Source organism: Halopseudomonas sp. (genome assembly GCF_036961105.1).
Lineage (GTDB): Bacteria > Pseudomonadota > Gammaproteobacteria > Pseudomonadales > Pseudomonadaceae > Halopseudomonas.
This window is the reverse complement of record NZ_JBALWW010000007.1, coordinates 57672-115342: the sequence shown is the minus strand read 5'-3', so window position 1 is coordinate 115342 and position 57671 is coordinate 57672. Positions and strand designations below refer to the sequence as shown.

53 protein-coding genes (2 of these 53 cut by a window edge) are annotated in these 57671 nt (G+C 59.7%); 38 read left to right on the top strand and 15 right to left on the bottom strand.

Annotated features, from left to right (window positions below; translation table 11 throughout):
• Together V7756_RS09445 and V7756_RS09440 are read right to left on the bottom strand one after the other, a co-directional pair.
• Positions 1-956: the start of an EAL domain-containing protein gene (locus V7756_RS09445; protein WP_335609907.1), read on the bottom strand. It extends 1414 nt beyond the left edge of the window; the window shows 956 of its 2370 coding nt (coding positions 1-956); its start codon is at positions 954-956; its stop codon lies off the left edge, out of view.
• Positions 957-969: 13 nt separating this feature from the next.
• A complete protein-coding gene (locus V7756_RS09440; protein ID WP_335609906.1) occupies positions 970-2193 on the bottom strand; it encodes a tetratricopeptide repeat protein in 1224 nt (407 codons plus the stop codon).
• A gap of 387 nt (positions 2194-2580) precedes the next feature.
• Between V7756_RS09440 and flhA the strand changes: the two genes are divergently transcribed.
• From flhA to V7756_RS09370, 14 genes are all read left to right on the top strand, one after another.
• The gene (gene flhA, locus V7756_RS09435) at positions 2581-4707 is read left to right on the top strand and encodes a flagellar biosynthesis protein FlhA (protein ID WP_335609905.1); all 2127 of its coding nucleotides are present in this window, start codon (positions 2581-2583) and stop codon (positions 4705-4707) included.
• Between the two features lie 72 nt (positions 4708-4779).
• The gene (gene flhF, locus V7756_RS09430) at positions 4780-6144 is read left to right on the top strand and encodes a flagellar biosynthesis protein FlhF (RefSeq protein ID WP_335609904.1); all 1365 of its coding nucleotides are present in this window, start codon (positions 4780-4782) and stop codon (positions 6142-6144) included.
• Between the two features lie 33 nt (positions 6145-6177).
• The gene (fleN, locus tag V7756_RS09425) at positions 6178-7005 is read left to right on the top strand and encodes a flagellar synthesis regulator FleN (RefSeq protein WP_335609903.1); all 828 of its coding nucleotides are present in this window, start codon (positions 6178-6180) and stop codon (positions 7003-7005) included.
• Positions 7005-7739: an RNA polymerase sigma factor FliA gene (locus tag V7756_RS09420; protein ID WP_335609970.1), complete on the top strand. Its 735-nt coding sequence runs from the start codon at positions 7005-7007 to the stop codon at positions 7737-7739. The genes fleN and V7756_RS09420 overlap by 1 nt, the downstream gene beginning before the upstream one ends.
• A gap of 218 nt (positions 7740-7957) precedes the next feature.
• Entirely contained in the window at positions 7958-8335 is a 378-nt protein-coding gene (locus V7756_RS09415) for a chemotaxis response regulator CheY (protein ID WP_172409633.1), read from the top strand.
• A gap of 27 nt (positions 8336-8362) precedes the next feature.
• On the top strand, positions 8363-9151 hold the full coding sequence (locus V7756_RS09410) for a protein phosphatase CheZ (protein WP_335599230.1): 789 nt from the start codon (positions 8363-8365) through the stop codon (positions 9149-9151).
• A gap of 155 nt (positions 9152-9306) precedes the next feature.
• On the top strand, positions 9307-11589 hold the full coding sequence (locus V7756_RS09405) for a chemotaxis protein CheA (protein ID WP_335609902.1): 2283 nt from the start codon (positions 9307-9309) through the stop codon (positions 11587-11589).
• A 139-nt stretch (positions 11590-11728) separates the two neighbouring features.
• On the top strand, positions 11729-12844 hold the full coding sequence (locus V7756_RS09400; protein WP_335609901.1) for a protein-glutamate methylesterase/protein-glutamine glutaminase: 1116 nt from the start codon (positions 11729-11731) through the stop codon (positions 12842-12844).
• The gene (locus tag V7756_RS09395) at positions 12844-13584 is read left to right on the top strand and encodes a flagellar motor protein (protein WP_335609900.1); all 741 of its coding nucleotides are present in this window, start codon (positions 12844-12846) and stop codon (positions 13582-13584) included. Before V7756_RS09400 ends, V7756_RS09395 begins: the two co-directional genes overlap by 1 nt.
• Positions 13585-13739: 155 nt before the next feature.
• On the top strand, positions 13740-14585 hold the full coding sequence (motD, locus tag V7756_RS09390) for a flagellar motor protein MotD (RefSeq protein ID WP_335609899.1): 846 nt from the start codon (positions 13740-13742) through the stop codon (positions 14583-14585).
• Positions 14586-14672: 87 nt separating this feature from the next.
• A complete protein-coding gene (locus V7756_RS09385; protein WP_335609898.1) occupies positions 14673-15467 on the top strand; it encodes a ParA family protein in 795 nt (264 codons plus the stop codon).
• 101 nt (positions 15468-15568) lie between these two features.
• Positions 15569-16327 (top strand): CheW domain-containing protein, encoded by a 759-nt coding sequence (locus V7756_RS09380; protein ID WP_335609897.1) that lies wholly within the window; start codon positions 15569-15571, stop codon positions 16325-16327.
• Between the two features lie 94 nt (positions 16328-16421).
• Positions 16422-16901, top strand: a complete 480-nt coding sequence (locus V7756_RS09375) for a chemotaxis protein CheW (protein ID WP_335609896.1) — start codon at positions 16422-16424, stop codon at positions 16899-16901.
• Between the two features lie 5 nt (positions 16902-16906).
• Positions 16907-17308, top strand: coding sequence for a DUF2802 domain-containing protein (locus tag V7756_RS09370; RefSeq protein ID WP_335609895.1), 402 nt, complete (start codon positions 16907-16909; stop codon positions 17306-17308).
• Between the two features lie 174 nt (positions 17309-17482).
• Here the strand turns inward: V7756_RS09370 and V7756_RS09365 are convergent, their stop codons facing one another.
• Together V7756_RS09365 and fliK are read right to left on the bottom strand one after the other, a co-directional pair.
• Positions 17483-17809 carry an EscU/YscU/HrcU family type III secretion system export apparatus switch protein gene (locus V7756_RS09365; protein ID WP_335609894.1) on the bottom strand — a complete coding sequence of 109 codons (327 nt, stop codon included), beginning with the start codon at positions 17807-17809 and terminating at the stop codon, positions 17483-17485.
• Positions 17809-19545: a flagellar hook-length control protein FliK gene (gene fliK, locus V7756_RS09360; protein ID WP_335609893.1), complete on the bottom strand. Its 1737-nt coding sequence runs from the start codon at positions 19543-19545 to the stop codon at positions 17809-17811. The genes V7756_RS09365 and fliK overlap by 1 nt, the downstream gene beginning before the upstream one ends.
• A gap of 213 nt (positions 19546-19758) precedes the next feature.
• Between fliK and ccmA the strand changes: the two genes are divergently transcribed.
• From ccmA to V7756_RS09310, 10 genes are all read left to right on the top strand, one after another.
• Positions 19759-20394 (top strand): cytochrome c biogenesis heme-transporting ATPase CcmA, encoded by a 636-nt coding sequence (ccmA, locus tag V7756_RS09355; RefSeq protein ID WP_335609892.1) that lies wholly within the window; start codon positions 19759-19761, stop codon positions 20392-20394.
• Positions 20394-21068 carry a heme exporter protein CcmB gene (ccmB, locus tag V7756_RS09350; protein WP_335609891.1) on the top strand — a complete coding sequence of 225 codons (675 nt, stop codon included), beginning with the start codon at positions 20394-20396 and terminating at the stop codon, positions 21066-21068. The genes ccmA and ccmB overlap by 1 nt, the downstream gene beginning before the upstream one ends.
• Positions 21069-21086: 18 nt before the next feature.
• A complete protein-coding gene (locus V7756_RS09345; RefSeq protein ID WP_335609890.1) occupies positions 21087-21830 on the top strand; it encodes a heme ABC transporter permease in 744 nt (247 codons plus the stop codon).
• Positions 21827-21994, top strand: coding sequence for a heme exporter protein CcmD (ccmD, locus tag V7756_RS09340; RefSeq protein WP_335609889.1), 168 nt, complete (start codon positions 21827-21829; stop codon positions 21992-21994). Before V7756_RS09345 ends, ccmD begins: the two co-directional genes overlap by 4 nt.
• Complete coding sequence (ccmE, locus tag V7756_RS09335; RefSeq protein WP_335609888.1) at positions 21994-22473, top strand: cytochrome c maturation protein CcmE; 480 nt, start codon at positions 21994-21996, stop codon at positions 22471-22473. The genes ccmD and ccmE overlap by 1 nt, the downstream gene beginning before the upstream one ends.
• Positions 22474-22485: 12 nt before the next feature.
• Positions 22486-24453 (top strand): heme lyase CcmF/NrfE family subunit, encoded by a 1968-nt coding sequence (locus tag V7756_RS09330; protein ID WP_335609887.1) that lies wholly within the window; start codon positions 22486-22488, stop codon positions 24451-24453.
• Positions 24453-25007, top strand: a complete 555-nt coding sequence (locus V7756_RS09325; RefSeq protein ID WP_335609886.1) for a DsbE family thiol:disulfide interchange protein — start codon at positions 24453-24455, stop codon at positions 25005-25007. The genes V7756_RS09330 and V7756_RS09325 overlap by 1 nt, the downstream gene beginning before the upstream one ends.
• On the top strand, positions 25004-25483 hold the full coding sequence (locus V7756_RS09320) for a cytochrome c-type biogenesis protein (protein ID WP_335609885.1): 480 nt from the start codon (positions 25004-25006) through the stop codon (positions 25481-25483). Before V7756_RS09325 ends, V7756_RS09320 begins: the two co-directional genes overlap by 4 nt.
• Positions 25476-26678 (top strand): c-type cytochrome biogenesis protein CcmI, encoded by a 1203-nt coding sequence (ccmI, locus tag V7756_RS09315; RefSeq protein WP_335609884.1) that lies wholly within the window; start codon positions 25476-25478, stop codon positions 26676-26678. The genes V7756_RS09320 and ccmI overlap by 8 nt, the downstream gene beginning before the upstream one ends.
• Positions 26679-26845: 167 nt before the next feature.
• A complete protein-coding gene (locus V7756_RS09310; protein ID WP_335609883.1) occupies positions 26846-27208 on the top strand; it encodes an STAS/SEC14 domain-containing protein in 363 nt (120 codons plus the stop codon).
• A 25-nt stretch (positions 27209-27233) separates the two neighbouring features.
• On the opposite strand, the gene V7756_RS09305 is transcribed toward V7756_RS09310, so the two are convergent.
• Entirely contained in the window at positions 27234-28550 is a 1317-nt protein-coding gene (locus V7756_RS09305) for an MFS transporter (protein WP_335609882.1), read from the bottom strand.
• Between the two features lie 206 nt (positions 28551-28756).
• On the opposite strand from V7756_RS09305, the gene smc reads away from it, so the two are divergent.
• From smc to V7756_RS09285, 4 genes are all read left to right on the top strand, one after another.
• Positions 28757-32251, top strand: coding sequence for a chromosome segregation protein SMC (smc, locus tag V7756_RS09300; protein WP_335609881.1), 3495 nt, complete (start codon positions 28757-28759; stop codon positions 32249-32251).
• A gap of 86 nt (positions 32252-32337) precedes the next feature.
• Positions 32338-33192, top strand: coding sequence for a cell division protein ZipA (gene zipA / locus V7756_RS09295; RefSeq protein WP_335609880.1), 855 nt, complete (start codon positions 32338-32340; stop codon positions 33190-33192).
• A gap of 202 nt (positions 33193-33394) precedes the next feature.
• Positions 33395-35767 (top strand): NAD-dependent DNA ligase LigA, encoded by a 2373-nt coding sequence (gene ligA, locus V7756_RS09290; RefSeq protein WP_335609879.1) that lies wholly within the window; start codon positions 33395-33397, stop codon positions 35765-35767.
• Positions 35764-36807: a tRNA dihydrouridine synthase gene (locus V7756_RS09285; RefSeq protein ID WP_335609878.1), complete on the top strand. Its 1044-nt coding sequence runs from the start codon at positions 35764-35766 to the stop codon at positions 36805-36807. The genes ligA and V7756_RS09285 overlap by 4 nt, the downstream gene beginning before the upstream one ends.
• Here V7756_RS09285 and V7756_RS09280 read toward each other — a convergent pair.
• Positions 36781-37812, bottom strand: coding sequence for a methyl-accepting chemotaxis protein (locus V7756_RS09280; RefSeq protein ID WP_335609877.1), 1032 nt, complete (start codon positions 37810-37812; stop codon positions 36781-36783). The genes V7756_RS09285 and V7756_RS09280 overlap by 27 nt on opposite strands.
• Positions 37813-37899: 87 nt before the next feature.
• Positions 37900-39018, bottom strand: coding sequence for an FAD-dependent oxidoreductase (locus V7756_RS09275; protein ID WP_335609876.1), 1119 nt, complete (start codon positions 39016-39018; stop codon positions 37900-37902).
• A 233-nt stretch (positions 39019-39251) separates the two neighbouring features.
• Here V7756_RS09275 and V7756_RS09270 point away from each other — a divergent pair, with 233 nt between their 5' ends.
• From V7756_RS09270 to V7756_RS09225, 10 genes are all read left to right on the top strand, one after another.
• Positions 39252-40586 carry a spinster family MFS transporter gene (locus tag V7756_RS09270; protein WP_335609875.1) on the top strand — a complete coding sequence of 445 codons (1335 nt, stop codon included), beginning with the start codon at positions 39252-39254 and terminating at the stop codon, positions 40584-40586.
• Positions 40587-40639: 53 nt separating this feature from the next.
• Positions 40640-41824 (top strand): acetyl-CoA C-acyltransferase, encoded by a 1185-nt coding sequence (locus tag V7756_RS09265; RefSeq protein ID WP_335609874.1) that lies wholly within the window; start codon positions 40640-40642, stop codon positions 41822-41824.
• 127 nt (positions 41825-41951) lie between these two features.
• A complete protein-coding gene (locus V7756_RS09260) occupies positions 41952-43751 on the top strand; it encodes an acyl-CoA dehydrogenase (RefSeq protein WP_335609873.1) in 1800 nt (599 codons plus the stop codon).
• A gap of 234 nt (positions 43752-43985) precedes the next feature.
• On the top strand, positions 43986-45302 hold the full coding sequence (locus V7756_RS09255) for a type II toxin-antitoxin system HipA family toxin (protein ID WP_335609872.1): 1317 nt from the start codon (positions 43986-43988) through the stop codon (positions 45300-45302).
• Positions 45299-45790, top strand: coding sequence for a helix-turn-helix domain-containing protein (locus V7756_RS09250; protein WP_335609871.1), 492 nt, complete (start codon positions 45299-45301; stop codon positions 45788-45790). The genes V7756_RS09255 and V7756_RS09250 overlap by 4 nt, the downstream gene beginning before the upstream one ends.
• Positions 45791-45861: 71 nt before the next feature.
• The gene (locus tag V7756_RS09245) at positions 45862-46461 is read left to right on the top strand and encodes an IMPACT family protein (protein ID WP_335609870.1); all 600 of its coding nucleotides are present in this window, start codon (positions 45862-45864) and stop codon (positions 46459-46461) included.
• 370 nt (positions 46462-46831) lie between these two features.
• Positions 46832-47185: a hypothetical protein gene (locus V7756_RS09240; RefSeq protein ID WP_335609869.1), complete on the top strand. Its 354-nt coding sequence runs from the start codon at positions 46832-46834 to the stop codon at positions 47183-47185.
• 129 nt (positions 47186-47314) lie between these two features.
• On the top strand, positions 47315-48469 hold the full coding sequence (locus V7756_RS09235; RefSeq protein ID WP_335609868.1) for a hypothetical protein: 1155 nt from the start codon (positions 47315-47317) through the stop codon (positions 48467-48469).
• Positions 48470-48786: 317 nt separating this feature from the next.
• Positions 48787-50229: an AAA family ATPase gene (locus V7756_RS09230; protein WP_335609867.1), complete on the top strand. Its 1443-nt coding sequence runs from the start codon at positions 48787-48789 to the stop codon at positions 50227-50229.
• Entirely contained in the window at positions 50222-51013 is a 792-nt protein-coding gene (locus V7756_RS09225; protein ID WP_335609866.1) for an HNH endonuclease, read from the top strand. Before V7756_RS09230 ends, V7756_RS09225 begins: the two co-directional genes overlap by 8 nt.
• A 353-nt stretch (positions 51014-51366) precedes the next feature.
• Here V7756_RS09225 and V7756_RS09220 read toward each other — a convergent pair whose 3' ends face one another.
• The 8 genes from V7756_RS09220 to surE form a co-directional block, all read right to left on the bottom strand.
• Complete coding sequence (locus V7756_RS09220; protein ID WP_335609865.1) at positions 51367-51804, bottom strand: hypothetical protein; 438 nt, start codon at positions 51802-51804, stop codon at positions 51367-51369.
• A 1-nt stretch (position 51805) separates the two neighbouring features.
• Positions 51806-52708 (bottom strand): lipid kinase, encoded by a 903-nt coding sequence (locus V7756_RS09215; protein WP_335609864.1) that lies wholly within the window; start codon positions 52706-52708, stop codon positions 51806-51808.
• A 26-nt stretch (positions 52709-52734) separates the two neighbouring features.
• The gene (locus V7756_RS09210) at positions 52735-53520 is read right to left on the bottom strand and encodes a DUF1206 domain-containing protein (RefSeq protein WP_335609863.1); all 786 of its coding nucleotides are present in this window, start codon (positions 53518-53520) and stop codon (positions 52735-52737) included.
• A gap of 6 nt (positions 53521-53526) precedes the next feature.
• The gene (locus V7756_RS09205) at positions 53527-54228 is read right to left on the bottom strand and encodes a phosphatase PAP2 family protein (RefSeq protein ID WP_335609862.1); all 702 of its coding nucleotides are present in this window, start codon (positions 54226-54228) and stop codon (positions 53527-53529) included.
• Positions 54229-54976: 748 nt separating this feature from the next.
• The gene (gene alkB / locus V7756_RS09200; protein WP_335609861.1) at positions 54977-55633 is read right to left on the bottom strand and encodes a DNA oxidative demethylase AlkB; all 657 of its coding nucleotides are present in this window, start codon (positions 55631-55633) and stop codon (positions 54977-54979) included.
• On the bottom strand, positions 55617-56147 hold the full coding sequence (locus tag V7756_RS09195) for a methylated-DNA--[protein]-cysteine S-methyltransferase (RefSeq protein ID WP_335609860.1): 531 nt from the start codon (positions 56145-56147) through the stop codon (positions 55617-55619). The genes alkB and V7756_RS09195 overlap by 17 nt, the downstream gene beginning before the upstream one ends.
• Positions 56148-56320: 173 nt before the next feature.
• Positions 56321-57109, bottom strand: a complete 789-nt coding sequence (locus V7756_RS09190; RefSeq protein ID WP_335609859.1) for an SDR family NAD(P)-dependent oxidoreductase — start codon at positions 57107-57109, stop codon at positions 56321-56323.
• A 61-nt stretch (positions 57110-57170) separates the two neighbouring features.
• Positions 57171-57671 carry the 3' portion of a 5'/3'-nucleotidase SurE gene (gene surE, locus V7756_RS09185; RefSeq protein WP_335609858.1) on the bottom strand. Its footprint extends 339 nt past the window's final position, so the window shows 501 of its 840 coding nt (coding positions 340-840); its start codon lies beyond the right edge, outside the window; the stop codon is at positions 57171-57173.

Sequence of the window (57671 nt, the reverse complement as noted above, 5' to 3'; positions counted from 1 at the left end):
GGCTCCAGCACGGCGTCAATCTCCGCCTGGGGTACGCCAACACCAAACAGCATGCCTGCCTGAGTGCGGGAGAAGAAAAGGGCGTGCTCGCGCTGATCCAGATCGAGTTGCAACTGTTGCATCGGGGAAGCCAGCTGGCGGGTGCTGATGATGCGGGTGGTGCTCTGCGGCTTGAGCTGCTCATACAGGTTCAGATCAATGATGGCATTGATCAGGGCTTGCGCTTTGGCGACGTTGGTCGCCTCAGACAGGCTGGACAGGTTGCGATTCTGGGTATCAAGCAGGAACGAAAAGGTTCCAGGCGTGACCTCCACACGGCTAACGGTGCGTACTATATCCTCGGCGCGCCAGTCGGTAACGGCCAGGCCGATGGGCTGTTGTTGGTTGTCATGGATGAGCACGGCATGGCTGATCACCGCGCTGTCGATGCTTGCCTTGTAATACGCGGGCATCCAGTTATCGGCTGGATCGCGGCTACTCTCGGGTTGCCGGTCAAGTTCTACCAGGCGTTGATACCACTGGCGAATCAGCTGCTCGTCGGTATCGGGAATGCGCTCGACCAGAATGTTGTTGTCCTGTCGATAGGCATACAACGCGCGCTGGTCCTGGTCATCGCTGAACCAGACGCTGCCACCGTAGCTGTCGGGGAAATCGCGCAGCGCTTGTTCCAGGCTTTGGCGTAAACGCTGGACCGTTACCCCGGCGCTGTCTTGCAGGCTGTCAAACAGCCCGCCCATGCGCGCCAGCCCTTGGGTGTTGTGTTCCATCTGCCGATGGTGGGCGTTGATACGATCCAGATTCGCGTAAAAGGTATCGGTAATTTGCCGCTGGCGCAGCTCGGACATGGCGCGTTGCGCGTAATCCAGGTTCAGGCTCGACATCAGCCAGGTGCCAAACATGAAGATGCACACCAGCAAGCTGAGCAGAAACATGATTGCTGGTTTGACGGGAAGCATTGTTATTCCTTGGCTAGAGTCCGTTAAGCCCAGAATGGATGCGGCTCTGTGCTTGCGTCAACTCTTCTGCGCTGAGTCGCCCTGATAACTGCTCGACTGAGCGTTTTCCACGATTGTCACCATTGACCAGCGCCAGGCTCAGCCACACGTAGGCTTCTTGCAGGTTTATGTCGCCGCTGGTGCCTTCCAGGTAGTCCATGCCCAGTTTGTACTGGGCATCGGCAGAATTGCGTCGCGCAGCCTGTTTCAACCAGTGGCGTGCGCTGGGTGATCCTTGCTGCTGGCTGGCCAGCTGCAACATGGCAGGAATATCACCCGCGCTGGCCGCCCGCTGCAGATATACCTGGGCCTGATTGCGGTTGATCGGGGTTCCATTGCCATCGTGATAGGCCTTCGCTAGCAAATAATCAGCTTCACGCTGGCCCTGGTTGGCGGCGCGCTGCAACCAGGTGAAGGCCTCTTTCTTCTCGCCTTCGGCGCTCAACAGTTTGGCCAGCAGCAATTGCCCGCTGGCATCGCCTTGCTCGGCGGATTGACGCGCCCAGCTCAGCGCGCGGGTAGAATCCTGGCCAGTTTGCGCCATGACTGCCAGATGGTGCTGGGCCTTGGCGTCGCCAGCCGCACCGGCCGCCTCGCAGGGAGCTGCCGCCTGTTGAAAGTTCTTGATGCTGAACAGCAGATAACAGTCTTTCGCCTCACTGCTTGCGGCCCCAGACCGGGCTGCGGCCGGTTTGGTCGGTGCTGCAGGCTTCTCCACTGCAGCCGATATCTCCTCGATTCTGGCCGGCGGTTGCTCTTGGCTTTGGGCCCCAGCTACCCGTTGGGCAAAATTGTCTACTACCTCCGGGCAGGATAGATTGTAGCCGCGCTTCAAACGGCCAAGCGTGGCTGGGTCGGCGGTTTCTGCGGCGTAGCGGCTGGCTACAACGCTGCAGCGTTCACTGCGCTCGGCACGTACCACTTCGAGATAGGGTGCATAGTCAGCGTCGCCATCATGCTGCTGTATATACCGCGTCAAGGGGTCAATGTAGCCCTGGTCGAACAGTCTCTGTACCTCGGCGTGCCGCTGCTCCTCTTCAGGATTACCGGTAAAGCGTTGGGCCAGCTCGGCAAGCCGCTCACGCGAGTTCTTGAACGCTTCGCTGGAGCGTGCCAACAGGCCGTCAGCTTGGGGCAGACTCTCGCAGCCGGAGAGGGCCGCTGTTACGCTGAGCAGCAAGACAACAAGTACGCGCATGAAATCTCTCTATGGGTAATCAACTTACGCTGAACGATCCTCCTGAGCCCGCATGAGACGGTAGCGCGCAAGTGTTGCGCACGCGTCATGCTTTGCCATCAGGACTCCTGCCTGGAAAGGTGAAGAAGCCTCTGATTTGCGGTTTTCAAGCAGAATCGGGAGCTGCCGCCAGCCTACTGAAAAACCGAGCACTCCCTTGCCGTCATTGTAGCGGCAGTGTATCAGAGTGGGCGCTCCAGCAAAGCATAGCACTGGCTTTGCGCTTTGGTGTATAGCACTTCGACATCATTGTTGATTGGCCCCAAATGACAGGCTGGAACGGTTCTTGCGTAGGGGTGAGCAAGCACGCACTTTGCGTCAAATTATTGATTGAGGACTTACCAGCTAATGGCAGTCGATCGCGCACAACTGATGGGTAACATGCGGACCAACCTGGCGGGATTGCGTCACGGCAGCCTGGGCGTGCCGATTCTGTTGCTGGTCATGCTCGGCATGATGATGCTGCCGGTACCGCCTTTTTTGTTGGACGTCTTCTTTACCTTCAACATCGCCTTGGCGCTGGTGGTCTTGCTGGTGTGCGCCTATGCGCTACGGCCGCTGGATTTCGCCGTGTTCCCGACCATTCTTCTGGTGGCCACCCTGTTGCGTCTGGCGCTCAACGTTGCTTCCACGCGCGTGGTGCTGCTCTATGGCCATGAAGGAGGGGACGCCGCCGGCAAGGTGATTCAGGCCTTTGGTGAGGTGGTGATTGGCGGCAACTACGTGGTGGGTCTGGTGGTTTTTGCCATCCTGATGATCATCAACTTCGTGGTGGTAACCAAGGGTGCCGGGCGTATCTCCGAGGTAAGTGCGCGTTTTACCCTGGACGCGATGCCAGGTAAGCAGATGGCGATTGACGCCGATCTGAACTCCGGTCTGATTGATCAGGAGCAGGCGAAGCTGCGGCGCTCTGAAGTCTCTCAGGAAGCTGATTTCTATGGCTCCATGGACGGTGCCAGCAAATTCGTGCGCGGCGATGCGGTGGCCGGCCTGCTGATTCTGTTCATCAACGTGATCGGCGGGCTGGCCATCGGCATGGCGCAGCATGGCCTGCCCTTTGTCGAAGCCGGCAAGATCTATGTATTGCTGACCATCGGTGACGGTTTGGTGGCGCAGATTCCATCGCTGCTGTTGTCCACGGCTGCCGCCATCATGGTGACGCGGGTGTCCAGCTCGGAAGATATGGGCGCGCAGGTGCAGCGGCAGATGTTTGCCTCGCCCAAGGCGTTGGCTATCGCCGCAGCCATTTTGATCATCATGGGCCTGATCCCCGGCATGCCGCATTTCGCTTTTGTCGGCCTGGGTCTGTTGGCTGCCGGTGGCGCTTATGTCATCGCCAAGCGCAAGCAGGTCAAGGCGCAGGAAGAAGCGGAGGTGGAGCGCAAGCAGACCCAGTTGCCGGCGGTGCAGACGCCTGAGACCCGAGAATTGGGCTGGGACGACGTTACCCCGGTGGATATGGTAGGCCTGGAAGTGGGCTATCGGCTGATTCCGCTGGTCGATCGCAACCAGGGTGGTCAGTTACTGGCGCGCATCAAGGGTGTGCGCAAGAAGCTGTCGCAGGATCTGGGCTTTCTGATGCCTTCGGTACACATCCGCGACAACCTCGACCTGGCGCCCAACGCCTATCGTCTGACCCTGATGGGGGTTGGGGTTGCCGAGGCCGAGGTGTATCCCGATCGCGAGCTGGCCATCAATCCCGGCCAGGTATTCGGCGAGATCAAGGGTCTGGCGGGCAAGGATCCGGCCTTCGGTCTGGATGCGGTGTGGATCGAGCCGATGCAGAAGGATCAGGCGCAGTCGCTTGGCTACACCGTCGTTGACGCCAGTACCGTGGTCGCCACCCATATCAATCAGATACTGCACAAGCACGCCCATGAGCTTATTGGCCACGAAGAAGTACAGCAGCTGCTGCAGGTGCTGGCCAAGGCTTCGCCCAAGCTCGCCGAGGAGCTGGTGCCGGGTCTCATTTCGCTGTCCAACCTGCTCAAGGTGCTGCAGGGGCTGCTGCAGGAACAGGTGCCGGTGCGTGACATTCGCACCATCGCCGAAGCCATCGCCAACAGCGCTGGCAGGAGTCAAGATACTGGCGCGGTGATTGGCGCGGTGCGGGTGGCGCTGTCGCGCTCCATCGTGCAAAGCATTGTGGGGCTTGACTCCGAGCTGCCTGTGATCACCTTGGAACCAAGGTTGGAACAGATGTTGCTACAGACTCTGCAGAAGGCCGGGCAAGGTGCCGAGGATGGCATGATGCTGGAGCCGGGAATGGCGGAAAAACTGCAACGCTCCCTGTCGGAAGCGGTGCAACGCCAGGAAGTGCAGGGCAAGCCGGCAATCCTGCTGGTGGCTGGGCCGATTCGCATGATGATGGCCAAGTTTGTCCGCTACGCCGCTCCCGGAGCTCACGTGCTGTCCTACCAGGAAATACCGGACAGCAAGCAGGTGACCATAGTCGCCACGGTCGGACAGAACTGAACGTAGTTGCGGTCACAGATCAACAGTCGCCTGGCGCCTTGCGCGGGGCACCGGTAACAGATGAGGTCAGCCATGAAAGTAAAACGTTTCTTTGCCGCCGATATGCGTCAGGCGATGAAGCTGGTGCGTGACGAGTTGGGTGCTGACGCCTCCATCATCGCCAATCGCCGCGTGGCTGGCGGCGTGGAGCTCACCGCCGCGCTGGACTACGTGGCGCCGCGCATCACGCCGCCGACGCCGGGCCTGGACCAGGAGCTGAAAAAGACCCAGGAGCGCATTGTCGCCGCCCGCGCTGAACTGGAAGTAGGGCAGATGGCCTCGCGCAATCAGCCTACGGTCAATCGTCAATTATTTGGTGACAGTATGCGTGCCGCGGCCGAGCAGGGCTCGCCGGTGGCACGTGAGCTGCTGGATCGCCTGGTGCAGGAGCCGAGCGAAGAGCCGGCGCCGCGCAAGCCGGCCGTCAGCGCTGCCGCGTCTGCTGGCGCAGAGCCGGCGGAAAGCGCCGGGCTGAGCGCCATGCGCGCCGAGCTGGCCGGTCTGCGGGAAATGCTCGAGTCCCAGCTGGGCGGCATGGCCTGGGGGCAGCTCAATCAGCGCCAGCCCAAGCAGGCCGGCCTGTGGCGCAGACTGACGCAGATCGGGTTGCCGGCAGATATCTGTCAGAACCTGCTGGCTCAGGTCGCCGACGTGGCGGATATACGCCAGGCCTGGCGTCTGCTGCTGGCCCACCTGTCGCATCGCATCCCGACCCTGCGTGAGGAAATGCTGGATCAGGGCGGCATCATCGCGCTGGTAGGCCCTACCGGCGCAGGCAAGACCACCACGCTGGGCAAGCTGGCCGCGCGTTATGTGCTCAAGCACGGCAGCCAGCATGTGGCATTGGTGACCATGGATACCTACCGGATTGGCGCGCACGAGCAACTGCGCACCCTGGGCCGTATTCTGGATGTACCGGTGCGGGTTGTGGATGAACAGAACAGTCTGGAAGATGTGCTGGCTGATTTTGCCGGCAAGCGGCTGGTGCTGGTGGATACCGCCGGTCTGCAGGCCCAGGATCCGTACCTGCGCGGGCAGTTGAGTGCGCTGGCGCAGCAGGGCAAGCAGGTGCGTAATCTGCTGGTGCTGGCGGCGACCAGTCAGTATCGGGTAATGAAGGCTGCGTATCATAACTACAAGAGCTGTGGTCTCAGCGGTTGCATCCTGACCAAGGTCGATGAAGCCGCTACCTTGGGAGAATCATTAGGGCTGGCTATGGAGCAGGGTTTGCCGGTAGCCTATCTGGCAGATGGCCAGCGAATTCCGGACGATATCAACCGCGCGGTGGGGCACCAGTTGGTCAGCCGTGCAGTTAGTATGGCGGGCAATGAAGCGCCGGCCGACCAGGCAATGGCAGATGTGTTTGCCGGCATGATGCATGGCCAGCGGGCAAGCTAAGCGAAAACCAATAATTCAAGGTAATCAACGCAGATGGGTAGCAATCATCCGGTTCAGGTTATCGCAGTCACCGGCGGCAAGGGTGGTATCGGCAAAACCAACGTGTCGGTCAATCTCAGCCTGGCCTTGGCCGACATCGGCCGCCGCGTCGTGCTGCTGGACGCCGACCTTGGGCTGGCCAACGTCGATGTGCTGCTCGGGTTGAAGCCCAAGGCCACGCTGGCGGATGTGCTGGAGGGCAAATGCGATCTGCGTGACGTGATGATCGCCGGCCCAGGCGGCATCCGTATTGTGCCCGCAGCCTCAGGTGCGGCGAGCATGGTCAATCTCAGTCACCAGCAGCACGCCGGCTTGATCCAGGCGTTCAGCGAGATTGGTGACAACATTGATGTGCTGATCGTCGATACCGCTGCCGGCATTGGCGACTCGGTAGTCAGTTTTGTGCGCGCGGCCCAGGAAGCCCTGGTTGTCGTCTGCGATGAGCCGACCTCGATCACCGATGCCTACGCCTTGATCAAGCTGCTCAATCGTGACCATGGCATGACCCGTTTCCGGATTCTGGCCAATATGGTTGGCACTCCGCAGGAAGGTCGCATGGTCTTTGCTAAACTCTCCAAAGTAACTGACCGGTTTCTCGACGTAGCGCTGCAATACGTCGGGGCCGTGCCTTTTGATGAAGCGGTGCGCAAGTCCGTACAGAAGCAGCGTGCAGTCTATGAAGCCTTTCCGCGCAGCAAGGCGGCCATGGCGATTCGCGCGATTGCACAGAAAGTGGATGCCTGGCCATTGCCGGCCAATCCACGCGGGCACCTGGAATTCTTCGTTGAACGTCTGGTACGGCCTACCGGGTCAGGCCTATGATTGCATCGGCTGGCGGAGTAAGCATGTATACACGAGCACAGACGTCTGCAGACCATCAGGATCGACTCGTTGAGCAATATGCTCCGCTGGTAAAGCGCATTGCCTATCATCTGCTGGGCCGATTGCCGGCCAGCGTGCAGGTGGAAGACCTGATGCAGGCCGGCATGATCGGTTTGCTGGAAGCATCTCGCAAATTCGATTTTGGCAAGGGTGCGAGTTTCGAAACCTACGCTGGTATCCGTATTCGCGGAGCCATGCTGGACGAGGTACGCAAGGGCGACTGGGCGCCCCGTTCGGTGCATCGCAATACCCGTATGGTCAGTGACGCGATGCGCTCGGTTGAGTCTCGTTTGGGTCGTGACGCTAAAGATCACGAGGTTGCGGCCGAACTGGATATGAGTCTTGAAGAATATTACGCCATTCTCAATGATACAGCCGGAAGCAAGCTGTTCAGCTTTGAAGACCTGCTCGAGAGTGGCGCGCCGGCTGATGTGCAGGGCGATTTCGAGCCCTTTTCAGGCTTGCAGGATGAGCGGTTTCGTGCGGCACTGGCAGAGGCAATCGAGGGTCTGCCCGAGCGTGAGAGGCTGCTACTGTCGCTGTATTACGATGAGGAGCTGAACCTCAAGGAGATTGGCGCCGTGCTGGGTGTCAGCGAATCGCGGGTCAGCCAGTTGCATAGCCAATGCGCCGCGCGCTTGCGTGCGCGGCTGTCAAGTTGGCGAAATGATTGATTTTGTCGTCAACATCCGGACAATGCTCTGATTGCGCAAATGGTAGCACTGTGCCCAGGGCGGTTTTGCTGGTGAATACAAGGTAATTGCGAACAACCGGTTGCGCATAGCGGGTTGCTCAGAATTTCTTATACGGCTGCTTTGGCCATTGCAATGGGTTTTCGGGGTGCAGGCCTGCACTTTCCCTGGTTTGTACGGAGGTCGACTTGGACAAGAATATGAAAATTCTCATCGTTGATGATTTTTCGACGATGAGGCGCATCATCAAGAACCTGTTGCGCGACCTTGGGTTTACCAACACAGCCGAAGCCGATGACGGCAACACCGCGTTGCCGATGCTGCAGAGCGGCAGTTTCGATTTTCTGGTGACTGACTGGAACATGCCCGGCATGAGCGGCATTGACCTGTTACGCGCTGTGCGGGCCGACGAGCGGCTCAAGCACCTGCCGGTGCTGATGGTAACGGCCGAGGCCAAGCGAGATCAGATCATTGAAGCCGCGCAGGCGGGCGTCAATGGCTATGTGGTCAAGCCGTTTACGGCTCAGGCCTTGAAAGAAAAGATCGAAAAAATCTTTGAGCGAGTTCAGGCTAAATAATAATCAACCGGGGTACAGGTTATGGCTTTGAGTAAGGATCCCGGCCAGGCGACCGCTCAGGAATTCGAGCATTCGCTGAAGGACAATGCGCACCAGCTGGTTGGTCACCTTGAGAGCGGCAACTTCGGTGAAGCGTTGCTGGTCATTCATGCCATCAATCAGGCACGCGACCGTGGTCTTTATCACGAAGTGGGGCAGCTCACCCGCGCGTTGCACAATGCCATCGTCAATTTTCAGATCGACACGACCCACGCGCTGGGTGGTGACAACGATACTTCCAAGATATCCGATGCCTCTGACCGGCTCGACTATGTGGTTCAGCTGACCGACAAGGCGGCCAACCGGACCATGGATCTGGTCGAGGCCAGCGTCCCCAAGGTCGCTGATCTGGGGCAGCAGGCGAACGCCCTCAAGGCAGACTGGCAGCGGCTGCAGCGCCGGGAGATGGCGGCGGACGAGTTTCGCGACCTCTACCGCCGGGTAGGCGAGTTCCTTGAGCAGACTGAATCGACCAGCAAGGATCTGTCCACCAATCTGAACGATATTCTGCTGGCTCAGGACTATCAGGATCTGACCGGCCAGGTGATCAAGCGTGTGACTACGCTCGTGCATGATGTCGAAGAGAGCCTGGTCAACCTGGTCCGAATGGCGGGACAGGTCGACCGCATTACCGGCATCAATCATGGTGAATCTCCCGAGGACGGAAAAAAATCCTCCTCCAGGGGTGAAGGTCCGCAAATTCATGCCGATAAAAGGGAAGACGTTGTTTCCGGTCAGGATGAGGTTGATGACCTCCTTTCCAGCCTGGGATTCTGATGTCAGCTGTAACTGCCGCACGCTGAGCGCGCGTCCGGTCTGACTGCTCAAGGTCGCTGCCTGGTAGCAACGTTGAGTGACTGCGCAGCGCCGAGATGGAAATTCAAGGCGGCATTGCGTGGCCTTCCGATAACACGCCCGAGGGGAGTGGGTGCATGAGTTTCGATGCGGATGAAGAGATTCTCCAGGACTTTCTGGTCGAGGCCGGAGAGATTCTCGAGCAACTGTCTGAACAGTTGGTCGAGCTGGAGAACCGTCCCGATGACAAGGATCTGCTCAACGCCATCTTTCGCGGCTTTCACACCGTCAAGGGCGGTGCCGGATTCCTGCAGCTCGATGCCCTGGTAGCCTGCTGCCATATCGCCGAAAACGTGTTCGATATCCTGCGCAAGGGCGAGCGCCCGGTTACCTCCGATCTGATGGATGTGGTGTTGCAGGCGCTGGATGCGGTCAACACCATGTTTGACCAGGTCCGCAATCAACAGGATCCTACGCCTGCTGATCCCGCGTTGCTCGATGCTCTTGCCGCCCTGGCGCAACCGGCGGGCGCCGAAGAGGCTGCCCCGCAACCTGCCCCGCAACCTGCCGCGCAAGCCAGTGCGGCGCCAGCCCCAAGTCTGACTGATGCCGATGGCGATATCACCGATGACGAATTCGAGCAGTTGCTCGATGCGCTGCACGGCGATGGCGCTGCAGAGGCCGCGGCCAGTGCCGTCCCGGCTGCCGCAAGCACAGTCACCAGCAGCAACGATGATATTACCGACGACGAATTCGAAGCCCTGCTTGATGAACTGCATGGCGGTGGCAAGGCACCTGCCGGCGAGTCTGCCGCTCAAGCAGTCGCCAGCGACGACAGTATCACCGACGATGAATTCGAAGCGCTGCTGGACGAGCTGCACGGCAAGGGCAGCGCCCCCGGCACGCCTGAAGACGAAGCGCCGCTAGCGGCTGCGCCAGCGGCAGACCCTGCCAGCGGTGATCACATCACCGATGATGAGTTTGAAGCTCTGCTGGACCAGTTGCACGGCAAGGGTACGGCTCCCACCAGCGCGGTGCCGGCTGCCCCGGTTGCAGCCAAGAGTCCAGCCAAGACGGCAGACAAGGCTGACGCCAAGGCCGAGACCGAATCGCAACCCAAATCCGCGTCCGACGCAGCAGCCAAAGCGGCGCCCAAGGCGCCGGCCAAAGGCGCTGCAGTGCCCACGCCGGCCGCCGCTGCGCCTGCCGCCAAAACTGCAGCTGCGCCCGCTGCCGACGCTCCCGCCGCTGCGGAGACCACGGTGCGGGTTGATACCGCTCGCCTGGACGAGATCATGAACATGGTTGGCGAGCTGGTGCTGGTGCGCAACCGGCTGGTCCGCCTGGGCCTGAGTAGCGGCGATGAGGAGCTGAACAAGGCCGTGGGCAATCTGGATGTTGTCACCGCCGATCTGCAAATGTCGGTGATGAAGACCCGCATGCAGCCGATCAAGAAAGTATTTGGCCGCTTCCCGCGGGTGGTGCGCGATCTGGCGCGCAGCCTGAAGAAAGAGATCAACCTTGAGCTGGTGGGCGAAGATACCGATCTCGACAAGAATCTGGTCGAGGCGCTGGCCGATCCTCTGGTCCACCTGGTGCGCAATTCGGTAGACCATGGTGTGGAGCCGCCGGACGAGCGTGAAGCCGCCGGCAAACCACGCACCGGCAAGGTGGTCCTGGCGGCGCAGCAGGAGGGCGATCACATCCTGCTGACCATCGTTGATGATGGCCGCGGCATGGATCCCAATGTGCTGCGCAGCAAGGCTGTGGAAAAGGGCATGATGGACAAGGATGCCGCAGAGCGCCTCAGTGATAGCGAATGCTTCAACCTGATTCTGGCGCCCGGCTTCTCCACCAAGACCGAGATTTCCGATGTGTCGGGTCGGGGCGTGGGCATGGATGTGGTGAAAACCAAGATATCCCAGCTCAACGGTACCATCAGCATCGAATCCACCAAGGGCCAGGGCTCGCGCATTGCGATCAAGGTGCCGCTAACCCTGGCCATCATGCCGACGCTGATGGTCATGTTGGCTGATCAGGCATTTGCCCTGCCGCTGGTGAGCGTCAATGAAATCTACAGTCTTGATCTGTCGCGCACCAACATAGTCGACGGCCAGGAAGTCATCATAGTGCGCGAGAAGGCGCTGCCGCTGTTCTATCTCAAGCGCTGGCTGATGCCGGGTGTTGAAGATACCAGCGATCACTCGGCCGCCAGTGTGGTTATTGTTTCCGTGGGCACCCAGCGCGTGGGCTTTGTAGTCGACCAACTGGTGGGCCAGGAAGAGGTCGTTATCAAGCCCCTTGGCCGTATGCTGCAGGGTACGGCGGGTATGGCCGGCGCGACTATTACCGGCGATGGCAGGATTGCGCTTATTCTCGATATCCCCAGCCTGCTCAAACGCTACGCGCGGCGGATGTGATAGCGTGGCTCAGCCGGGCCGGTAACGCGTCTGCCAGCCGCGATAGTGGTGATGAACTGAAGGTGTAGACGGTTAGCAACACTCGAAAACAGGCGCACATCAGGCTGCGCGGCAAGGCGATGCGGGTTCAGGAGAGGGTATGGCGGTCAAGGTTCTGGTGGTGGATGATTCGGGTTTCTTTCGCCGCCGGGTAACGGAAATACTGGCGGGTGATCCGCAAATTCAGGTTGTCGGCACGGCAACCAACGGCAAGGAAGCCATAGAGCAGACGCTGTCGCTGCGTCCGGACGTCATCACCATGGATTATGAAATGCCGGTGATGGACGGGATTACGGCGGTCAAGCAGATCATGCAGCGCTGCCCGACCCCGGTGATCATGTTCTCCTCGCTTACCTATGAAGGCGCGCGCGTCAGCCTGGACGCGTTGGACGCGGGCGCGGCCGATTATCTGCCAAAGAATTTCGAAGACATTTCGCGCAATCCGGACAAGGTGCGGCAGTTGCTGTGCGAGCGGGTCAATGCACTGGCTCGCACCAATAGGCGCTCGCTGGGGCTGAGCGCCAGTCCGGCGCCTGCGCCTGTGTCGCCGGGCACCGCCTCGGGCGGCGCTGCACCGCGCCCCGCTGCAGGGCTTAGCGGCGCCGTCAGCAAACCGGCGGCACCGACGCCGCGCAGCAGCCCAGCGCCGCGCAAACGCAGCTACAAACTGGTGGCTATCGGTACTTCTACGGGTGGGCCAGTGGCGCTGCAAAAAGTACTTACGCAACTGCCAGGCAGTTTCCCAGCGCCGCTGCTGCTGATTCAGCACATGCCTGCGGCCTTTACCAAGGCCTTCGCCGAGCGGCTGGACAAGCTTTGTCGAATTTCCGTCAAGGAAGCCGAGGACGGCGACGTACTGCGTCCTGGCGTGGCATTGCTGGCCCCCGGCGGCAAGCAGATGATGGTGGATGGGCGTGGCGTGGTGCGTATTCTGCCGGGCGATGAGCGACTCAATTACAAACCCTGTGTGGATGTCACCTTTGGCTCGGCAGCCAAGGCCTTTCAGGACAAGGTGCTGGCGGTGGTGCTGACCGGCATGGGCGCCGACGGCCGTGAAGGGGCGCGCATGCTCAAGCAGGCGGGCAGTTCGGTATGGGCGCAGGACGAAGCCAGCTGCGTGATTTACGGCATGCCCATGGCAGTGGCCAAGGCCAACCTGGCCGACGGTATCTACAACCTGGATGAAATCGGACGTTATCTGGCAGAGATAGGCTGATGGATATTCTCAGTATTATCGGCATCATTCTGGCCTTTGTGGCCATTATGGGCGGCAACTATCTGGAAGGGGGGCACGCTTCGGCGCTGTTGAACGCGCCAGCCGCGCTTATCGTGATTGGTGGCACCCTGGGCGCCGCTTTCATCCAGACCCCTCTGACGGTGTTCAAGCGTGCGCTGGTGATTTTGCGCTGGATAGTCTTTCCGCCGAGCAACCGCATGCGCGAAGGCATTAGCCAGATCATCAACTGGAGCACCATCGCACGCAAGGATGGCCTGCTGGGACTGGAGTCCATTGCCGAGCTGGAGCCAGATTCCTACGCTCGCAAGGGCTTGCAACTGTTGGTGGACGGCAGCGAGCCCGAGGCGTTGCGCGGCATACTGGAAGTCGATTTGACTACCCGTGAAAGCCACGACCTCATGGCCGCCAAGGTGTACGAGAGCATGGGCGGCTACTCACCCACCATTGGCATCATTGGCGCGGTGATGGGACTGATTCACGTCATGGGCAACCTGGCCGATCCGAGCATGCTGGGGTCCGGTATTGCGGTTGCTTTTGTTGCCACCATTTACGGTGTAGCGCTGGCCAATCTGTTTCTTCTGCCGGTCGCGCACAAGCTCAAGGCCGTGGTGCTGCAGCAATCCCGCTATCGGGAGATGATGCTTGAAGGTCTGTTGTCGATCGCGGAGGGGGAAAACCCGCGTTCGATCGAGATGAAGCTGGAAGGTTTTCTCGACTAGCAGCATTCTGACTGCGTGCTGTTGGACCCGGCAGCTTCCGGAATTCGACGGGTGACAATCAATGGTTAATGCGAGCGCAGGCGACTTTACCGCTGTGTGCACGGCGGTATCGGTAATGCATCGGGCAGTATGGTCTGCGGCAGCGGGAGAGGGGCATGCGGCGACGTCGCCAGGAAGAGCACGAAAATCATGAACGTTGGCTGGTGTCCTACGCCGACTTCATCACCTTGCTGTTCGCATTTTTTGTCGTCATGTACTCCATTTCCTCGGTCAACGAAGGCAAATACAAGGTGCTCTCCGATACCCTCGAGGGCGCTTTCAACCAGCCACAGCGAGCGATAGATCCGATCCAGATCGGGCAGGAGAAACCGCGTGGAATCGGTACCCAGGACGATAGTGGCACCCAGTCTGGCCAGCAGGACAGCGGCGCTGACGCCCTGCAGGACATTACCCAGGCGATGCAGCAGGCCTTTGGTGACCTGATTCAGGCCGGCGACCTGGAGGTGCGCGGTAACGAGCTCTGGGTAGAAATAGAGCTGAGCTCCGGGCTGCTGTTTCCCAGCGGCGATGCGCTGCCGCTGGATGCCGCCTTTGGGTTGATCGACCGCATCGCCGAGATACTGGCGCCCTACGACAATCCGGTGCATGTAGAAGGCTTTACCGACAATGTGCCGATGCGCTCCGGCAACTACCCTACCAACTGGGAGCTGTCCGCAGCGCGGGCCGCCAGCGTCGTGCGTATGCTCAGTAATGGCGGGGTTAACCCTGACCGGCTGGCTGCGGTAGGCTATGGTGAATTCAGGCCCGTTGCCGATAACACTACGGCGGCGGGGCGCAAGGCCAATCGCCGTGTTGTGCTGCTGGTGTCACGCTTTGTTGACAAGCGTCACGAGCCTTTTGGCGGCGAGCCGGAGTCGGTCAATGTAATGCGCGAAGCACGTAGCGAAACCGCAACGCCCAACCCTTCTGGCACGGGTTCTGCATCGACTACTGCTCCCTAGTTGTAAACAGGTTTGAATTGTCAAAATGTTGTCGTTTATCACGTGTAGTGGGGTTTGTCCGAGTAGGAATGCCCCCGGAGGTAAGCCATGAGAGTCTGGGCGGTAGCCAACCAGAAAGGCGGTGTGGGCAAGACCACCTCCGCTGTGGCGTTGGCTGGCCTGCTGGCGGACCAGGGGCAGCGCGTGTTGGTGGTGGACCTGGATCCGCATGGGTCCATGACCAGCTACTTCGGGCATGATCCGGACCAGCTCACCAGCAGCGTATTCAACCTGTTTCAGCACAATGGCCAGGTGCCCGAGGGCCTGGCTGCGGCGCTGCTGCTGGATACGTCCCATCCGAAAATACAGCTGCTGCCCTCCAGTACCTCGCTGGCCACGCTCGAGCGCCAGTCCGCTGCCCAGGGTGGCTATGGTCTGGTGATTTCCCGCGCGCTGGCGCAGCTGTGGAACGATTTCCAGTTTGTGATTATCGACAGCCCTCCCTTGCTGGGGGTGTCGATGATCAACGCCCTGGCGGCTTGCGAGCAGTTGGTTATTCCGGTACAGACCGAGTTTCTTGCCCTCAAGGGCCTGGAGCGCATGGTGCACACACTGAACATGGTCAACCGCTCGCGCAAGCAGGCCTTGCCCTACAGCATTGTCCCCACCTTGTTTGACCGGCGCACCCAGGCGTCGCTGAGCACACTGCGAATGCTGCGCCGTGATTATGCCGATCACCTCTGGCAGGCCTACATTCCGATAGACACCAAACTGCGTGACGCCAGCCTGGCCGGCGTAGTGCCCTCGCAGCTGGACAGCAGTGCGCGCGGCGTGCTGGCGTATCGTGCGCTGTTGCGCTATTTGCTGGCGCAAAGCCTGTCGCGCGGCGAGCAGGTGGCTTGAGGACGCAAGTGGCTGGCTAATGCTTTGCAAGTGGCCGCCGATATAGATTCAAGGTTGTCGACGGATGCCCATCGGCAATAAACCAGGATGATGCAGCTGTTATGAGTAAATCCAGACTGCCGGTGCAGGAGTTTGTGCCGGAACAGACCATTCAGCATTATCTGGATGCGCTGCTGCAGGATGCAGCAGAAGAACTGGCGCGGGAAGAGTCTGCGCCGGCAGTACAGCCGCATCTGGAGGTCGCACCTGCACGCGAAGCACCCGCCCCGGAAGCGCCACTGCGCCCGGTTAGGGCGTTACCCCCGGTCGAGCTGCGTGCGCCTGAGGCGGCGGTCGAGCCTGCTGTTGAACCGGCACCGCCGGCACCTGCCGCCAACGCGGTCTGGCGCGAGCAGTCCTTTGAAGCGTTGCTGTTTGATGTAGGTGGGCTCAAGCTGGCGGTACCGTTGGTCTCGCTTGGCACCATTTATCCGCTGGATGCGGAAATTACCCCCCTGTTTGGCCAGCCAGACTGGTTTCTGGGCATACTGCCGACCCAGGCGGGCAATCTGAAGGTGCTGGATACGGCGCGCTGGGTCATGCCAGAGCGCTACGCTGACGAGATGAAAGAAAGCCTGGCCTTTGTGATCTCGGTCGAAGGCTATGACTGGGGCATGGCGGTGCACGGTGTGCATCAGTCGATCAGGCTACAGCCGGACCAGATCAAATGGCGCTCACAGCAAGGCAAGCGTCCCTGGCTGGCGGGTACCGTGATTGATCATATGTGTGCCTTGCTGGATGTATCGGCGCTGGCTAGCCTGATAGTCAAGGGCGTGGCAGATCAGGTCTCTGGTAATGCCGCAAAGCCAGCATTAGGATAACCCCTGAAACCGGGCTGTCTGACCTAGCGTCAGCGCCAATATCCAGCGTCCCAGGCCGCTGGACCGCTATCAACGATGATCGGGAAACAAGATAATGAAAAACAATTCCGGACAAGGTTCTGAAGATCCGATCCTGCAATGGGTGACCTTCCGCCTGGACAATGAAACCTATGGCATCAATGTCATGCAGGTGCAGGAAGTGCTGCGTCACACCGAGATTGCTCCGGTACCGGGCGCGCCGTCCTACGTGCTGGGGATCATCAACCTGCGTGGCAACGTGGTAACCGTCATCGACACCCGTCAACGTTTCGGACTTACGCCGGCTCCCATTACCGACAATACCCGTATCGTCATCATCGAGGCCGACAAGCAGGTGGTCGGGATTCTGGTCGATAGCGTTGCCGAGGTGGTGTACCTGCGTCAGTCGGAGATAGAAACTGCGCCAAACGTCGGTACCGACGAGTCGGCCAAGTTCATTCAGGGTGTGTGCAACAAGAACAATGAACTGCTGATTCTGGTCGATCTGGAAAAAATGATGACCGAGGATGAGTGGGCTGAAATGTCCGGATTTTGACCTCCATGACTGAACCCTGGCTGCTGTTGCTGCTTGGCAGCGTAATGGGCGTGATCGTAGCGGCCCTGGTGGTGTTGTTTGCCCAGGTTCGACGTTTGCCCGCCCAGCTGCAGCAGCAGGCCGAACACATGCGCGCGCGGCAGGACCAACTGTCGCGTGATCTGGCCAGCTTCCAGCAGGGCAGTATCCGCATGGGCGAGGAGCTCAGCGCGCTGCGCACTCAACTCAAGCGTCTGGAAGACAAGCAGCTCAAGCTGGAAACCCAGGACCCGCAATCGCTACCCTACAATCAGGCCGCGCGCCTGGTCGGCATGGGTGCCAGCATTGAAGACCTTACTCAATCCTGTGGCCTGTCCAAGGCCGAAGCAGAGCTCTTCGTGAAATTGCACGGCGGCCGGCGCGGCTGACCAGCCTTGCTCCGCTAGGCTACTGATGGTTGTGTCTTGGACGCTCGAGTTCCATCTCGACAAGTAGGTTTGGCCACGCCACCGCAGGCCGGGATGGAACTCGTCGCGAGCAGAGAACAGCTTCTCGGGCCGCTATGATCGTGGTGCTACCTACGTGCGGTTCGGCCCTGATCGTTAGTCCCGTGCCGGCTGATCTCGCGTCAGACGCTTGGGCTGCGGCTGATCGCCGTCTGGATTGAAACCTGCCGGGCGCTTGCCTTTCAGGTACCAGGCAAAGGCGATGATTTCGGCGATGGTACGATAGAGCGCTTCGGGTATCTGGTCACCCAGTTCCATCTGGGTGAGCATGCGCGCCAGGTCGGCGTTCTCGTAAATCGGCACCTCATAGTCCATGGCCAACTGGATGATCTGCTCAGCGAGCTCGTCTTCGCCCTTGGCCGTGATTGTGGGCGCCTGTTGCCCGTCGTAGACCAGAGCTATGGCTTCGCGCTTGTTACTCATCAGGTTACCTCGTCAATCCAGCTTTGCTGCACCGCCTGTCGCGGCGGGGGCGGCGTACCGCGATGGCAGCTCAATTCGCCCACCTCCAGCCCCTTGGCCAGCAAACGATCCCGCAATTCGGTCAGCTCGTTGCTGACCAGGCTCAGAGTGTTGGCGCGCTCGGCCCAGAATTCACTGCTGACCTTGTCCTTGCGCAATCGCGCTATGGCTTGCAGGCTGCCCAGCTCATCCAGGTTGAACGCTAGCCGTACTTCCCACTGGGGAACCGGTTCGGCCTGTTTGGCGTTGGGCGGTGGGTTGTCCTGCTGAATGCGCATTTGCACATGGTTGAACTGCTGGCCGTCACGCAGCGGAATCTCCAGTTGCCAGGTGGTTTGCGTGCTGCCGTCAGCAAAGCTCTGGGTCTGGCCCAGACTCTGGAACTGGTGGTGCTGGATGCGTGACAGCAGCGCAGCGGTAAGCCGCAGCAGGCTGCCGAGGTCGTTGGTTTCGCCAAGCGCCTGCAAGGCCCGCGTGGGCAGGGGGAACATTCCCGCTTTGAGTTGTTGCTGGGCTGCAGCCTGACTGGCCTGCTGCCACGGACCGGGCGGCAGCGCCAGGGCGCCGAGGCTGCCTGGCGGTAGCTGCTGCTGCAGATTGATCAGCAAGTTCACCAGTGTGCCCTTCAGGTCGACGCCTACCAGCGGCTCGGCTGCGCCGGGCTTGGAGAGACTTGCGAGCAGCGGCAAGAGTTTTTCCAGCGCGGGAAGGGCGCGGGCAGCGGACGCCGGGTTGACGCCGCCTGCCTCGGTGCCGGCCGGCGTCGGGCTGGCGGTCTGCTTGGTGGCCGTTTGGGCTATCAGTGACTCGGCCAGCCGCGCCAGGTTGGGCTCGAGAAACAGGCCGCTCTGCTTGATTGCCGTGGCAACGCCACTAGCGGTGGTCAATTGCTGCGGTGTGGCTATTTGCTGCAACACCTGAGTGATCGCCTGTTGGAGCGCGGGTACGGCTGGCAAAGAGCGCGGGGCAGCCTGCAACTGATCCAGTCGACTCAGCAGGGGCTCGCTTGAAGCCTGGCTCTGCAGGGTGCTGCGCAGCCCTTGTAACAGATCGAGTTGGCGCTGCTGTGCGCTGCTGGCCAATACCCGCAGCTCGCCCTGGGCGCCCACACTGGCGTTCAATTTGGTGCCCGGTTCCACCGGTTGGCTGCTGGTCAGCTGCAGTACGCTGCCATTGCCCGCGCCCTGTACCACTTTGGCCAACAACGCGTAGGCAAGCTGCTTGCCGGCGCCTTCGCTCACCGGCTGCTGGCTCAGCACCTGTGCCTGCAGGGTGCTGCCGGGCGGAAACTGAGCCGGATCCAGGCGCGTGAGCGGGGGTGCCGCCGGTGTGCCCGTTGCCGGCTGCAGCACGGCCATCAATTGGGTCTGGGATAACGCCTGTACCAGCATCTGTGTGCCGGTGCTCACTGGCTGCGGGCTGGTCGCCGGCAGAGTGGTTGCGGCGGTGCCGGTAGCGCCTTGCGCCAGGCGCAACAGCACATCGAACTGACCATTGGCGTTAGGGCGGGGGCTGCTCTGCACCACCTCGGCAGAGATCTTGTCGCCCACGCCAAGCTGCAGTGCGTCAATTGGCCGCAATAGCTGCAGCGCCAGGGTAATGGCGTCGCCCGGCCGCACGGTTGGCGCTGCAGCGGGCGTGGTTGGCGCGCTGGGCGGCGTGGCGGCGATGGGGGGCAGGCGAAAGTCGGTGCTCATATTGTCACATGTTGATGTAAATCGAGGTCCCCCGGGGTAGGGGGGCATGTATAATGGCGCCCCGAAGAAAGGCCCTTAGAGGCCCCTTCTGGCGGCGCTCCTGGCCCGCCTTTGGCATCAGCTATCAAACAGCTTTCAATGAGTATAGCGGCCAGCATGCCGGAATCATGAACGCAATGGTATCGGTGCGATTCAGCCTGTGTTGGAGTAACGGTGAGCAAGCAGCAGATCGACGTCAGCGACCTGGCCTGTGAGCGGGATGAGCGAGAGCTTTTCTCCGCCGTGTCCTTTTGTCTGCAGCCGGGCGAAGTGCTGCAGGTGGCTGGCCCCAACGGCGCCGGAAAAACCAGCTTGCTACGCATTCTTGCCGGCTTGATGCCCGCCACCGCGGGGGATGTGCACTATGCCGGCGCCTCGGTACTGCGGGGTCGCGGCCGCGAGCAGTGGCGGCGCAACCTGCTGTATATCGGCCACGCGCCTGCGGTAAAAGCCGTGCTGAGCGCAGAAGAGAATCTGAGCTGGCTCTGCGCATTGAACCATCCGGTCAATCGCGAGGCCATCTGGCAGGCCCTGGCACAGGTCGGGCTGCGCGGTTTTGAAGATGTACCCTGCCGGCAGCTGTCTGCCGGCCAGCAGCGCCGCGTGGCCCTGGCTCGCCTGTACCTGCCGGGCCCACCGGTGTGGATTCTGGATGAGCCCTTCACTGCGCTGGATCAGGCCGGTGTACTGGCGCTGGAGCAGCACGTGATGGCGTTTGCGGCGGCAGGCGGCACTGTCTTGCTGACTACCCACCACAGCCTGGCGCACCTGCCGGGTGTGCGCCGCCTTGTGCTGGGAAGGGCCGCCTGATGCGACAGATGCTCTGGCTGTTGTTCCGCCGCGAATGGCAATTGGCCTGGCGCCGCCCCGGCGATCTGCTCAATCCGCTGATTTTCTTTGCCATGGTCATTACCCTGTTTCCGCTGGCGGTCGGGCCTGAGCCTCAGCTGCTGCAACGCATGGCGTCCGGTGTTATCTGGGTAGCCGCCCTGCTGGCTACCCTGCTGTCACTTGATGGGCTGTTCCGTGGCGATTACGAAGACGGTTCGCTGGAGCAGTGGGTGCTTTCACCGCACCCTTTGACTGTGCTGGTGTTGGTCAAGGTGCTGCATCACTGGTTGATGTGCGGGCTGTTGCTGGTACTGTTGGCGCCGGTGCTGGGTTTGATGCTGGCGCTGCCCTGGTCGGTGATGCCAACACTCTGTGTCACGCTGCTGCTGGGTACCGCTGTGCTGAGTCTGCTGGGCGCCATAGGCGCGGCGCTCACGGTGGGCCTCAAAGGTAGCGGCGGCATGCTGCTGGCGTTACTGATACTGCCGTTGTACATCCCCGTGCTGATTCTCGGCACAGGCGCGATGGACGCGGCTCTGCAAGGTTTGCCAGTACTGGGTTACCTGCTCTGGCTGGGCTGCCTGGCGATATTGGCCCTGAGTCTGGCACCGCTGGCGATAGCGGCCGGGTTGCGAATTGGCGTGAGTGAATAGGCGCGGAGACTGACAGCGATGAGCTGGACATTTTTTCACAAACTGGGCTCGCCCAAATGGTTCTACGACATCAGCGGCAAACTGCTGCCCTGGCTGACCATATTCAGTCTGGTGGCGTTGGCCGTGGGCGTGGTCTGGGGGCTGGTATTCGCGCCGCAGGACTACCAGCAGGGCAACAGCTTTCGCATTATCTATATTCATGTGCCGGCCGCGATCCTGGCGCAGTCCTGCTACATGATGCTCGCGGTCGCAGGCATTGTGGGGCTGGTCTGGCGCATGAAACTGGCCGATGTGGCCCTGCAGTGCGCCGCCCCCATAGGCGCAGCCATGACCTTCGTGGCGTTGATTACCGGTTCTATCTGGGGCAAGCCGACCTGGGGCACCTACTGGGAGTGGGATGCGCGTCTGACGTCCATGCTGATTCTGCTGTTTTTGTACTTTGGCATCATCGCCCTGCGCATGGCGATCAGCAATCGTGACACCGCAGCCAAGGCCACGGCGGTAATGGCAATTGTGGGCGTGGTGAATATCCCGATCATTAAATATTCGGTGGATTGGTGGAATACCCTGCACCAGGGCGCCACCTTCACCGTTACCGAAAAACCAGCCATGCCGGCGGAGATGTGGCTACCGCTGCTGGTGATGGTATTGGCCTTCTACGGCCTGTTTGCGCTCAACCTGCTGCTGCGCATGCGCTTGGAAGTGTTGCGCCGCGAGCACAAGGCCCGCTGGGTCCGCGAGATTCTGGAGAAAAGCGCATGAGCAACCTGCTCGAATTTCTGGCCATGGGCGGTCATGGGGTATATGTCTGGTCTGCCTACGGGATTACGGCGACGGTTATGGTTCTGTTGTTCCTGCCGCCGGTGCTGGGAAAGCGCCAGCTGATGCAGGCTGAAGCACGCCGACGTCGGCGGGAGGAAAGTTGATGCATCCGTTGCGTAGAAAACGCCTGATTCTCATCCTGCTAGTGATCCTGGGGGTAGGTGGCGCGGTTGCGCTGGCACTCTCGGCCCTGCAGCAGAATATCAATCTGTTCTACACGCCTACCCAGATCGTCGCCGGTGAAGTGCCCGACCAGGCGCGTATCCGTGCCGGCGGCATGGTGGTAGAGGGCAGTGTGGTGCGCTCGAAGGACAGCCTGGATGTGCAGTTCGATGTCAGCGACGGCGCGCACGCCGTGACTATCGCCTACAGCGGCATCCTGCCCGACCTGTTCCGCGAAGGGCAGGGCATAGTCGCGCTCGGCCGGCTGGACGCCAGCGGTGTATTGCAGGCCGATGAAGTGCTCGCCAAGCACGATGAAGAATACATGCCGCCTGAGGTGGCCAAGGCGATGAACGATGCCAAGGCCAACAAGGCGGCGGCCGGCGAAGCAGCCGCAGACGCGCCAGCAAGCAACTACTGAGGTGCCGATCGCATGATTCCTGAACTTGGGCAGGTTGCCCTGATTATTGCTCTTTGCCTAGCGGTGTTGCAGGCGACAGTACCCTTGTACGGCGCCTGGCGCGGCGACTCGCTGGCCATGGGTTTTGCCCAGCCGGCGGCCATGGCGCAGTGTCTGTTTGTATTTTTTGCCTTTCTCTGCCTGGTGCACGCCTTTATCACCAACGATTTCAGCGTGACCTATGTGGCGCTCAACTCAAACTCGGCGCTGCCCTGGTACTACCGCCTCAGCGCAGTCTGGGGCGGACACGAAGGCTCGTTGCTGCTGTGGGCGCTGATTCTGGCGGCTTGGACCTTCGCCGTGGCGATCTTCTCGCGGGATCTGCCCGAGGACATGCTCAGCCGCGTGCTGGCCGTCATGGGCATGATCAGTGTCGGCTTTTTGCTGTTCATGCTGATGACCTCCAATCCCTTCGATCGCCAGTTACCGTTCTATCCGGCTGATGGCAACGACCTCAACCCGCTGTTGCAGGATTTTGGTCTGATCGTGCATCCGCCGATGCTCTACATGGGTTATGTGGGCTTCTCGGTCGCTTTCGCCTTTGCCATTGCTGCGCTGCTGGGCGGGCGGCTGGATGCGGCCTGGGCGCGCTGGTCGCGGCCCTGGACCATCGTGGCCTGGGCCTTTCTCAGCCTGGGCATCGTGCTGGGCTCCTGGTGGGCCTATTACGAACTCGGCTGGGGCGGCTGGTGGTTCTGGGACCCGGTAGAAAACGCCTCCTTCATGCCCTGGCTGGTGGGTACCGCGCTGATTCACTCCCTGGCGGTCACCGAAAAGCGCGGCGTGTTCAAGAGCTGGACCGTGCTGCTGGCCATTGCCGCTTTCTCGCTCAGCCTGCTGGGAACCTTCCTGGTACGCTCGGGCGTGCTCACTTCGGTGCATGCCTTTGCCACCGATCCCGAGCGCGGCGTATTCATTCTTGGCTTCCTGCTGGTGGTGGTGGGTGGTTCGCTGCTGCTCTATGCGCTGCGCGCGCCTGTGGTCAAGAGCAAGATCGGCTTCACCTGGAACTCGCGCGAGGCCTTGCTGCTAGTGAACAATCTGGTGCTGGTAGTGGCTGCGCTCATGGTCCTGCTGGGCACGCTGTATCCGCTGATCATGTCGGCCTTCGATACCCTGGTGTCGGTGGGGCCGCCGTACTTCAACGGCATGTTTTTGCCCTTGATGTCGATCCTGATGCTGGCCATGGGTGTGGGTATTCTCAGCCGCTGGAAGGAAACCCCGCTGAGCTGGCTGACCGGCCAACTGAAATGGGTGCTGATCCTCGCGGCTGTGGGCGCTGTTGCCATAGCCGTGTGGATTGGCAACCATCTGTTTGCCGTAGGCAGCATGCTGCTGCTGGTGTTCTGGGTGACCGGCGCCAGTATTCGCGACATTCTGCACAAGACCCGAAACAAGGGCCTGGCCAAGGGCTTGCGTGCGCTGCCGCGCAGCTACTGGGGCATGACCCTGGCGCACCTGGGCATCGCCGTGTGCGCGGTGGGCATCATCGGCGCCAGCCTGTTCGACAACCAACGCGACCTGCGCATGGCGCCGGGCGATACCCTGGAGCTGGGTGGTTATGGGTTCACCTTCGAAGGCGTACAGCACCGCGAAGGCTCCAACTGGGTATCGGATCAGGGCCATATACGGGTAACCAAGGGCGGCCGTGAGGTTACGCTGCTGCACCCGGAGAAGCGCCTCTACAAGGTCAAGAACCAGGTCATGACCGAGGCCGGTATCGATGCCGGTTTCACCCGCGATCTGTTCGTTGCCATGGGCGAGCCGCTGGAAGGTGACGCCTGGGCCATCCGCGTGCACATCAAGCCCTTCGTGCGCTGGGTCTGGCTGGGCGGGTTGATGATGATGTTCGGCGGCCTGTTGTCGGCCAGCGACAAACGCTACCGGATCAAGGCGCGCCAGCGCCAGAACATTCCGGCCAATGCCGGGGAGGTTGTCTGATGCGCCGTGCGCTGCTGGTTTTGCCGCTGCTGATTTTTCTGCTGTTGGCGGCCTTCTTCCTGCGTGACCTGCTGAGCAAGGAAGAGGGCAAGAACGAACTGACGCTGCCTTCGCCGTTGATCAATCAGCCGTTCCCCGAGTTCAGCCTGGCCTCGGTGACCGAGCCGGGCAAGACTATCGAACGCAGCGATCTGCTGGGCAAGCCGGCGCTGGTCAACGTCTGGGCCACCTGGTGCGTGGCCTGCCGGGTCGAGCATCCGGTGCTGAACAAGCTGTCGGCACAGGGCGTGATTATCCATGGCGTCAACTACAAGGATGACCAAGCGGCAGCGCAGCAATGGCTGCGCGACTTCCACAATCCCTACCAGTTGAACATCAGCGACACTGACGGTCGCCTGGGGTTGGATCTGGGTGTGTACGGCGCGCCCGAGACCTTCCTGATCGATGCCCAGGGTGTGGTGCGCTACAAGTTCATCGGCGTGATCGACGAACGGGTCTGGGACAGCGAGCTGTCGGCACGCTATCAGGCTCTGGTCGAGGAGGCTAAACCATGAAGCGCTGGCTGGTGGGGTTGAGTCTGGGTGTGGTGCTGCTGAGTGCCCAGGCAGCGGTGGACACTTTCGAGTTCGACTCCGAACAGGAACGCGAGCGCTTTTATGCCATCAGCGCCGAGTTGCGCTGCCCCAAGTGCCAGAACCAGAACATCGCCGACTCCAACGCGCCCATTGCCGATGATCTGCGCAAGGAAGTCTACCGGCTATTGGAAGAAGGGCGCAGCGATGAGGAAGTGGTCGAGTACATGGTCGCCCGTTATGGCGATTTCGTGCGCTACAAACCGGCCTTGAACAGCGACACTCTGGTGCTCTGGTTTGGCCCGCTGTTCTTCCTGCTGGCGGGCTTTCTCGCCGTATTCATGCTGATTCGTCGGCGCCAGCGAGCGGCCCACGACCCCCTGGACAACATCCTGACCAGCGAAGAGCAACAACGCCTGGATCAACTGCTGGAAGAAAAGAAGAGCCAAGATGATTGATTTCTGGTTGAGCACTGCCTCGCTGGTGCTGGTGGCGGTGGTGATAGTGGTCTGGCCGTTGTGGCGTCGCCGCGGCAATGAGCGGGTTGATCGCACCGCGCTGAACGTTGCCTTGTATGAGGAGCGCGTCGCCGAGCTGAAGGCTCAGCAGCAAGCGGGTGATCTGAGTGAAGCGCAGGCGCTCGGCGCGCAGCAGGAAGCCAGCCGGTTATTGCTGGAAGATACCGCGGCGGCGGATGCAGCGCGCGCCCCGCTGACGCGCCGGGTTGCCGTGGTGCTGGTAGTGGCTGCGCTGGCGCTGCCACTGGCCGTGGTAGGCCTGTATCAATGGTGGGGCAATCCGGAAGGTCTGGCGCTCTACCGCGAAATGCAGGACACCCCGCAGGTCAGTAGCCTGGAAGCCCTGATCGACCGTACCGAGCGCGTGGTCGAGGTGCAACCGACCAATGGTGAAGCCTGGTACATGCTGGGCCGGGCCTACATGAGCGCGCAGCGCCCGGCTGATGCGGTACAGGCCTTCGGCAACAGCCTCAATCAGATTGGCGAGGCGCCGGAGGTGCTGGCTCAGTTGGCGCAGGCGCGCTACTTCGCCAATGGCAACCAGCTCGATCCTGAAGCAGTTGCTGCGCTGGACAAGACCCTGGAGTTGCAGCCCAACAACCCCACCGCGCTCGGCTTGCTGGGCATTGCCGCCTTTGAGGCGGGTGACTATGCCGGCTCTATCGGTTATTGGGAGCGGCTGCTGCAGTCGACCGAACCGGGTAGTCAGGGCGCCCAGGCCATCCAGGGTGGTATCGACCGTGCGCGCGAGCGCCTGGCCGCCAATGGTCAGCAGCCAGCCAAGGTGGTGCAAGGGCCCGAGATCAAACTGCGGGTCAGCGTAGCGCCAGCCCTGCAGGCTCAGCTCGATCCCGATTCCAGCGTGTTTGTATTTGCCCGCGACCCGGCCGGCCCGCCGATGCCGTTGATTGCCAAGCGTCTGACGTTGTCGCAGCTGCCGCTGGAGATCACTCTGAGTCAGGCCGATGCCATGCTCCCCGGCGTTAGCCTGACGCCCGAGCAGAGCCTGCAGTTGGTCGCGCGGGTATCGCCTAGCGGAGATGCGCGCGAGGGTACCCACCTTGGCCAGCTGGACGAAGTGCATGCCGGCAATAGCGAGCGCCTCGAACTGGTGATCGACCGCGCCGTGGAGTGATCTGCGGCCTGTTGGCGAATCAGTTGGGTGTTGGCGGCGCCAGAGTCTATATTGTGGATTGGACTCAGGTAACGCCTAACCGCTAGCCTGATGCTGGCCTTGCCTGGTATCGCTAAGCTGTGCCAGGCTGCTGACCACAGCCTCTATGCAGGCAGGAGCGCCGCACCATGTTGACCTCCATCCCCTTTGCCGATGATCGCGTCGTCGGCTTTCGTATCGAAGAGCGCATCACCACCGAAGTGCTGGATCAGGCTATCGCCCTGATCGAGCAGGCGCTGGAGAAGCATCCCAAAATACGGCTTTACGTCGAGATGCCCAGCTTCGATGATATTTCCGTCGAAGCCTTCTACAAGGACGTGAAATTCGGTTTCACCCACTGGGGCCGCTTTGAACGCGAAGCCGTGGTCACCGACCGTCATTGGCTGGAACGCATGGTCGACATAGCCGACAAACTGTTCAGCTCCATCGATTTGCGGGTATTCGCTTCCGATCAGGCCGATGCCGCGCGTGATTGGGTACAGGCCAGCTGACGCCGGCGCTCGCAGATCCAGGCAATCAGTCCTGCTGCACTTCCGGCAGACTGAACGCCAGCAGGGCGCCAAGCAAACCAATCCCCGAGAGCAGCAGCAACATGCCGGCCGCGCCGATCAAGGTGCTGAGCAGACCGAACAGGCCTGTAGCCAAGAGAATCAGCCCGATGACGCTGTTGCTGACCGCTACATAGTCGGTGCGCTTGTTGCCACCCGCCATATCCAGTACGTAGGTCTTGCGGCCCACCCGCACGCCGCTGTGCGCCACACCCAGAATGAAAAAGGCGACCGGAAACAGCCAGGCCTGTAGCGCCTGCGGCAGCACCGCAAAGTGATGCAGCGCAATTACCAGTGGCCCCAGCAGGCTGGCGATAAAGGCCGCGCGAATCAGCACCTGCTTGCTCGATTTGTCTGACATCCGCCCCCACACCATGGCGCTCAGGCTGCTGGCCAGGCCGTTGGCCACCAGAAAGGCGCCAAGCATACCGAAGCCGGCTTCGAGATCCTGCGCCATCACCACGTAGTAAGGCGCCGAGAGGGCGGAGCAGAGCAGGAGCGCACGGGTAATCACAAAGCGGCGAAAGGGTTTGTCGTCGCGTAGCAGGCTGATGCGGCCGATGGCTTCGCGCAGGCCGTTGCCCGCGCCTTCGGTGGCACCGGGGGCCTCGTCGATACCGCGGTAGACCAGTGCGGCCAGCACCCAGAGCAATGCCGCTCCCACCAGCAGCGCCGCGTAAAACAGCATTTCGTCATCCGCCGGCGGCCAGATCAGGCAATACACACCAAAGGCCAAAGCCAGCCAGCCCGAGAGCGTGGTAGACAGACCGTTGAGGCGGCCGCGGCGGGTCTTGGGCACGGTTTTGCCGATCACATCCTTGCTGGCCACCGAGCAAAGCCCGCGTGCCAGGCTGAATACAATCAGGCAGAGGATGATCAGGCCACCGGCCAGGGCGCCAGTAGTCACCGCGGCAGCCGCGCCCATCGCCAGCAGCGCGGCTGCCTGCAGCAGACTGCCCAGCACCCACACGCCCTTGCGATAACTGAACCGGCGTATGTAAGAGGCAATGAACAGCTGCGGCAGCATGGAGCCGGATTCGCGAAGGGGTACCAGCCAGGCGATCAGCGCCACTGGCGCGCCGACCACGCCCATCAGCCAGGCCAGGGTGGTCTTGGGGTTGGTCAGAGTGTCGCCCAGGCTGGTCAGGGTATTGGCCAGCACCTGCTGGAAGAAGTTGCGCGGTACATCGGTGCAGGCCGCGTCGGGAATATCCTTGCAGACGCGCGCGTCTTCTTCGTTCATCAGCTTGCTGTACAAGCTGTCCAGATCGGGTTGGCTGGGCATGGTGCGGGGCTTTCTCGTGGTCGCTGATGGCTTCGGCGCAAGAGTTTGCCGCAGTTGCCAGAGCTTGGCCAGCCTTGCCAATCAAGCGGATTTGCCGCGCGGGGCTTCTCTTTGCCGGGCATAGCGGGTAAAAATGCGGGTTTATTCTGTTGCCGCCAAAATATCGCCGCAACAGCCGCCGAGTAGAGCAAGGACACGCCTCATCCATGCGATTGAAATGCATCAAGCTGGCAGGCTTCAAATCCTTCGTGGACCCGACCACCGTGTACTTTCCCACTAACATGGGCGCGGTGGTGGGGCCCAACGGCTGTGGCAAATCCAACATCATTGACGCAGTACGCTGGGTAATGGGCGAAAGTTCGGCCAAGAACCTGCGCGGCGAGTCGATGACCGACGTGATCTTCAACGGCTCCAATACCCGCAAGCCGGTAGGGCAGGCCTCCATCGAGCTGGTGTTCGACAACAGCGACGGCACCCTGCAGGGCGAATACGCCGGCTATAACGAGATTTCCATCCGCCGCCGCGTCACCCGCGAGGCGCAGAATCAGTATTTCCTGAACGGCACCAAGTGCCGGCGCCGCGATATTACCGACATTTTCATGGGCACTGGCCTGGGGCCGCGCAGTTACTCGATCATCGAACAGGGCATGATCTCCAAGCTGATCGAAGCCAAGCCCGATGAGCTGCGCCTGTTTATTGAAGAGGCCGCCGGTATCTCCAAATACAAGGAGCGCCGCCGCGAGACCGAAAACCGCATTCGCCGCACGCACGAGAACCTCGCGCGCCTGACCGACCTGCGCGATGAGCTGGAGCGCCAGCTGTCGCACCTGCAACGCCAGGCTCAGGCCGCCGAGAAGTACAAGGAATACAAGGCCGAGGAGCGCCAGCTCAAGGCCCAGTTGCAAGCCCTGCGCTGGCAGAACCTGAACCAGCAGGCCGGCGAGCGCGAGCACCGTGTGCGCGACCTGGAAGTGGCGCTCGAAGGCCTGATTGCCGAGCAGCGCAACGCCGACAGCGAGATCGAGAAGCAGCGCGATCAGCACAGCGACCTGAATGAGCGCTTCAATCAGGTACAGGCGCGGTTCTACAGCCTGGGCGCCGACATCAGTCGCATCGAGCAGGTGCTGCAATTCAACCGCGACCGGCAGAGGCAACTGCACGAAGATATAGAACAGACCGAGCAGGCCTGGCAGGAGGCGCAGAGCCACCTGACCCAGGATCAGGCGCTGCTGGCCGACCTGCAGAACGAGCTGAGCGAACTGGAGCCCGAGCTGGAGCTGGCAGGCGCTGCCGATGAAGACACGGCAATTCAGTTGCAGGGCGCTGAAGAGGCCATGCAGAACTGGCAACAGGCCTGGGAGCAGTTCAATCAACAGGCGGCGGCGCCACGCCAGCAGGCGGAGGTGGAGCAGTCGCGCATTCGCCATATGGAGCAATCCATCGAGCGCCTAGGCGAGCGCATTCAGCGTCTAGAAGAAGAGCGCAGCACCCTGAGCGCCGGCCCGCTGGACGAGGAGCTGGCAGAACTGGGCGAACAGCTGGCCGAGCTGGAAATGCGCGGCGAAGGCGATCAACTGGCGTTGGCCGACGTCAGCGAAAGCCTGCAGCACGAGCGCGAAAATCTCAATGCGCTGCAGCAGGAGCTCAACATCCGTCGCGGCGAAATGCAGCGTGGTAGCGGCCGTCTGGCCTCGCTGGAAGCGTTGCAGCAAGCGGCACTGGACCAGGGCAGCGACGTTGGTGACTGGCTGGCCGCGCAGGGGCTGGCGGGTGGTCGGCAACTGGCCGAGCAGATACAGGTCGCCAGCGGCTGGGAGCTGGCGGTCGAAGCCGTGCTGGCCAATGACCTGCAAGCGGTCTGTCTGGATGATGTGGCCAGCCTGAGCACGGCACTGGCCGACTTCGAGCAGGGCCAGCTGCGCCTGCTGGAGACGCGCAGTCTGGGCCAGGTCGCGCCCGGCAGCCTGCTCGACAAGGTGGAGTCCAGGCTGGATCTTAGCCCCTGGCTGGGCAGCATCCGCCCCGTGGACGATCTGCTGCAGGCGCTGGCGCAGCGCGAACAACTGGCGGCGCACGAGTCCCTGATTACCCCGCAGGGCCACTGGGTTGGTCCCAACTGGCTGCGTTACCGTCGTGGCGAGGCCAGTGAGTCTGGCGTGCTGGCGCGGCAGCAGGAGATGGAGCAGCTGCAGGCGCAGCTGGCCGAGCAGGAAGGGGCGCTGGAGAGCGGCGAGCAGCGCTTGAGCGACCTGCGCGAACGCATTCGCGCCCTGGAGCAGCAGCGCGAGAGCCTGCAACAGGCGTTATCTGCGCTCGGGCGTCAGCAAGGCGATCTCAAGGCGCAGTGGTCGGCCAAGCAGGTGCGGCTGGAGCAGGTCACCGCCCGGCGCCAGCGCATCAGCGACGATCTGCAGGATATCAAGCAGCAGCGCAGCGACGAGCTGGAACAGATTGGCGAAGCGCGGCTCACGCTGCAGGGCGCGCTCGACAGCATGGAAGCCGATACCGGCCAGCGCGAAACCTTGTTGCAACAGCGCGATCAGGCGCGTGAAGCTCTGGATCAGGCGCGCCAGCAAGGCCGCCAGCAGAAGGACAGATCCCACCAGCTGGCCCTGCGCGTGCAATCGCTTAAAGCGCAGCAGAACAGCACCTCACAGGGGCTTGAACGCCAGTTGATGCAGGCAGAGCGCCTGGGTGAACGGCGCGAGCAACTGCGCATGACCCTGGAAGAAAGCCAGGCGCCGGAGGACGATCAGCGCATCGAGCTGGAAACCCTGCTGGAGCAGCGTGTGGAGGTGGAACACCAGCTCACGCAGGCGCGGCAGGCGCTGGAAGGCGTCGATCAGCAGATGCGCGCGCAGGAGACCCGGCGCGTGCAGGCCGAGCAGCAGGCGCAGGTACTGCGCACCCAACTGGACGAGCAACGGCTGACCGCGCGCGACCTGCAAACCCGCCGTCAGGGTCTGCAGGAGCAGCTGCTCGAAGCCGGCTACGATTTGAACGGCGTGCTCGAAACCCTGCCCGATAACGCAAGCGAGACCGATTGGGAGCAACAGCTGACGCAACTGGATGCGCGCATCCAGCGCCTGGGCGCGATCAACCTGGCGGCGATTGAAGAGTACGAGCAGCAGTCCGAACGCAAGCGTTATCTGGACGCGCAGAATGCCGATCTGGAGGAGGCGCTCAATACCCTTGAACAGGTCATCCGCAAGATCGACCGCGAGACCCGCGCGCGCTTCAAGGAAACCTTCGACAAGGTCAACCAGGGACTGCAGGCACTGTTTCCCAAGGTATTCGGTGGCGGTAATGCCTACCTGGAACTGACCGGCGATGATCTGCTGGATACCGGCGTAACCATCATGGCGCGGCCGCCCGGCAAGAAGAACAGCACTATTCACCTGCTCTCAGGCGGTGAGAAGGCATTGACCGCCATCGCGCTGGTGTTCTCCATCTTTCAGCTCAACCCGGCACCTTTCTGCATGCTGGATGAGGTGGATGCGCCGCTGGACGACGCCAACGTGGGGCGCTACGCGCGCATGGTCAAGGAAATGTCGTCGCGGGTCCAGTTCATCTACATCACGCATAACAAAATTGCGATGGAGATGGCAGATCAGTTGATGGGGGTGACCATGCATGAACCCGGTTGCTCGCGATTGGTCACAGTAGACGTGGAAGAGGCTGCAGCGCTGGCGGCAGTGTAAGTTTGCCGGAGAGCGTGCTAGCATCCGGCCAGATAACAGGCGGGCTTTGGCCCCAAACAGAATTGTAAGAACAGGAACAGGTATTCATGGATTTCGGTTTGCGTGAGTGGCTTTTCATTATCGGCCTTCTTGTCATCGCCGGCATTCTGTTTGATGGTTGGCGCCGCATGGGCGGGCGTTCGCGCATTCGCTTCAAGCTTGAGCGCAACCTCAGCGATTTGCCGGAAGAGGCGAGCGGCGACGAACTGCTTGGCCCGCCGCGGATAGTGGGTGGCCGAGCCGAGCGCGAGGAGCCCTCGTTTGGTGCTGAACTGGACGATGTGGCCGAATCCCGGCCGGACGCAGACTGGCACGTGCCGCAACAGGTCGGCCTGGATCTGGATGAGCCGCCGGTGCTGGTCGACCCGGTCGCGCAGGAATCTGCTACCAGGTCAGGCAAGGCTGGCAAGGCGCGCAAGGAGGAGGCACCGGCCAAAGCCGAAGCCAAACCCGAGCAGGAGTCGCTGCCGGTCGAGGAAGTACTGGTGATCAATGTGGTGGCGCGTGACGAGCTGGGCTTTGTTGGTTCGGCGCTGCATCAGAGCATTCTGGAAAGTGGTCTGCGCTTTGGCGACATGAATATCTTTCATCGCCACGAGAGTATGAGCGGTAACGGCGACGTACTCTTCTCCATGGCCAACGCCCTCAAGCCCGGCGTCTTTGATCTGGACGAAATGGACAGCGGGCACGTACGCGCGGTCAGTTTCTTCATGGGCCTGCCCGGCCCACGCCACCCGAAGCAGGCGCTGGACCTGATGATCGCCGCTGCACGCAAGCTGTCCCACGAGCTGGGCGGCGACCTGAAAGACGAACAGCGCAGCGTGCTCACCGCACAAACCATCGAGCACTACCGTCAGCGTATTGCCGAGTTCGAACGCCGCCACTACAACCAGCGGCGCTAGAAGCAGCGCGGGAAGGCGCCAGCCTTCCTGCGGCAAGCGGCAAGCTACAAGCGAAACCCTAACCCCAGCTGCACTGCGACATGGCTGTTGATTTTCAACTTGGGGCTTGCAGCTTGCCGCTTGTAGCTCCACGCCGCCGCGCTTGCCGCTGCGGCTGGCTTGGTTACAATTACCCCCTGTTTCCCAATACCTCCGGTTACCCATGTCCCAGCACACCACGCCTGCCGAACGCGCCATCGCGCTCCGTGAGGAAATCGCCCAGCATAACCACCGCTATTACGTGCTGGATGAGCCGGCGATTCCGGATGCCGAGTACGACCGCCTGTTCAATGAGCTCAAGGCCATCGAGGCCGAGCATCCAGATCTGATCACCCCCGATTCGCCCACCCAAAGGGTAGGCGGTGCCCCAGCAGGCGGCTTTGGCGAGGTGCAGCACGAGATCCCCATGCTCAGCCTGGGCAACGCCTTTGCCGAGCAGGACATGCTGGATTTTGATCGCCGCGTGCGTGAGGGCCTGGACCTGCCGGCGGGTGATCTGTTCGGCGAGGGTGCAGAGGTGGAGTACTGCTGTGAGCCCAAGCTCGACGGCCTTGCGGTCAGTCTGCTGTACGAGAACGGTTTGCTGGTACGGGGCGCCACCCGTGGCGATGGCAGCACCGGTGAGGATATTTCCAGCAACGTCCGTACCATCCGCAACGTGCCGCTCAAACTGCGTGGCGAAGGCTGGCCGGCGGTACTGGAGGTGCGCGGCGAGGTGTTTATCAGCAAGGCCGGATTCGAGACTCTGAACGAAACCGCGCGCGCCAATGACAGCAAGACCTTCGCCAACCCGCGCAACGCCGCAGCCGGCAGCCTGCGCCAACTTGATCCGGCGATCACCGCGTCACGTCCGTTGGAGTTCTGCTGCTACGGTTTTGGTCGCGTAGAGGGCGAGCTGCCAGATACCCAGGTCGGCATCTTGCAGCGCTTCAAGGAATGGGGCCTGACCATCAGCCGTGAGCTCAAGCTCAAGCAGGGTGTGGCGGGCTGCCTGGAATATTACCGCGATATAGGCGAGCGCCGCGCCGGGCTGGACTACGAGATTGATGGCGTGGTGTTCAAGGTCAATCGGCTGGGTTACCAGCGCGAACTGGGTTTTCGCTCGCGCGAACCGCGCTGGGCCATTGCCCACAAATTCCCCGCCTCGGAAGAACTGACCGAGCTGCTGGATGTGGAGTTTCAGGTCGGCCGCACCGGCGCCATCACGCCGGTGGCGCGGCTCAAACCGGTGCAGGTCGCCGGTGTGACCGTCTCCAACGCAACCCTGCATAACATGGATGAAGTGGCCCGCCTGGGCGTAATGGTCGGCGATACCGTGATCATCCGCCGCGCTGGCGATGTTATTCCGCAGGTGATGCAGGTGGTCAGCGAACGGCGCCCGGCCGATGCTCGCGCGATAGAGGTGCCCGAAACCTGCCCGGTCTGCGGCTCGGCGGTGGAGCGTACCCAGTTGACCAAACGCGGCAAGGGCCGCGAGACCACCACCGAAGGCGCTGTGTATCGCTGCGTGGGCCGCCTAACCTGCCAGGCGCAGCTCAAGCAGTCGATCATTCACTTTGTCTCGCGCCGGGCGATGGATATCGACGGCCTGGGCGAGAAAAGCGTCGAGCAACTGGTGGATACCGGGCTGGTCGGCTCGCCGGCTGATCTGTATCAACTGACCTACGATCAAGTGCTGGCGCTCGAAGGCTTTGCCGATCTCTCCACCCGCAACCTGCTGGCCGCCATTGCCGACAGCCGCACGCCCACGCTGGCGCGCTTCATCTACGCCCTGGGTATTCCGGATGTGGGTGAAGAAACCGCCAAACTGCTGGCGCGCGCGCTGGGTTCGCTGGCGCGTATCCGCCAGGCGCTGCCGCAGGTGCTGGTGTACCTGCCGGACGTTGGTGCCGAGGTGGCGTACGAGATTCACAACTTCTTTGCTGACGAGCACAACCAGCAGGTCATCGATCAATTGCTGACGCGCGGCGTTGCCCCGCAGGAAAGTCCTGAGCTGGGCGCCGAATTTGCCGCCAGCGTGTCGCTGGCCGAATTTCTCGCGCGGCTGGATATTCCGCACATCGCCAAGACCGGTGCCGAGCGGCTGGCCAGCCAGTTTGGCAGCCTGCAGGCGATTCTGGCGGCGGACTGGCTGGATCTGAAACAGGTCGAGCGGCTGAATGAAAAAGCCATCAAGGGTTTGCGCGCCTTCGCCCAGAATGAGCAGGCGGCAGAGCAGGCGCTGCGCATAGAGCAGCAGCTGCGCGACTTCGGCATGCACTGGGAGTCTGCGCGAGCGCACACCGACAGTCTGCCGCTGAGCGGCCAGACCTGGGTGCTCACCGGTACCCTGGTAGCCATGCCACGCGACGTGGCCAAGGAGCATCTGGAGGGCCTGGGCGCCAAGGTCGCCGGCAGCGTCTCAGCCAAGACCCACTGCGTAGTGGCGGGGCCGGGGGCTGGCAGCAAGCTGGCCAAGGCCGAGCAGTTGGGCGTACGGGTAATGGATGAAGCTCAACTGTTGAGCATGCTGGCAGAGCAGGGCATCACGCCATGACCCAGCCGAGCACAGACGCGGTTTCAGCCAAGCCCGTGATAGTACTGGCGCCGATGGAAGGTCTGGTCGACCCACCCATGCGCGACATCCTCACCCGCATTGGCGGCATCGACTGGTGCGTCAGCGAGTTCATTCGCGTGACCACCGGACTGCTCAACCGCGGCACAATTCAACGCATAGTGCCAGAGCTGAGCCATGACTGGAAAACCCGCACCGGCGTGCCGGTAAGGCCGCAGCTGCTGGGCTCCGATGTGCGCTGGATGGGCGAGAATGCTGCGCTGCTGGCCAGCATGGGCGCGCCGGCGATTGATCTGAATTTCGGCTGCCCGGCCAAGACGGTCAACCGCCACCGGGGCGGCGCTTCGCTGCTGCGCGAGCCGGAACTGCTGCAGCAGATTGTCGCCAGTGTGCGCGCCGCGACCCCGGCGCATATTCCGGTCACCGCCAAGATGCGCCTGGGCTACAGCGATACCGCGCTGACGCTGGAATGCGCCGCCGCGCTGGCGGCTGGCGGTGCCAGCGAGATCACCGTACACGCGCGCACCAAGATGGATGGCTACAAGCCGCCGGCGCACTGGCACTGGCTGGCGCGCATTCGCGAATCGGTGGATGTGCCGGTGATCGCCAATGGCGATGTCTGGACGCCCGAGGATTACCACCGGATTCGCCAGATCAGCGGCTGCCAGCAGGTGATGATCGGCCGTGGCCTGGTGCGCCGGCCCGATCTGGCGCGGCAGATTCGTGGGCTGGACGGTGCTGATGCCCAGATGGCGCCCTGGCCCACCTTGCTGCCCTGGATCGCCGACTTCTTCGAGCAGACCCGCGCGCGCGTGGTCGACCGCCATGCACCCGGCCGGCTCAAACAATGGTTGTCGATGCTGGGGCTGACGTATCCCGAGGCCAAGCCCCTGTTTGCGGCGCTGCGCCGTGAGAACGATGCCAATGCCATCAGCGCCTGCCTCGCCGCCCTGGCGGCGGGTGAGGAGCAAACCCGAACGCTGTTGGCGTTGCCCTCAGCCAGCGCTCTGGGCGCTGCCTGATAGGGTCTGATGGCTGAGCTGCGTCAGCTCGGCAATCAGTTGACGGCTCGCCTGTTCGCTCTGCTGCAATAAATATTCGAGCGATTCCAACTGTCCAGACAGCTCGGCTGACAGGGCAGGGTCGACTTGCGCCGCGCTGCGAGCTTCTTCGCGCACGTGGTCGCCCAGTTGACTGGCCCGTTGCAGCTGCTCGGCCGATTGCGTGAGCAGAGCGTCGGTGCTTTGCACGCAGGCGTCCAGCGCGGTGATCTCATTTCCCACCTGCAGGCTTTGCTGATCCATCTGGCTGATGATGTCGCCCACTTCAGCGGTGGCGGCGGTGGTGCGGGTGGCGAGTGCACGCACCTCGTCGGCCACCACGGCAAAGCCGCGGCCGCTTTCGCCGGCACGCGCCGCTTCAATCGCCGCATTCAGCGCCAGCAGGTTGGTCTGGCTGGCGATGCCATCGATCACCTGAGTCACCTTGCTGATGCGGCTGCTCTGCTGTTGCAGTTGGCTGAGCAGTTGCAGGCTGGTCGCGCTGTGACCGCGCAGCAGGCCGGCTTGGGTCAGGCAGTTTTGCAGGCTGGTTTGCGCCGCGCTTTGGGCGCCGCACAACTGGGTAACCGACTGACTGAGCTGTTCGCTGTGGTGGTAGTCGTGCTCGTTTTGCTGCTGTTGCTGCGTATAGCGGGTGCCCAACTGCTGCAACCCGCTGTGCGTTGCCTGCAGTTGTTCCGGTAAGGGTGCTGTGGTGTCGGCCAGCGCCTGCAGGCGCGCCGCCTGTTGCTGGGCCTTGCCGCTGTGGATGGCCGCCTCTGCAGCCACGGCAGCCAGTATGCTGTCGTCGCTGGCTCTTGGCGGCGGGTCGGCCGGCGGGTAGCGCCAGGGCAGGCCGAGCCAGGGAATCAGGCAAAGCACCAGAGCTGGCCCTACTGCGGCGCCACCGTGGCTGTGAAATAGCCACGCCAGCATGCCCAATTGAATGCAGGCCAAGGCCGCCTTGCCGATAATTCCTGTTTGCATGAAGTGTTCCGTCAGGTACCGCTACTGCTCATTGTTGTTGTGAAGTCAGACCTGTGGCGGCCATTAGGCCACCGCCCACCGGGCAATTCAATCGCCGTGCGCTGGCAAGCGATGCTCGCGCATAAAGCGCAGATCCAGCCAGTCCTTCAGTTTGCCAGCGAGCCGGCCCTGGGTTGCCAGTGCGCCGTAACTCAACAGGGCGCTGCCATCGCCGCAGGCCAGCAGCGCCAGTGCACGCGGTTGGGGCTGGTAGCGCTGCAGTGTGCCGCTGCCCGTTGCTGCCAGCAGGTTATGCGCCAGCACCGGCCCCTGGCGCACGGCGTAAACGCCAGCGCGTGGCGTGTTCGGCAAACTGGCGCAATCGCCGGTGGCAAAAATGGCCGCATGACTGCAGCTCTGCAACTGTTCATTGATGCGAATAAAGCCCTGTTCATCGCAGAGCAATCCGCTGCCCGGCTGCCAGCCGGCCGCTGCCGCGCCCGTGGCCAGCACGACGGCATCTGGCTGCGCAACCGCGCGCCCGGCGGCGTACAGTTGTGTGTCGCTGATCCTTTCTATCGGCAGATTCTCGTGCAGCTTTACCGCAGCCTTGCTCAGACGGGTGCGCGCCAGTGGCGCCAGCCGAGGCGGGTGGTTGGCCAACAGGCCGCTGCGGCAGAACAGCGATAGCTGGGTTTGCGGCAGACTCATACGCAGAGCCAACGCCAGCTCCACGCCCGCCGCGCCGCCGCCCAGGATCGCCAACTGCGCCGGTGGCTGCGTCTGCCAGGTTTGCCATTGCTGCACTTGCTGCACTATGCCGGGGAAGGGCTTGGCGCCCACCAGCGGCAGGCTGCCGTCAGTCTTGAAGTCGATTGCCGGTAGTGCGCCGGTATTCAGCGAGAGCCTGGCAAAGCCCAGGCGCTTGCCGCTGGCCAGCAGGATTGCCTGGCTGCTGGCATCGAGCGCCAGCAGCTCATCGCAGATCAACGTCAAGCCGCAGGCGGCGGCCAGTGGCGCAAGCTCGATACTGCACTGTGCGGCAGTAAAGCGGCCGGCCAGCAGCCCCGGCAGCATGCCGGAATACCAGGCGTAAGGTTGTGCGTTGATCAGCAGGCTGCCAGCGGGTGCGCGCTGGCCGCGGGCAATCCATTGGCGCAGGGCAACCAGATGAGCGTGGCCGCCGCCGATCATGACCAAAGGCGCTTGCAGAAGAGAAGTTGGCATCAGCCCAGCCTAGCGGCAGCGAGCACAAAGCGGAAGCCCCTGCAGCTGGTCGGAAAGACGCGTCGCAGGCGCATTGGCGGGCTACGCTGTGGGTGTTTCAAAATGTCACATTGCCCGCATTGATGAAGTCGCATTGTGCTGAATGATGCGTATATTTCGAAATCGACTTTCGCTGTGCGAACCTGCTAGTCTCCAGATCTGACAATTCCAAGTACAAAAAGAGGGAGCATGGCGTGATCGACAACAATCGCTATCCAACATCCGCCAGAGCCTGGGTTACCGTGGGCATTCTGCTGGTGGCCTATGTGCTTTCCTTTATCGACCGACAGATTCTTAACCTGCTGGTCGGCCCGATCCGCGCGGATCTGGGCATCAACGATACCCAGATGAGCCTGTTGATGGGCCTCTCGTTCGCCATCTTCTACACCATAGCCGGCATCCCCCTGGGGCGTATCGCCGACAGCAAGAGCCGCCGTGGGCTGATCGCCTGGGGCGTGGCCTTCTGGAGCCTGATGACCGCCGCCTGCGGCCTGGCGCAACAATATTGGCAGTTCATTCTCTGCCGCATTGGTGTGGGTGCCGGTGAGGCAGCGCTGTCGCCGGCCGCTTATTCACTGATTGCCGACAGCTTCCCGGCCGACCGCCGCGCCACAGCCATCAGCGTGTACGCCATGGGTATCTATCTGGGCGCCGGCATGGCCTTCCTGCTCGGCGGTATCGTGGTGACCTGGGCCAACGCGCAGGGACCGATGACGCTGCCGGTGCTGGGCATAGTGCGGCCTTGGCAGCTGATTTTTCTGGTACTGGGCGCCGTAGGGTTGATGTTCTGCCTGGTGCTGCTGGCCATCAAGGAGCCTACCCGCAAAGGCGTGGGCGCCGGTGTGGCTGTGCCGCTGAAGGAAGTAGGCGCCTACCTGCTGACCATTCGCAAGGCGGTGCTGTGCCACAACTTCGGCTTTGCCTGCCTGTCGTTTGCCTCGTACGGCGCTTCGGCCTGGATCCCGACCTTTTTTATTCGTACCCACGGCCTCACGCCCGGTGAAGTCGGTATCTACTACGGCAGCCTGGTGATGGTCGCTGGCTCCACCGGAATCGTCTTCGGCGGTCGCCTGGCGGACTATATGGCCCGTCGCGGCTATCGCGATGCCAACATGCGGGTTGGCCTGTTGGCCGCAGCACTGACACTTGCGTGCAACGCGGTCTACCTGGTCGACAACATGCCGCTGCTGTGGGCTATCATGTTCTTCAACGTATTTACCGTAGCCATGCCCTTTGGCGTGGCACCGGCCGCCATTCAGGAGATCATGCCCAACGCCATGCGCGGGCAGGCCTCGGCAATCTATCTGTTTACCATTACCCTGATTGGTCTGGGTATTGGGCCGACCGCCGTGGCTATGTTCACCGATTACGTGTTCCAGGACGACATGGCGGTACGTTATTCCATCTTCATCGTTGCCAGCGTGATTACCGTGGGTTCCATCATCCTGCTCTGGATGGGGCTCAAGCCCTATCGAGCAGCACGGGACACGCTGGAAAACTGGAGTGAACAGCAAGGCCAGCCTGGTTGAGTATCTGACTCGGAGTAGCCAGCTGATTTATTTATTTCAACAGGAGCAACAACATGACTGACGCAGTTATCGTATCCACGGCCCGTACGGCTCTGGGCAAATCCTATCGCGGTGCGCTGAACAACACGCACAGTGTCGACATGGCTGGCTACGTTATCGAGCACGCGGTCAAGCGCGCCGGTATCGATCCTTCGCTGGTTGAAGACGTGATCCTGGGCGCCACCTTCCATGAAGGTGCACAGGGCAAGAACATGGCGCGCCTGGCCGCGATTCGCGCCGGCCTGCCGGTGACCACTGCGGGTATGTCGATCAACCGTTTCTGCAGCTCCGGTCTGCAGTCTATCGCCATCGCTGCCCAGCGCGTCGTCAGCGAAAAGATCCCGGCCATCGTTGCTGGCGGCGTTGAATCCATCAGCCTGTGCCAGAACGACAAGCTGAACATGTTCCACGGCACCAACGAGTGGATCAAACAGAACAAGCCTGAGCTGTACATGTCGATGATCGAAACTGCCGACATCGTTGCCCAGCGTTACAACGTCAGCCGTGAAGCGCAGGACGAATACTCCCTGCTGAGCCAGCAGCGCACTGCCGCCGGCCAGGAAAGCGGCAAGTTCGCTGACGAAATCGTGCCTTACGACACCATCATGAAGGTGCAGAACAAGGAAACCGGCGAGATCACCGATCAGGCCGTCAACCTGGTGAAGGACGAGTGCAATCGTCCGGGCACCACCCTGGAAGGTCTGGCCGGTCTGCAGCCCGTGCGTGGCCCGGGCAACTTTGTCACCGCCGGTAACGCCAGCCAGCTGTCTGACGGCGCCTCTGTCTGCACCGTGATGAACAGCAAGGTGGCCGAGCAACTGGGCATCCAGCCCATGGGTATTTTCCGCGGTTTCGCGGTTGCCGGTTGCGAGCCTGATGAAATGGGCATCGGCCCGGTCTTCGCGATTCCACGTCTGCTGGAGCGCAACGGCCTGAAGATGGACGACATCGGTCTGTGGGAACTGAACGAAGCCTTTGCTTCGCAGGTGATCTACTGCGCCGAGCGTCTGGGTATCCCGATGGAAAACCTGAACGTCAACGGGGGCTCCATCTCTATCGGTCACCCCTACGGCGTAACCGGTTCACGTCTGGTTGGCCACGCGCTGATCGAAGGCAAGCGCCGCGGCGTCAAGTACGTGGTCGTGACCATGTGCATCGGCGGCGGCCAGGGTGCTGCCGGCCTGTTCGAGATCGTTTAAACCGCAGCGGCAAGCTACAAGCGTCAAGCTGCAAGTGAAACCCGGGCCCTGCTCGGGTTTCGCTTTATAGGGTTGGCTTGCGGCTTGAGGCTTGTAGCTTGCCGCTAAAATTCCAGAGGAATTTTCCGTGTCTCAGAAGATTATCAATACCGACGATCTGGCGTTTCTGCTCTATGAGCTGCTGGATATTGAACGCTTTACCCAATTCCCGCGCTATGAAGACCATAGCCGCGACACCTTTGATGCCGCCATTGAACTGGCCCTGAAAGTCGCCAGCGAAACTTTCGCGCCGCACAACCACGCCTGTGATGAAGACGAGCCGCGTTTCGAAAACGGCAAAGTCGTGATTCGCCCGGAAGTGGCAGAAGCGCTGAAAGTACTGCGCGAGACCGGCCTGATGGCCGCTTCGCAGGATTACGAGCGCGGCGGCATGCAGCTGCCCGCCGTGGTCTCGCAAACCTGTATCGGCCTGATCAAGGGCGCCAACGTCAGCACCCAGGCCTACGCCGGTCTGACCATCGCCGCCAGCAACCTGATCATGGCGCACGGCACCGACGAGCAGAAGCAGCGCTTTGCCGAGCCGATGATGGCCGGCCGCTTCTTCGGCACCATGTGCCTGACCGAGCCGCACGCCGGCTCCTCGCTGGGCGACATCAAGTCCCGCGCTATACCGCAGGATGACGGTACCTACCGCATCAGCGGCAACAAGATCTTCATCTCCGCCGGTGATCACGAGCTGAGCGAAAACATCATTCATCTGGTCCTGGCCAAGCTGCCCGACGCGCCGCCTGGCGCCAAGGGTATTTCGCTGTTTATCGTGCCCAAGTTCCTGGTCAACGAAGACGGCAGCCTGGGCGAGCGTAACGACGTCATCCTGGCCGGCCTGATCCACAAGATGGGTTACCGCGGCACCACCTCCACCATGCTCAATTTTGGTGAAAAGGGCGGGGCGGTCGGTTATCTGGTCGGCGAGCCACACAACGGCCTGGCCGGCATGTTCCACATGATGAATGAGGCCCGCATCGGCGTCGGCCTGGGTTCGGTCATGCTGGGTTACACCGGTTACCTGCACGCGCTGGACTACGCCCGCGACCGGACCCAGGGCCGCCCGCTGGCCGAGCGCGACCCGGCCACGCCGATGATCCCGCTGATTCAGCACGCCGACGTACGCCGCATGCTGCTGGCGCAAAAAGCTTTTGTTGAAGGCGGCCTGTCGCTGTGCCTGTTCTCCTCCACCCTGGTAGACGAGAAAAAGCACGCACCCACAGCAGAAGCGCGCGAAGCCGCCGCCGGCCTGCTCGATCTGCTTACGCCCATCGTCAAATCCTGGCCGTCGCAGTTCTGCCTGGAAGCCAACAGCCTGGCGATTCAGGTACACGGCGGCTACGGCTACACCCGCGAGTACCCGGTCGAGCAGTTCTACCGCGACAACCGCCTGAACCCGATCCACGAAGGCACCCACGGCATTCAAGGTCAGGACTTGCTGGGCCGCAAGGTCAGCATGGCCGGTGGTGAGCACTACCAGGCGCTGCTGCAACGCATCCGCGCGACCATCGAGGCCACCAGCGGCGCTGCTGAGCTGAAAGCCAGCGCCGAGCTGCTGAGCAACGCCCTGGCCACGCTGGAAGAAACCACCAGCGCCCTGCAAGCCATCAAGAAAACCGACCCCGACCGCGCCCTGGCCAACGCCTATCTGTACCTCGAGTGCTTTGGTCACGTGGTCGTCGGCTGGCTCTGGCTGCGCCAGGCGCAAACCGCACTCAAAGGCCTGCAGGACGGCGGCGCCCGCCAGCCTGCTTTCTACCAAGGCAAGCTGACCACCTGCGAGTACTTCCTGCGCTACGAACTGCCCAAGCCCCTGGCTCTGGCAGAAGTGCTGCGCAGCGCAGACCGCACCACGCTGGACATGCCGCTGGATAGTTTCTGATTCGGTTGGTGTGACGAAAAACCGGGCCTTGCGCCCGGTTTTTTATTGAGGCGGTATTTAGCGCGGCCCGTGGACTTTTCAGGACCAGCCGTTGGTAATTACTTATGGAATCGCGTAGTCAGCATTAAAGTGCCGATTTAGATGGGTTTTGCTGAGATTAAAGGATTTATATTGCCGATTAATTCGTAATGAGCTAGGTTTGTCAGCATCCTAATGCCGAGTGAGTTTATGGCAATGTACGAAGTGCTGACCATCCAAACCTATGTGAACGGCCAATGGCACGACGCTTTGAATCTGAGTCTCTCAGATACGCGAGCCGTTGCGGATGCGCGCGTTACGGCTACCTACAGCACGGCCTATCTAAGCGACTTTTTTGATGCCACGGAAAACGTATTTGAATATGCCGTCAGCGTGAACCTGCCGGTTAATTGGAACCCGGCGGATACGAAAGGCTTCCCAGCCTTCGTTTACGACATTATTCCGGCCGGTCATGCCAAGCAGTCGCTGCTCAAGCGTTTCAATGATGACAAGCCGCAAGGAATGGATATCGATCTGTTCTTGCTGGGCCGGTGCACACCATCGCCTATCGGCAGCCTGCGTGTAAAAGAGTCAGCTGCAGCCCTTGAGGACTCTGGCGTCGAAGCCTTTGCTCGCCAGGAAGTGGTGGAGCGCACCAATGACTTTCTTGAGTACGCCTACGAGGCCGGCGCTGCGCTTGGCGGAGCCACGGGCGCTCAGGGTGAAGCACCCAAACTGTTGCTGGCACAGGGGCGCGACGGGCAGTTTTATGCTGACGCCATGCTCGATGATTCGCTCGTTGAATCGCATTGGCTGGTCAAGTTCGCCCGCAACAAGATGACAGAGAACGACAAGAACATTCTTCGCGCCGAATACCATTACTACAAAGCCGTGGCAGGCCTGGGTTTGAATACCGTAGCCACCAAAGGATTGAGCCTGGAAGAAGCGGAAAAGCCCAGCCTGTGGATGCCACGTTTTGACCGCATAGTGGATGGCGAGAGCGTGGAGCGTATCGCGGTTGAATCGGTCTATTCCCTATTGGGCAACACAGAGCCAGGGTCGAAACTCAAGCATGAGACTGTGTTGTCCAGGCTGATAGAGCTTTGGTGCAGCAACGAGCAAACCGATGAAGTGCCAGAGCTGGTCTTTGAGTATCTGCGTCGAGACCTGCTTAACCGAATTCTTGGCAACAGCGACAACCACGGTCGCAACACCGCCATATTCCGCTACCGCGAAAGGTTCGAGCTGGCGCCCATCTATGATCTGGCCCCGATGATTCTGGATACAGAAGGCGTAACCAGGGCAACGAAATGGGAAGCCGAACGGAAAGGACGCCCTGGCTGGCGCGAAATCTGTGCCTGCTTCCCGCATTGGTACGCCCAGGATGAACTGTATGACCGCCTCCGCAGCGCTGCCAATGACTTCAGAGCGCTGCCAGATTTAGTCGTCGATATGCCGCTGGAGATCCGTCAAAACAAGGCCCTGCCGGTGAACGATCTGGATAAGCACTTGGGGCAATGGGAGCTGCTATGAACACCATGACCGGAGAACAGCGCAAGCAACTGATCGAAGAGATCATGCAGCTACATGCTGAGGGTGACATATCCCTCGGCATGGCCATTCGGAGGCTGCGTTTGGAGGTCACAGGTTTTGATCAGGAGACCTTTGCCAAGATGTGCCGCATGTCTACCCGAGCGCTGTATCAACTGGAAACGGACAAAGGCAATCCGACCTTGAGCACAGTTGATTCGATCCTGCGAAAGTTTGGTCTGCGCATGGGTCTGATGAAGGCCATTGCGCCGTATACAAAACCATCGCCAGTCGCCACGCAGCCCACAAGCAGTGGTCGCGCTGCTGCTACAAAAAGCACCGGTGTAAGTGAAACAGCCAACGCTTGCGAGACAAACCGCAAAGCGGCCCGCGTCATCTCAAGGGGCGCAAAGCCAAAGGGCGCGGCTGGCAAAAGCGCGGCAACTGCGAAGTCGAAAGTTATAAAACGAGATGATGGCTCAACCGCTTAGAGCGTCTTTGCTCGGTCTGTGCACATAGGGTGGCCCTGTATGCACCGCAGCCGCCGGGTTATCCTTACGCCATGTACAGCCTCGCTCACCCCGTTACCCATACACTGGAAATTCGCAAAAGCCGCTTTATTGCCTGCGTCGAACCCATCGCCGACCGCGCCGCAGCGCAGGCCCGAGTGAATGAATTACGCGCGCAGCATCCCGGCTGTGCCCACGTCTGCTGGGCACTGTTGGCTGGCGGCCACAGCGCCGCCGTAGACGATGGTGAACCCTCCGGCACCGCCGGCCGCCCCATGCTCGACGTACTGCGACATCAACAGCTGGACGGCGTGATGGCCACAGTGGTTCGCTACTTTGGCGGCGTAAAGTTGGGCGCCGGCGGGCTGGTACGTGCCTATACCGACGCCGTAGCCCAGTCGCTGCTGCAAGCCGAAAAAATCGAACACATTCCTACCCAAACTCTTTACTGTGAACTGGCCTACGCCCATGAAGGTGTCGCCCGTAACCTGATAGCTGAACTTGGCGGCGAGCTGCTTGAGGTCAGCCATGGGCAGGCAGTGCGTTTGAAAGTAAGCTTGCCCGCTACCGCAGTGGAGGCGTTGCGAGAGCAGCTGTTGTCGATTACGAGGGGAGGGCTTGGATGGGAGCTGTACGATTTTACAGTGTGCTAGCCAAGGGGGGCGCGTGCGGATTGCTTGGCCGTGGGTAGTCCTTTAGAGCAGGATAACCAAGTGGACTAGAGGCATTAATTTTCATCTGCCCCATTTTCTGTTTAAGGCTGTTGGGTGACGGCGTGGTTGAGGAGTAGCTCGCTGGACGGTCTGGCGTAGTGCAAAAGGAGGTTGGCACGTCTGGAAAAAAGTATCAGTATGGTTGGAGCTGCTGAATTGCAGTCCCCTTCTTGGTGGCATGGATGCCCAAAATACTTTTAAGACATCCGGATCCACCCGCCGTTGCTGGCTGGCGCAGGGGCTGCGTGTTTGGCTCAAACGCTTTTTATATTCTGTGATCTAATCGCCACGAACAGTTCAAGGAAATCTCATGACTAGATCTGAAAGAGCCAGCCAAATCTGGGCCGTACTCGCACTGGCAGCAAAAGGGAGGCAGTCACTCACTTACGGCATTCTGTCAAAACTGATCGGAGTTCCAGCTGCTGGCTTAGGAAAGCTACTCGAGCCGATCCAATCGTACTGCTTAATTGAGAAACTGCCGCCTTTAACAATCCTGGTGGTCCAGCAAGAATCTGGACTTCCTGGGGCAGGCTTCACGGGAGCTAAAGCGACAGAGTATACAAAAAACCAAATGAAAGTTTTTGCGTTTGATTGGGTCGAGCATGGAAACCCGCAGTCGGAAAAACTAGAAAATGCGGCGCAGCAACAGCCATCAAATGGATAGACCGGCACCAACGCGCTGGGATTAGCCCAACTAAAGTAAGTCAGATGTAAGGCAATTGCAAACCTCGTTTGCTGCCAACTACTGTTAAGCGAATGCGAGCTTTCGGCACCCAAAGGCCAAGGAGATCTAATGACTGATAAAAATGAAGCCGAAAGAATCGAAAAAGCAAAACAGGGAAAATCTCGAAAGCAGAGACCTTTTCCTGCCTGTTCTTTTATGGAGGCAATGGAGCTTGCCCAATCAGTTCTTGAGTACGGCTCCGGCCAAGCAGTTAGACGAATTAGCGTATTCGATCATATCGGTAAGTCTCCCGAAAGCGGGCCTTCGAGGCAGTGGGTTACAAACGCCAATAAATATGGCTTAATCAAGGGGGGATATCAAGCCGAGCATCTGGAGCTTACGCCCGAAGGTGCGAAGGCAGTAGATGATGAAATCTCTAAGCGAGAGCAAGCTAAAGCGAGAGTTAAACTCGCAGTTGATGGTATCCCAATTTTTAAGGGGTTGTTTGACAGGTTTTCCGGTAACAAACTACCCGCCCGAGCTGCCCTTGTTGATGCTGCCAAAGATCTTGAGATTCCAGAGGTGTTCGCTGAAGAAGCGGTAGATACATTTATAGTAAATATTCGTGATCTTGGGCTTTTACAAACTTTATCCGGCGCTGAGCGTATTGTTTCAATAGATCACTTATTGGATACGCTACCAACTGGGCATTCAGTACCTCCCTCAAGCTCTGGCCCACAATCACATGTCCACGCAGGTGGCCACTTAGTAACCCTTGAGCAAGCAAACTTTGATAGCACATGCTTTTATGTGACCCCTATCGGAGAGGAGGGAAGCGAGCACAGGAAGCATTCCGATTTATTTTTAGGCTCTATAGTTGAGCCGGCTCTTGAACAATTTGGTCTGCTAGTCGTACGTGCGGATTCAATCGATAAGCCCGGAGTGATAACTCGGCAAATTATCGATTATTTACTCAGGGCTAGACTGGTGATCGTGGATCTTTCATATCACAATCCAAATGTGTTTTATGAGTTGGCGATCAGGCATGCGGCTAGGCTGCCAGTAGTTCAAATAATTAGAGCGGCGGACCGCATACCGTTCGATGTAAACCAAGTCAGGACTATAAAAATCGACACGTCGGACATATTTAGTTTGGTTCCTAAAATTGATACCTATCGATCAGAAATAGCCAATCAAGTTAGGCGAGCTCTAGATAATCCGGACTCAGTAGACAATCCGATAACTACGTTTTATCCTAATTTAAAAGTACAAATTGATGGCTAGAAACTTGGCGAATAACTTCCACACAATGATTTTATGCCGAAACACTGAGCGCCAATAAGCCGCTATTTTCTGCCGAAGGCTCTCAGTTAACTCTTGGGTTTAACGCTCACTTTTTTGCTTGCGGCTCAGCAGTCCTAAGTAGACGGCGCTGACGCGGTAAGGGGTCAGACGAAATTAATAGAGAGTCTAGATCTGACCCCGGTTTTCATAGAGCGATATAATTTAAAGGGCATGATTTAAGTTGTCGTGTTTGGATGTATAAAGGGTGTAGTGATATTCCGTTAATTGATTTAGGGTGTTCCTGAATGATATTCACTATGGATAAAAAAGTCGCTCTGGAAAGTTCAAAGTCTGTCTTGTTAAGCAAGATTGATTGGGATGACTACTCCTACAGCACAAAGTTTTTTGTTGAGTTTTTTGTGGCTGGAAAATCAACAGATCTTGGTGCCGTTAAAATAATGTCAACAGATTTGGACGATGGTTCAGACCTTGCCAATCGAAAGAGCAATACAGTAACAAAATTGCCAGGCGATTTCCAAGAGTTGTCTGATGAGTATTTTTCGCTGGGGCAAGAGTTGGAGTACTATCGAGAGCTCTCTAATTTGGCGGTAAGTGATAGTGAGGAGATTCTTAAAGGATTGAGAGATTGTGCGACTTTTTGTAAGCCTAGCGAAAAAGTTCGTACCCATAAGGCTTTTTGGGATTCGCTGATTCGAGGCTCTGAAGCAAAGAAATGCCTTGAAGAGGGTGAAAAGTATTATAGAAAGATCGACAAAAAGTCGAAAATTGAGTTTTCTTACAAGAGCAAAGTTTTTAAAAATGCGGAGTCGAAGCTTGACTTTGTTTTTGATATTGATTCTAGTCTTCCAAGTACTGTTAATGTGTTGATAGGCAGAAATGGGAGTGGTAAGACTAGGCTGCTTTCAAAGCTGTCGGAAGATATAGTCTCTGGGAGCGATGACCGAGTATTTTCTCCTTCTAGGCCTTTGATAAGTCGAGTTGTAGCAATATCGTATAGCGCTTTTGATAATTTCAAGATACCTGCTGTGAGCGAGTCCGGCGGTAAGGATTATCGATACATTGGCATGAGAAAGCGATCAGAGCATGAGGAGTATAAAATAAAGACAAATGAAGACCATTGGGAGGATATAAGTAACGCCATATCGATAATATCGGATAAAGCTTTGATCGCAGAGATAGAGAGGTTTATAGCGGTTTCGATGTTTGAGCAGGTGTTCAATGTCCAGGATTTAACAGCTCTTGAACCAGTCTTTAATCAAATGAGCTCCGGTCAAAAAATTTCGCTGAGTATTATCTGCCAGCTGCTTGCCTTTTTAGAGGATGATAGCTTGGTTCTTTTTGATGAGCCGGAAAATCACCTGCACCCTGGGCTGTTATGGAGCATGATGGTTAGTTTTGATAAAGTGCTTAAGATTAAAAAATCTTTTGCCATTGTGGCCACGCACTCGCCGTTGATCCTCCAGCAAGTTCCAAGTGAGTACGTTAATGTCGTAAATCGCTATGGGTCAGTGATAACCGCAGAGAAGCTAAGTACTGAAACCTTTGGAGAGAATCTTCAGGCTATAATGGAAAGGGTTTTCGGGTTCGTTGATCTAGAATATGATTACAAAAGTATTTTTGCATCTCTTCTCGATAGTGGGTTTACTAAAGAAAATATTGAAAAGCTATTTTTCAATGGCCTGAGTCTTCAGGCAAGAACCGTTCTTTCTACTATTTCAAAAAAAGAAAAAAATGATTAGAGTTCCACAAAAGCCCATTTTCCCATTTAAAGGGAGTTTGGATAAGCTCGAGGCTAGTGGGAAGTCTGTGCTAGTAACTGGGCCTGTTTTAGCACAAAGGTCTATCCTTGAGCAGTGCGTAAAGAATTATTTGATTCAAAGAAGACGGCTTGAGGCGTTGGAGCCGTTTTCTTTTGCTGTGAATATTGATTCAGAGCTTATTTCTTGTTATGAAGGTATGCCCACGGCTTTAAGGTACGAGCTGGATTTTGTTCACAGCAAGGTTTTAACTAAATTACATAAGTGTTTGTATTGTTTTATTTCTGAGCCAGATAGTCGTGATCACTATCTACCCATTTCAGAGTTCCCCGAGTTTGCTTTTTATATTTACAATCTAATTCCATGCTGTTCAACATGTAATAGGAAAAAAGGAAAGTACTGGATTAGTGGCGGCGTCAGATTGTTTGTCAATCCTTATTTTGATTTGTTTCAATCTGATATTTTCGATGCTACTGTATCTTTGAAAAACTTGGATGTTACCTATCGTGTGAAAGGCGAGGCTGCGACAAATACAGTTAATTCGCATGTTGAAAGACTAGGTTTGTTAAGTAGGTATGAGAGGCAAGCATCTACGTTGGTGGCGAGGCTAGTTGAATTATTGTCTGTTGACCCTTCGCTTAATGAACAAGCTGTTTTTAAGTCGGAAATGCTGAAAGAATATAATCTTTCATTAAAGGTTCATGGTGGGAATTACTACGAGACTGTTTTTTATAAGTATCTAATGACAGAGGGGCATGATCTTTAGTCTTCGTTATTCTTTTCTCGGTGGATTTCGAGGAGGGCACTCTATGGAATGCCCTAACTGAGCGGGCGAGTAGCGCAGAGCTGCCGGGAAAAAGGCGCTTGCGGTGTCTGAGCGAAGCGAGTTTGTGAGCGGCCGGCCAGGTGCGGCCCCGGCAGCTTGAGCAACGCAGTGAACCCGAAGGGCCGCGCAGCTGGGTGCCTGGGGAGTTGTTAGAGGGGGATGGGCAAGCATTCCCCTCTGACTCGCCTAGAGGCGAAAACGGAATCAGCTCGTACACGGACGATCAGCAAAAGACGTTAAGAGTAAATCCTTACCTCACTCAAACGACCGCGCCAACAGCGCCCGGAAAGCGCCTACTCGCAACCCCGAATACGCTCCCTGGTCTCAACAAGATGCCCCTCAAGATCATCAATCAACCGCTTGAACTCAGGCGACTTGTCACCCAACTCTGCCCCATTGAGCAGCTCAACGAGCGCATCGTCCTTTTCAAGACACTTCTCCAGCACTGTGGTTTTGGAATCGCCAGAAAGAAACTTGGCAATCTTGCCCCCCAGCTCCTCGAGCCACTCCTCGTCCGCATCCGGCGGGGCGGGTAGTTCGTGCAGCTGTTTTACCACCTGCTCGAAGGGTGCCACATAGGCCTCCCGCTTCGCGGCGATATCAGCCAGCAGTTTGCCAACAGGTTCTTGCGCTAACTGCTCACTCATTGCGCGGTAGAAGTGAGCAGTCTTCATGACTGATTTCAGTATCTCCAGAGCATCTACCTGCTCATCTGTACGCAGTATCGACATATCAATTCGCTCCCGTGGTTGGTTCAGGCACGTCTCCCACTATGACTTCTATCGCTTCAGGAATGAGCTCAAATTCCGCCGGCGTGCGTGTTACAAATTCGCCATCGGCTTCCAGCTCCTTGGCATGCGATGTCCGAATGCTGAACTTCCTCGCTGTGTTGCGCACGATGTGCTCGGTCGTTTGGAAAGCGCCCTTGCGCAGCGTGGGGCCCAGCAACAGCAATTGCCACCAGGGTTTGGGCTTGATGAAGAACAGGTAGAACTCGTCATCCAGCAAAGTGGCTCTTTCGTCAACGATGTTACCACCGCCGTAATATCGGCCGTTGCCTACCGCCAGATGAATAACCTTCGTTGAGCAATCCCAGCCTTCGGCCTGGATGTGCAGCTTGAAGCTCCTGTTGCGTTTTAGCGCACGCAGGAAGGCACCGAGGTAAGCGAATACACCAAAGAACTTCTTGCTGTCAGAGCTCAGCTCATGGGTTACATCCACCCCAAGCCCCACGTGCGCCACGTTGATAAACAGGTGCTCGTTATCGATCTTGCCCAGGCTAACGCGCTTGCGCTTGCCTTGGGCTATCACCTTGGCGGCGCCGGCGAGGTCTTCAGGTACGCCAATGGAACGGGCCAGGTCATTGGCCGTGCCCATGGGCAGAATAGCGAAGGTGCGTTGGCAGCGGTACAGAGCGGGGAGCGCCGAACTGATGGTGCCATCGCCCCCGCCGATTACGACTATGCCGTCGTCTCGATCATATTGCTCAATCAGCGAGGCCAGGTGCTTCTCGCTCTCGGATTCGCGGACGGTCACCTCAATGCCTGCGATTTTCAGCACCTCAATGGCATCGTCGAGAGCGGTTACCTGTCCGCTGCGGCTATGGGGATTGATGATCAGCAATGCATGTTTCATGTATCGGTTCCTTGGTCAGGTCCGCTTTACTTGCTGATTCGGCGATACAGGGCTTCCAGGAAGCTATACACACCGAAGGCGAACAGGCCCGCCGCAACGATCAGGATGAGCCAGGTGCCAAAGGGTGAAGTACGTAGCCACTCAAATGCATCGCTGATGCCTTTTTTATCGCTGGAACCGGCAACAATGGCAGAGCGCAGAACCACCCAGCCAACGATGCCCCATACCACGCCACGGGCAATCAGGCCGAACTGACAGACGCGGGTCATCCAAGCGCTTTTATCCGCCGGGAAGGCCATGTATTTCTTGAAACCGCAGGTATAGCCCTTATACAGATGTGCCAGCCCAACCCCGATGACGATAACGCCCACCAGCCCCACCAACCAGGTGGTTACATCCGAGCCCACATAATCTGAGACAGTGGAAGACGCGGACTGCCCAGAGGAGTCCTCGGTGTTGTGCAGCAATAGTTTGATAATCCAGAAACACAGCACGCTATGGGTAATAGCACTGATTATTAAGCCGCTGCGTATGGCCAGGCCTTTTGCTGAGGTGCCATGATCGTCGGCGTCGCCTATGCCCTGGATGGCTCGCCAGATGATGTAACCAGCCAGGCCGATCACCAGCACGACCAACAAGGCTTCGCCAAAGGGCTGGCCTTTAAGGCTCATGATGGCGCCTTTACTATCTGCCTCAGACCCACCGTTACCCGTTGCAGATAAAATAGCCAGGGCACCAATGGTGAGATAAATAACGCCTCTGGCAGCGTATCCCATTCGCGCCCACGCCGTGTATTTATTGAGATTGATCAACGCCAGTTACTCCCTTAGTTTGCTGTCTATTTTCTGGTGTACAAACTGTCGAGAGATATACCAGCACATCAACGCCCAGGCGGCACCAACCGTCCAGCCTGCGACGACATCAGTAGGCCAGTGCACGCCGAGGTAAATGCGGCTGACACCGATCAACAGCGTGAGCAACACCGAGGTAAACATGATGAGCGCTTTGACCCGCCGGCTCGTTTGAAATTGCGCAAGCAAGGCGCCGAGCGTGAGGTAGGCACTGGCAGACAGCATGGAATGGCTGCTGGGGAAGCTGGAGGTATAAACCTGGGTTGCATGCGTCACCAGATCGGGTCTGGCGCGATCAAAACCACTTTTAAGCATGAGGCTGGCTATCAAGGCGCCACCGGTCGCCAGCAGCACGACCAGTGCCAGTTCGCGCTTCTGGACCAGTACCAGAAAGACGATAACCCAGATGCTGAGCAGGGTAAGGACAGTGTTGCCACCCAATGCCGTAATGTCGTGCCCTACCTGTTCAAGCCAGGGCGGCCCAAGCGGGTCTTCATGGTTGGCTGGGTTACGCAGTGACAGCAATATGCTTTTGTCCAACTCAAGCGTTTCGCCTTCCATTACCTCATCGGCGACGCTCATGAACAGCCACAATGACCCCGTCAGCATTACCAGCAGTACCCAGAAGGCTATTTCACGTCGTCCTAGCCATGTCAAAAATCCGTTCATAATTCGTCCTTGGCTCTACCTGATACCCATGACAGGCTCGACTTGTTTAGTGCGCGACACGCAACAGTAAGCTAACGACTACTATTGTCGTAACCGCAGGAGAGCGGCCTGTGCTGACGCTGTGTTTGCACATAAAATAACCAGCTTAGCGCTCCCGCAGGAGGCTGGTTTTGGGCACTGCTCTTGCGGTGATAGCGCAATCGGATAAAGGTGCTGCTGATCGAGACGATCGATGCGGCCTTGAAAATCGGACACGCCGGTCGCTATTAAGTTTCTCGACCCTAGGTGGGGCCGGGGCTCAGGCGGTTGCGATATAGGGGCTCTTGGCGGCCAACTTGAGCGGCTGTTCAAGCGAATGTTGGCGATAGTTTTTGCGGCGATGTGCGCGGGGGGGTGGCTTCCAGGGCGCCTGCGACTGAGCAGCGCAAAGCTGCTTTCAATGACGTGGGATCTGAGAGCCGGTGATTGGATTTTTCATTGTAATTTTCAACACGACCCTAATCTTACACGGACCACAAACTCCCATCTGAGCGGGCGAGTAGCGCAGAACTGCCGGGAAAAAGGCGCTTGCGGTGTCTGAGGTGCGTAGCGCCGAGTTTGCAAGTGCCCCCGGCAGATCGAGCAACGCAGCGAACCCGCAGGGCCGCGCAGCTGGGTGCCCAGGGGAGTTGTTAGAGGGGAATGGGCAAGCATTCCCCTCTGACTCGCCTAGAGGCGAAAAGCGATAACGAGCCAGTGCAAGGCAGGCCTAACTCAACACCCGCCGAAAAGTCAGGTTATACCGAACCGCTCCGGTAACCGGATGCACAGCTTTCTTGCCAAGCGGCGCCACCCCATGAAAGAAAAGCCGACTAACCCCACCCCACACCACTACATCCCCATGCTCCAACAGCCACCGGCTGGGTTTGTCCGACCGCAGCAATCCGCCAAACAAAAACTTGATGGGCGCGCCCAGGGTCACCGACACAATAGGTGCCGCCAGGTCCTGCTCGTCCTTGTCCTGATGCAAGCCCATACTGGCGCCGGTCTGATACTTGTTTATCAAACACGACTGCGGATCAAAGCCCGCAAAGCCCATGCGCGCAGCAGCCTGCACCGCCAGCTCGCGAAACGAGGCGGGCATGGCCGGCCAGGGCTGACCGGTCAACGGGTCTTCACGGGTATAACGATAACCAAGCTTGTCGGTCACCCAGCCATAGGTGCCGCAGCTGCATTGGGCGGATGACATGGCGTGGCCGCCGGGAGTGACCTGATGACGAAAGGCAACTTGCTGCTCGATCTGGCCAATCTGCGCGAGCAGCTCATCTGCCTGCGCGTGGGCAAAGCCCTTCAGCAGCCAGGCATCGGGGCCAATGGCAATGGGTTCTGCGGGCGGCGGGGCGAAGAGATCAAGGCTGTTCTGCAAAGGCCGCCTCCCGGCGCAGCAGTTCTCGTTTGCGCGCTACGCCCCAGCGGTAGCCGGAGATGTCGCCATCGCTGCGCAGTACGCGGTGGCAGGGCACGACTATGGCTAGCGGGTTGGCAGCGCAGGCGCTGGCCACAGCGCGGGTGGCCTTGGGCTTGCCGAGGCGGCCGGCCAGGTCGCTGTAACTGATGGTGTGGCCATTGCTGACCTGCTGTAGTTCTTCCCATACGTGCTGTTGAAAGGCGGTGCCGATGGCGTTCAGCGGCATGCTGAGCTCCAGCGGCTGACGCGGGCGTTCGATAAAGGCCAGTAGTTGCTGCATGTCGGCACGCAGGCGGTCCGGATTGGCCTGCAGACTGGCGCCAGGGAAGCGCCGTTGCAGATCCTGCAGCAGGCTTTCGTCGTCGTCTCCCAGCAGTATGGCGCAAAAGCCCAGCTCGCAGGCGCCCAGCAGCAGGCCGCCAAGGGAGCAATGGCCGGTGATGAAGTCGATGGCAAGGGGTTGGGTAGACATGGGCGTGTACGCTGCTGTGGTGGCTTGTCAGCGTTCAGTGTCCGACTTCCAGCGGCTGGCAGCAAGGGCTGCCAGCCATCTGGCGAATCATAACCGGCGGGTGGGAAAACCAGGCGAGGCGGCGATGGCCATGCCGGCGGTTTTCTGGGCCAGCTAGAATTTCTTAAAGCTCTTCAGAATTTCATACCTGGCAAGTTCAGCGATGCGGTATTGCCACCGTCTACCGCCAGGGCCTGGCCGGTGACATAGCTGGCGTCGTCGCTGGCAAGAAAGGCGATGACGCTGGCGATCTCTTCCGGGTGGCCGTAACGGCGCAGTTCGCAGCGGCTGCCAAGCTTGTCTGCCTTGTTGTTCTCGCGGGCGTAGTCGAACACGCGCTTGGTGATGCCGGTTTCGATCAGGCCGGGGCACACGGCGTTGACGCGAATGTTGTTGCCGCCCAGATCGCAGGCCGAGGTCATGGTGAAGTTGATCACGCCGGCCTTGGAGGCGCTGTAGGCGTTACCGCCGGCGCCGGAGCGAATGCCGGCCACGGAGGCGGTGTTGACGATGGCGCCCTGGCCCTGTTTGACCATTTGCTGCGAGGCATACTTGGTGAACAGCATGACGCCGTAGAGATTGACGGCGATGATTTTCTGCCAGGTTTCCAGGCTTTGCTCGGGGGCGCCGCTGTAGTCACCGCCGGCAATGCCAGCGTTGTTGCAGAGCACATCCAGGCTGCCGTAGTGGCTGATGGTCTCGGCCACACATTGTTCAACGGCGGCTTCTTCAGACACGTCCAGCGTGCGGTGCTGCACTTCGGTGCCAGCGGGCAGCTCGCTCAGCGTCTGCTGCAAACCTTCGGCGTTGCGGTCGACCAACATGAGCTTGGCGCCTTCGCTGGCCAGACGTTTGGCGGTGGCGCGGCCGATGCCGCTGCCGGCGCCGGTGATCAGGGCAATCTTGTTATCAAAGCGTTGCATGGTTCCGGTCCTCTGCTGCGTTGCGTTGTAAGCGAGTGCGGCGACCGCCACACCCCGGTTGTTAGTGATCGATGCTGACGTCGCTGTTGGGCGACTGGCTGTTGGCCTGGGTCACGTCTATGCCGATGGTGCTGGCCATGACGCTGGTATCGACCTGCCAGCTGCTGGCGATGTCGCGCTCGATGCGCACCGGCGACAGACTGATCATGCCTTCACGCAGGGCGCCCACATCGGATTGCAGGCCGGTGACCTTTTCGGTCTGGCGCTGAAAACCGAGCCAGTAGTAGGGCACACCGCGGGTGTCTTCCCGGCGTTCGATATTGACACCACCGATACTGCCACGCTGTGGCCGGCAAATCGCTACGCCACGCACCATCCTGGGCGGCAAGGCGGGGAAGTTGATATTCATGGCGCAGTCTTCCGGCCAGCCTTCGGCCAGCAGTTCGCGCACCAGTTTGCCACCGTACTCGCGGGCGGTATCCCATTCGGTGGGCACGCCGGCGTGATAGGCCTGGCTGAGTGCAATGGCCGGAATGCCCAGCAGGGTGCCGGTGAGGGCGCC

What these genes read in the sequence shown, in the direction of transcription:
- V7756_RS09440 (WP_335609906.1), bottom strand. Translation starts at nt 2,193, where the DNA reads ATGCGCGTACTTGTTGTCTTGCTGCTCAGCGTAACAGCGGCCCTCTCC.
- flhA (WP_335609905.1), top strand. Translation starts at nt 2,581, where the DNA reads ATGGCAGTCGATCGCGCACAACTGATGGGTAACATGCGGACCAACCTG.
- flhF (WP_335609904.1), top strand. Translation starts at nt 4,780, where the DNA reads ATGAAAGTAAAACGTTTCTTTGCCGCCGATATGCGTCAGGCGATGAAG.
- fleN (WP_335609903.1), top strand. Translation starts at nt 6,178, where the DNA reads ATGGGTAGCAATCATCCGGTTCAGGTTATCGCAGTCACCGGCGGCAAG.
- V7756_RS09415 (WP_172409633.1), top strand. Translation starts at nt 7,958, where the DNA reads ATGAAAATTCTCATCGTTGATGATTTTTCGACGATGAGGCGCATCATC.
- V7756_RS09405 (WP_335609902.1), top strand. Translation starts at nt 9,307, where the DNA reads ATGAGTTTCGATGCGGATGAAGAGATTCTCCAGGACTTTCTGGTCGAG.
- V7756_RS09400 (WP_335609901.1), top strand. Translation starts at nt 11,729, where the DNA reads ATGGCGGTCAAGGTTCTGGTGGTGGATGATTCGGGTTTCTTTCGCCGC.
- V7756_RS09395 (WP_335609900.1), top strand. Translation starts at nt 12,844, where the DNA reads ATGGATATTCTCAGTATTATCGGCATCATTCTGGCCTTTGTGGCCATT.
- motD (WP_335609899.1), top strand. Translation starts at nt 13,740, where the DNA reads ATGCGGCGACGTCGCCAGGAAGAGCACGAAAATCATGAACGTTGGCTG.
- V7756_RS09385 (WP_335609898.1), top strand. Translation starts at nt 14,673, where the DNA reads ATGAGAGTCTGGGCGGTAGCCAACCAGAAAGGCGGTGTGGGCAAGACC.
- V7756_RS09380 (WP_335609897.1), top strand. Translation starts at nt 15,569, where the DNA reads ATGAGTAAATCCAGACTGCCGGTGCAGGAGTTTGTGCCGGAACAGACC.
- V7756_RS09375 (WP_335609896.1), top strand. Translation starts at nt 16,422, where the DNA reads ATGAAAAACAATTCCGGACAAGGTTCTGAAGATCCGATCCTGCAATGG.
- V7756_RS09370 (WP_335609895.1), top strand. Translation starts at nt 16,907, where the DNA reads ATGACTGAACCCTGGCTGCTGTTGCTGCTTGGCAGCGTAATGGGCGTG.
- V7756_RS09365 (WP_335609894.1), bottom strand. Translation starts at nt 17,809, where the DNA reads ATGAGTAACAAGCGCGAAGCCATAGCTCTGGTCTACGACGGGCAACAG.
- fliK (WP_335609893.1), bottom strand. Translation starts at nt 19,545, where the DNA reads ATGAGCACCGACTTTCGCCTGCCCCCCATCGCCGCCACGCCGCCCAGC.
- ccmB (WP_335609891.1), top strand. Translation starts at nt 20,394, where the DNA reads ATGCGACAGATGCTCTGGCTGTTGTTCCGCCGCGAATGGCAATTGGCC.
- V7756_RS09345 (WP_335609890.1), top strand. Translation starts at nt 21,087, where the DNA reads ATGAGCTGGACATTTTTTCACAAACTGGGCTCGCCCAAATGGTTCTAC.
- ccmD (WP_335609889.1), top strand. Translation starts at nt 21,827, where the DNA reads ATGAGCAACCTGCTCGAATTTCTGGCCATGGGCGGTCATGGGGTATAT.
- ccmE (WP_335609888.1), top strand. Translation starts at nt 21,994, where the DNA reads ATGCATCCGTTGCGTAGAAAACGCCTGATTCTCATCCTGCTAGTGATC.
- V7756_RS09330 (WP_335609887.1), top strand. Translation starts at nt 22,486, where the DNA reads ATGATTCCTGAACTTGGGCAGGTTGCCCTGATTATTGCTCTTTGCCTA.
- V7756_RS09325 (WP_335609886.1), top strand. Translation starts at nt 24,453, where the DNA reads ATGCGCCGTGCGCTGCTGGTTTTGCCGCTGCTGATTTTTCTGCTGTTG.
- V7756_RS09320 (WP_335609885.1), top strand. Translation starts at nt 25,004, where the DNA reads ATGAAGCGCTGGCTGGTGGGGTTGAGTCTGGGTGTGGTGCTGCTGAGT.
- ccmI (WP_335609884.1), top strand. Translation starts at nt 25,476, where the DNA reads ATGATTGATTTCTGGTTGAGCACTGCCTCGCTGGTGCTGGTGGCGGTG.
- V7756_RS09310 (WP_335609883.1), top strand. Translation starts at nt 26,846, where the DNA reads ATGTTGACCTCCATCCCCTTTGCCGATGATCGCGTCGTCGGCTTTCGT.
- V7756_RS09305 (WP_335609882.1), bottom strand. Translation starts at nt 28,550, where the DNA reads ATGCCCAGCCAACCCGATCTGGACAGCTTGTACAGCAAGCTGATGAAC.
- smc (WP_335609881.1), top strand. Translation starts at nt 28,757, where the DNA reads ATGCGATTGAAATGCATCAAGCTGGCAGGCTTCAAATCCTTCGTGGAC.
- zipA (WP_335609880.1), top strand. Translation starts at nt 32,338, where the DNA reads ATGGATTTCGGTTTGCGTGAGTGGCTTTTCATTATCGGCCTTCTTGTC.
- ligA (WP_335609879.1), top strand. Translation starts at nt 33,395, where the DNA reads ATGTCCCAGCACACCACGCCTGCCGAACGCGCCATCGCGCTCCGTGAG.
- V7756_RS09285 (WP_335609878.1), top strand. Translation starts at nt 35,764, where the DNA reads ATGACCCAGCCGAGCACAGACGCGGTTTCAGCCAAGCCCGTGATAGTA.
- V7756_RS09280 (WP_335609877.1), bottom strand. Translation starts at nt 37,812, where the DNA reads ATGCAAACAGGAATTATCGGCAAGGCGGCCTTGGCCTGCATTCAATTG.
- V7756_RS09275 (WP_335609876.1), bottom strand. Translation starts at nt 39,018, where the DNA reads ATGCCAACTTCTCTTCTGCAAGCGCCTTTGGTCATGATCGGCGGCGGC.
- V7756_RS09265 (WP_335609874.1), top strand. Translation starts at nt 40,640, where the DNA reads ATGACTGACGCAGTTATCGTATCCACGGCCCGTACGGCTCTGGGCAAA.
- V7756_RS09255 (WP_335609872.1), top strand. Translation starts at nt 43,986, where the DNA reads ATGTACGAAGTGCTGACCATCCAAACCTATGTGAACGGCCAATGGCAC.
- V7756_RS09250 (WP_335609871.1), top strand. Translation starts at nt 45,299, where the DNA reads ATGAACACCATGACCGGAGAACAGCGCAAGCAACTGATCGAAGAGATC.
- V7756_RS09245 (WP_335609870.1), top strand. Translation starts at nt 45,862, where the DNA reads ATGTACAGCCTCGCTCACCCCGTTACCCATACACTGGAAATTCGCAAA.
- V7756_RS09240 (WP_335609869.1), top strand. Translation starts at nt 46,832, where the DNA reads ATGACTAGATCTGAAAGAGCCAGCCAAATCTGGGCCGTACTCGCACTG.
- V7756_RS09235 (WP_335609868.1), top strand. Translation starts at nt 47,315, where the DNA reads ATGACTGATAAAAATGAAGCCGAAAGAATCGAAAAAGCAAAACAGGGA.
- V7756_RS09230 (WP_335609867.1), top strand. Translation starts at nt 48,787, where the DNA reads ATGGATAAAAAAGTCGCTCTGGAAAGTTCAAAGTCTGTCTTGTTAAGC.
- V7756_RS09225 (WP_335609866.1), top strand. Translation starts at nt 50,222, where the DNA reads ATGATTAGAGTTCCACAAAAGCCCATTTTCCCATTTAAAGGGAGTTTG.
- V7756_RS09220 (WP_335609865.1), bottom strand. Translation starts at nt 51,804, where the DNA reads ATGTCGATACTGCGTACAGATGAGCAGGTAGATGCTCTGGAGATACTG.
- V7756_RS09215 (WP_335609864.1), bottom strand. Translation starts at nt 52,708, where the DNA reads ATGAAACATGCATTGCTGATCATCAATCCCCATAGCCGCAGCGGACAG.
- V7756_RS09205 (WP_335609862.1), bottom strand. Translation starts at nt 54,228, where the DNA reads ATGAACGGATTTTTGACATGGCTAGGACGACGTGAAATAGCCTTCTGG.
- V7756_RS09195 (WP_335609860.1), bottom strand. Translation starts at nt 56,147, where the DNA reads ATGTCTACCCAACCCCTTGCCATCGACTTCATCACCGGCCATTGCTCC.
- V7756_RS09190 (WP_335609859.1), bottom strand. Translation starts at nt 57,109, where the DNA reads ATGCAACGCTTTGATAACAAGATTGCCCTGATCACCGGCGCCGGCAGC.